This is a genomic window from Allorhizobium sp. NPDC080224, assembly GCF_050281005.1.
Taxonomy (GTDB): Bacteria; Pseudomonadota; Alphaproteobacteria; order Rhizobiales; family Rhizobiaceae; genus Allorhizobium.
In genome coordinates, this window is the sequence record NZ_JBNNWJ010000002.1 from 226,415 (window position 1) to 284,085 (window position 57,671).

Sequence of the window (57,671 nt, forward strand, 5' to 3'; positions counted from 1 at the left end):
TGGAGAATGCAAGCGGGCAAAATGAGCTCCTCCGAACTCGCTTTTGCCTTGAAATCCAAGGCTTCCCGGGGCTCCTCAGACCCGGTGAACCTCTTCCGGATAGACGACGCCTTTCTTCAGGATGACGTTGCCGTAAATCCGCAATTCCGTGGTCGCGACGATGTAGGCTGCCGTCTGGGCGCGTTCGTAAAAGGCGAAACGCTCGAGGCTTTCGAGCTGGACTTCGCCGGCCAGTTTCGTGATCACCGACTGGAATTCGGCGCAGATCTCCGGGACCGCATGGGGGTCGCCGACCACCTGCATGCGCCAGGCCGCATCCTCGACGAACTGGTCGAGCGGCATGTGGGCGAGGATCGCTTCCAGAATCTCGACGGCACCGACGCCATCTGCCCGGATCACCGGCGGTCCCATGGTGGAGGCAGGGAAGTTGCCATCGGCGATGACGATCTCGTCGCCATGGCCCATGGTGGCGATGGCATGCAGCAGATCGGGTCCGAGCAGGGGGTGGATGCCCTTCAGCATTGCGCGCCCCCTATTCCCGCACCGGCTCGTCGCCGAGGGGCGGCGCGACCAGTGTGTGAGCGTCGAACGGCGCGAAGGCGGAGGCCGGCAGTTCCTCTGTTGTCAGAGCCATGTTGCGATGGAGGCTTTCCGGCTTTGCCGTGCCGATGATGACGGAGGCGACGGCCGGATGGTGCAGCGGGAACTGCAGGGCGAACTGGGCGAGCGGCTTGCCGGCCTGTTTCGCCAGGTCTTCCATGGCGCGCACCTTGCCGAGCACCTCGTCGGTCGCGGGGGTGTAGTCGAAATGTGCACCGGGGACAGCGCCGGTCGCCAGGATCCCCGAATTGAACACGCCGCCGGCGGTGATCGAGGTTCCGCGCTTCTCGCAGAGCGGCAGCAGCTCCTCGACGGCGGAGCGATCCAGCAGCGAATAGCGGCCGGCCATCAGAATGACGTCGATGTCGATGTCGGCCATCATCTCAAGGCAGGCCGGCACTTCGTTGACGCCGAGACCGAAGGCTTTGATGGCGCCAGAGGATTTCAGCTGATCGAGCGCCTTGTAGCCACCGTCGCGCAGCTGCTTCACATAGCGATCATTGACCGCGCGGCCATGGGTGTAGACGCCGATATCGTGAACATAGAGAATGTCGATGCGATTGAGGCCGAGGCGGGCATAACTGAAATCGACCGAACGCATGATGCCGTCATAGCTGTAGTCATAGACCAGCTTGAAGGGGAGCGGATCGACGAAGCCGACATCGGGGATCTGGTCCTTCGGCACGGGCGCCAGCAGACGGCCAACCTTGGTCGAGAGCACATAGCTGTCCTCCGGCTTGTCGCGCAGGAAGTCGCCGACATAACGCTCGGCCTGGCCAAAGCCGTAATGGGGCGCCGTATCGAAGTAGCGGATGCCGTGATCCCAGGCGGCCTGCAGGGTAGCGATGCCGACATCGCGGGGGCAGGGGCGATAGAGGCCGCCGAGTGGGGCCGTGCCGAATGAGTATTCGGTCACTTCGAGGGCGGTCTTTCCGATGCGTCTCGTCTTCATGCTGGTATCCAGTGTCCTGTTGTCGACGTCAGAGCGTGGCGCCGAGGTGCCACGGCACGAATTCGTTGTCGCCGTAACCGAAGAGTTCGCTCTTGGTCTTCTGGCCGGAGGCGGTCTCGATGATCAGGTCGAAGATGTCGCGGCCGAGGCCCGAGACGCTGGCGTCACCCGTGGCGATGACGCCGCAGTCGATGTCCATGTCCTCTTCCATCGACTTGTAGAGTGCTGTGTTGCTCGTCAGCTTGATCGACGGCACGGGGCGCGAGCCGAAGCAGGAGCCGCGACCGGTGGTGAAGGCAATCACGTTCGCACCACCCGCCACCTGGCCGGTCGCGGAGACCGGGTCGTATCCGGGGGTGTCCATGAAAACGAGGCCGTGTTCGGTGACGCGTTCGGCGTAATTGTAGACAGCCGTCAGCGGCGATCGTCCGCCCTTGGCAACGGCGCCGAGCGACTTTTCGAGAATGGTGGTGAGGCCACCCTTCTTGTTGCCGGGCGAGGGATTGTTGTCGAGGGATGCGCCATGCTGGGCGACATAGGCCTCCCACCAGGAGATCAGGCCGTCGAGCTTGACGGCGACGTCCTCGTTGACGGCGCGGCTGCGGAGAAGGTGCTCAGCGCCATAGATTTCCGAGGTCTCGGAGAGGATCGCCGTGCCACCGGCGCCGGCCAGAATGTCCACGGCAACACCGAGTGCCGGATTGGCTGTGATGCCGGAGAGGCCGTCCGAGCCGCCACATTGCAGGCCGACGATGATCTCGCTGACGGAGATCGGCTCGCGGCGCATCGTGCCGACTTCGGCCGCGATTTCCTTGAGGATAGAAAGGGCGTTCTCCACCGCGCGGCGGGATCCGCCGGCGTCCTGGATGTTGAAGTGACGCTTCGACGCGCCGGCGCCGCTCTGGCCATAAAGGGTGAGCTGGTTGACCTCGCAACCGAGGCCGACCATGAGCACGCCGCCGAAATTCACATGCCTCGTGTAGCCGGCTATCGTTCTGTGCAGCGTGCGCATGCCGTCGCCGGTTGAGCTCATGCCGCAGCCCTGGTCGTGGACGATCGGTACGAAGCCGTCGATGCCTTCATAATGCGGCAGGATGGTCCGGTTTGCGGCATCCGCGATCGCGCGACAGACGGTGGTGGAACAGTTCACGCTGGCGATGATGCCGATGTAGTTGCGGGTCGCAGCACGTCCGTCGGCGCGGCGATAGCCCATGAATGTCCGGCCCCTGTCGGCAGCCGTCGCCGTTTCGGGCTGGGCAAGGCCGCTCACCGAGAGGCGATCTTCATCGAAGGCGAGATTGTGGGAATGGACGTGGTCGCCGGCTGCAATGTCCGTCGTGGCGCGACCGATCGCCTGGGCATATTTGACGACCGGCTCGCCCTTGTGGATGGCTCGAACCGCCACCTTGTGGCCAGGATCAATCTTCGCCGCTGCCGGCGCGCCGCCCGGCAGGACATGCCCGGCTTCGATCGCAACAGTGGTCACGGCAACATTATCGTCCTGCGACAGCAGGATGCAGGCTGGTTTTGACACCCGATGTTTCTCCCATGCGTCCGGCAGTACCGGATCCTGTGTTTTGTCTTTTATCGGCAATAGACAGTTTGTCGTCAATGGGTATGATATCGATAAAGAACAATTTGCTTTGATCGGGAGCGGGAGGTTTAGACCAAGACCACGCGGAGGCAGGGCCACCGCAATCGGTGGTTTCCGTTGCGCGAAGCCACGTCTTGCGCCATGAGGCAAAAGATCGTCACGTGTGCATCATTTCAACCTAGGCAGAGCCATGGCCAAGCAGAACACCGTCTTCAAGGACGCCTACAACCGCACGCTGAAGCTGATCGAGGAAACGGACACACTTCCCTCGGAGCCGGAGCTTTGCGGTCTGCTCAGCGTCAGCCGGACGACGGTGCGTGCGGTGCTGACGCGGCTCGGCGAGGTCGGTCTGGTGGCATGGGACAAGCGGTCGAAGACGGTCTTGCGCAGGCCGGGACAGGGCGACTATTTCCCGGACGAAGAAACCAACTCGCTGTCGGAAATCATCGAGCGCAGCTTCATGCGCCGGATCCTTGCCGGAGGTGCGCAGCCGGGCATGCAGATCAACGAGCTGGAACTTGCCCGCGAGATCGGCATTGGAACGACCAGCGTCCGGGAATTCCTCATCCGCTTCAGCCGGTTCGGGCTGATAGAGAAACGGCCGAACAGCCATTGGGTGCTCAAGGGCTTTACCCGTGAGTTTGCGCTCGAACTCACCGAAGTCCGCGAGATGTTCGAACTGCGCTCTGCGGCCGCTTTCGTCCATCTGGCGGCGGATCATCCGGCCTGGGCCGAGCTAAAGGCCGTCGAGGCACAGCATCATGCGTTGTTGGCCGATATCGACAATCGCTACACGGAGTTTTCGGAGCTCGACGAGCGGTTCCACCTGCTCGTCCAGAAGGCATCGAGCAACCGCTTCATCATCGATTTCTACGACATCATCGCGATCGTCTTCCACTATCACTACCAGTGGAACAAGACGAATGCGCGGGCGCGCAACCAGCGAGCGCTGGAAGAGCACCTCGACTACATCAGCGCGCTCTTTTCCCGGAATCCCGCAGCGATCGAGAAGGCCTGCCGCCAGCACCTGAAATCGGCGCGCGAAACATTGCTGCAATCCATCCAGGAGCCTGCCTGAGCCATGACGACGCCCATCCTGCAATTCGGTACGAGCCGATTTCTCCAGGCGCATGCCGATCTCTTCGTCAGCGAGGCCATGGAGGCGGGTAAGGCGCTGGGACCGATCACCGTGGTGCAGACATCGGGTGATCCGGCACGCGCCGGGCGCATCGGGGCGCTGTCGGCGCCGGAGGGCTTTCCGGTGATCATTCGGGGTCTGGAGGAGGGCGAGCCTGTCGAGCGTGAGCTCAGGGTACGATCGGTTACAAGATCGCTCTCGACCTCCAGCGACTGGGCCGAGGTCCGGCGGATTTTCGTCGAGGAGGCGAGGGTTGTGCTGAGCAATACCGGAGACAAGGGGTATGCCCTCGTCGAGGGGGACAGTGTCGACGGGGTTCCGCGCTCCTTTCCGATGAAGCTACTAGCGCTCCTTCACGCACGCTTTCGCGGCGGTGCGAGGCCGTTGACGATATTGCCCTGCGAGTTGATCTCGCGAAATGGCGAGGTGCTGCGGCACCTGATCGTCGATCTTGCGAGCCGCCATGTTCCCGATGCGACCTTCGTGTCCTGGCTTTCGGTGCGGGTCATCTGGGGTAACACGCTGGTCGATCGCATCGTGTCCGAACCGATCGAGCCGGCAGGGGCGATCGCGGAGCCCTATGCGATCTGGGCGATTGAACGCCAGGCAGGGCTGACGCTGCCCTGCGAGCATCCCTGCATCAGGCTCGTCGACGACCTGACGCCTTATGAGCGGCTGAAGCTGCATATCCTCAACCTCGGCCATACTGTGTTGGCTGAACGCTGGCTGACGGACGGCCGATCCGACGCGGAATGCGTGAAAGATGTTCTTGCCGACGCCGCGATCCGGTCGGAACTCGAGTTGATCTACCGGGAAGAGGTTGTTCCCGGTTTTCGCCGGCATGGTCTTGGCGACGAGGCCGAGGCCTATGTCGCAACCACGCTCGAGCGTTTTCTCAATCCCTATCTGGACCACAGATTGTGCGATATCGCCGGCAACCACGCAGAAAAGATCGTCCGCCGCATCATCGGTTTCAAGGACTGGTGCCCTGACGTCGCCATGCCGAAGCTTTCGGCGATTGCCGCTCGATAACGGCATAGCTGCTCAGGCCGGCGGCGCGCCTTTCGAGCGCATGCGTCGACGGAAGGCGGTCGGCTTTTCGACAAAACGCTGGCTGAAGGCTTCGTAGAAACGCGATACCGATCCGAAGCCGCTTTCGAAGGCGACATCGGTGATTGACAGATCGGTCGAGATCAGCAGGGACTGGGCAGTGTCGAGGCGATGGCGCACGATCGCCTGGTTGATCGTATGGCCCACGGCGCGCTTGAAGATCGACATCGCATAATTCGGGTGGAGGCCGACGGCACGGCCGACATCTTCGGCGGAAATGGTATCTAGCGCGTGTTCGGCAATGAAGCGCAGCATGCGTTCGATATGCTCGACGCGTTCGCTGTCATTGGCGCTGAAGCTCGCAATTGCCGATCCTTCTTCCCGCAGATCGCGCCAGCCGTCGCGCTCGATCCGGAGAACACGAGCTGTCAGTTCGTTGCGCACGATCTCGGTTAGGTTCTCGTCGCCGGCCAGAAGTTCCTCGCGCCAGCGCTGAAAGATATCACGGTCCCAGGACCGGATCTCGAGCGCTTCGATCATCGCGCCGCGAAATACGGCATCGCGGAAACGGCTGAGATTTGCCAGGCCAAGGAATACGGACATCGGCACGTAAAGGCAGACGAAGCGTGTGCCTTCCTGTCTATCGATCACCTGATGCGGGATCATGCCCCAGAACAGGCAGAGGCGCCCCTCATCAACCGTCAGTTCACGTCCGTCGAACCAGTAGGTCATATGGCCGGTCAGGACGAAATTGAGCTCGATCTGGCTGTGCATATGCGGGCCCGCCATGCGCTGAACCGTCAGGTTCTCGCCCGCGCAAAAACGGTGATCGCCGAAGATCACTAGCGGGTGTCGCGGGTCATGATCGGGATGGACCGGGACGGACTCGTCGTGCAATAGGGGCTTCACATGTTCCAATCTTAGGATCCCGGAAAACTTCTGCCAAAACTCGGTAGATTATTACGGGTTTGAGCCCGATGATCAAGCAGAGCTGGGAAGTCCGCTCCGGTGGGATCCGGGGCCAGAGCTCCGCAATGCCATGCATAACGGTCATAGGGAGGAAAACATGACCCTTTTCAAAAGCCTGAGCGCATTCGCTCTGGGTGCTGCCCTTCTGTCGTCCACCGCTTTTGCCGGTGAGATCATTCTCAATTCCGACCACTCCGATCCGGCGCCGAAAAAGGCGATGGAAGAGCTGATTGCCGATTTCCAGAAGGCAAACCCCGATATCACGGTCAAGTGGAACAACTTCGACCACGAGGGCTACAAGTCTGCCATTCGCAACTTCCTTACGGCCGACGCGCCTGACGTTGCTGCCTGGTATGCTGGCAACCGCATGGAGCCCTTCGTCAAGGCCGGTCTGTTTGAGGACGTTTCCGATGTCTGGGAAGCCAATGGCCTGGACGAGCAGCTGAAGTCTGCTTCCGCTTCGATGACCATCGATGGCAAGAAGTGGGGCGTGCCCTACACCTATTACCAGTGGGGCATCTACTACCGTAAGGACATCTTCGCCGAACAGGGCATCGAGCCGCCGAAGAACTGGGCCGAATTCCTGGCCGCCTGCGAAAAGCTGAAGACGGCCGGCATCACACCGATCACCATTGGCACCAAGGCGCTCTGGCCGACCGGCGGCTGGTTCGACTATCTCAACCTGCGCGTCAACGGCTACGAGTTCCACATGGAACTGACCTCGGGCAAAGTCCCCTACACCGATCCGCGCGTGAAGGCCGTGTTCGAGAAGTGGGGCGAGCTGGTCAATGCCGGCTACTTCAACGAAAACCATGCCGCGATCGACTGGCAGGATGCCATTCCGCAAATGGTTCAGGGCAAGGCTGCGATGTATCTGATGGGCAACTTCGCGGTTGCCACGATGAAGGATGGCGGCCTGACGGAAGACCAGATCGGCTTCATGCAGTTCCCGGAAATCACGGCTGGCATTCCGATGTCGGAAGAGGCCCCGACCGACACGTTCCACATCCCGTCGGGCGCGAAGAACAAGGAAGACGCGAAGAAGTTCCTCGCCTATCTCGCTTCGCCGGAAGCGCAGACCAAGATGAACGCGACGCTCGGCCAGCTGCCGGTCAACAACCAGGCCGAGAAGCCGGCGGACCCGTTCCTCAATGCCGGTTTCGAGATGCTGTCGAATGCTTACGCGCTCGCACAGTTCTATGACCGCGATGCCAATGCCGAAATGGCAAAGGCCGGCATGGAAGGCTTCCAGGAGTTCATGGTCAAGCCTGAGCGTCTGGACGCCATCCTGGAGCGTCTCGAAAAGGTTCGGGCCCGCGTTCACAAGTAAGCCATAGAGCTCCCTGCGCCGGGTGCTGTGGGTCTCCCTGGGCCCATGGCATCCGGTTGCCGTTTCCCTTGACCTTCAGAGGTGCCGCCATGAGCAACACCGTTCCTTCGTCGTCCGGCTTCTGGAAGCGAAACCAGCAAAAATACGCGCCGTTTCTGTTCCTGGCGCCCGGCATGCTGATGTTCCTGATCTACGTGCTCGTTCCGATCTTCGAGTCGATCTGGATCAGCTTTCACGACTGGGACGGTCTCGGCGCCATGACCTGGATTGGCTTTGGCAACTATGCCGAGCTCATGGATGACGATTCCTTTTACACGTCGCTCTACAACAACGTGATTTGGCTGGTGCTCTATCTCCTGTCGATCCCGGCGGGCCTTGCCGTCGCGCTCTTCCTCAACCAGACGGTCACCGGCATCCGGCTCTACAAGTCGCTGTTCTTCTTTCCCTTCGTGATCAGTCAGGTCGTCGTTGGCCTGATGTTCACGTGGTTTTACGCGCCGGATTTCGGTCTGTTTTCGAAGCTTACGGAGATCCTGTTCGGCCAGCAGATCGCCGTGCTCGCCGATGAGCGCTACGTCACCTACGGCATCATCGTTGCCGGTCTCTGGCCGCAGACGGCCTATTGCATGATCCTTTATCTGACCGGTCTCAACAACATCAATCCGGAACAGGTGGAAGCCGCCCGCATGGACGGCGCCAAGGGCTTGAAGCTGCTCTGGTACGTGATCCTGCCGCAGCTCGCGCCGGCCACCTTCATTGCCATGGTCGTCACTGTCATCGGCTCGCTGCGCTCCTTCGACCTTGTCTCCATCATGACGGCCGGCGGTCCCTACGGGTCGAGCCAGGTGCTTTCTTACTTCATGTATGAGCAGGCACTCTCCGAATACGGCTTCCGCATGGGCTACGGCGCTTCGATCGCGGTCGTCCTGTTCCTCATCATGATGGTCTTCATCTCGCTCTTCATCGTCCGCATGCTCGCCCAGGAAAGGAACGCCTGATGTTCCCCACTCCGATCCAGAAGGCCTCGCCCTTTGCGCAGACGGCCTACAAGATCCTGCTGCCGGTGGCACTTTTCCTCTGGCTCCTGCCGCTGATCGGCGTTGCCATCACATCGGTGCGCCCGGCGGGTGACTTGGCCGCCGGGAACTATTTCGGCATCCCCTCGGGCTTTGCCGGTTTCGAGAACTATTCGGCCGTCTTCAACAACTCGCCGATCGGCTATTACATCCTGAATTCGTTCAAGGTGACGATCCCGACCGTCATTGGGGCGGTCGCGCTTTCCTGCCTCACCGGCTTTGCGCTTGCGGTCTACAAATTCAAGGGCAATCTCGTCCTGTTCTTCATGTTCGTCGCCGGCAACTTCATCCCGTTCCAGATCCTGATGGTGCCGGTGCGTGACATGACGCTGCGTGCCGGTCTCTACGACACGACGATGGGCCTCGTGCTCTTCCATGTCGCCTTCCAGACCGGCTTCTGCACGCTGTTCATGCGCAATTTCATCAAGGGCCTGCCCTTTGCGCTGATCGAATCGGCCCGCGTCGAGGGCGTCTCGGAATGGCGGATCTTCCGCTATATCGTGCTGCCGCTGATGCGCCCGGCGATTGCAGCGCTGTCCGTGCTGATCTTCACCTTCGTCTGGAACGACTACTTCTGGGCGACGGTTCTCGTGCAGGGTCAGCATGCCATGCCGGTTACCGCCGGGCTCTATTCGCTGAACGGCCAGTGGGTGGCCGCCTGGCATCTCGTCTCCGCCGGCTCGATCGTCGCGGCCTTGCCGCCTGTCGCCATGTTCTTCCTGATGCAGCGCCACTTCATCGCTGGCCTCACACTCGGAGCGACCAAGGGATGAGTGAAATAATCATCATCGATTCGGGCCAGCTGTCGCTGAGCCTGCGCCTGCCGGACCTCGGCATGCCGGAGATCCTGTCCTTCGGGGCGGAGCCTGTCGAACCCGATCCCTTGTTCGCGATCGAACGGTCAAGCCGCGTCAACGGCATGGACGTGGCGGTACCCTCGTCCGTTCTCCTGCCGACAGGCGGCATGGGCTTCTTCGGCTGGCCGGCGATTGCAGGTCATCGTGGGGGGCGTGACTTCGTCGCACAGTTCGGCGGCTGGACTGTTAGCCGAGATGGCAATCGCACGGTGCTGACCGGTATCGATGCCGTCGCGAATCTATCGCTTGCCATCACGCTGACGGCGCATACCTCCGGCCTCATTTCGATGGCGACGAAGCTGACCAATCGCGGCGACACGGACTATCAGCTCGATCGCTGCATGGCCGGCACCTTCCTTGCACCGGCAGGTGACCTGCAGGTGATGAGCTTTACCGGCATCTGGGGGCGTGAGTTCCAGACGCGGCGCGAGCTGCTCGGCAATGGCACCTGGATCCAGGAAAATCGTCGTGGGCGTACGTCCCATGATCGCTTTCCGATGCTGTTCATCGAAAGCGAGACCCAGATATTCGGCGTCACGCTTGGCTTCAGCGGCAACCACCAGATGGTCATCGACCGCACCGATGACGGACGGCGCCTCGTACATCTCGGTGAGCTGTTCGAACCGGGTGAGATCATCCTTGGTCCGGGCGAAAGCTATGAAAGCCCGATTGCCTATGCAGGCGCGGATACCGAAGACTTCCATGCCTTCGTTCGCGAAGAGCTGACGACCTGGCCAGATGGTCGGATGGCGCCGCGCCCGGTGACGCTCAACACCTGGGAAGGCAATTACTTCGACCACCAGATGGACTCGCTGAAAGCCCAGGCGACAGCGGCTGCCGAACTCGGCATCGAGCGCTTCGTGCTCGACGACGGCTGGTTCGGCAAGCGCGACAACGACACAACGAGCCTTGGCGACTGGGATATCGATGCCCGCAAATATCCCGACGGCTTGAAGCCGCTGGTGGACCATGTCACAGGCCTTGGTATGCAGTTTGGCATTTGGTTCGAGCCTGAGATGGTGAACCCGGTTTCCGAACTGTACAAGGCGCATCCCGACTGGGCGCTGACGATCGAGGGTCGTCCGATCCTCGAATCGCGCACCCAGCTGGTGCTGGATCTGACCCGCCCCGAAGTCTCCGACTATCTCTTCAGCAAGATCGATGCGGTGCTCTCCAACCACGCCGTTTCCTACATCAAGTGGGACATGAACCGCGATCTGACGCATGCCGCGGGTCGCGATGGCAAGGCGAAGATCGCGGCGCAGACGCGTGCCGTCTATGCGCTGATGGACCGCATTCGTGCCGCTCATCCCAACGTCGAAATCGAAAGCTGCGCCTCCGGTGGCGGACGTATCGATTACGGCGCCTTGAAGCGCACCCATCGCGTCTGGACGTCCGATTGCACGGATGCGTTCGAGCGGCTGGAGATCCAGCGCGGCGCTTCGGTCTTCGTGCCGCCGGAAATTCTCGGCAGCCATATCTCGGCCTCGCCGAACCATCAGACCGGTCGTCGCCATACGCTCGCCTTCCGGGCGCTCGTGGCCATCGCCTATCATCTCGGTGTGGAGCTGAACCCGCTCGAACTTACCGATGAGGAACGCGACGATCTCAAGGTCTATATCGAGACCTACAAGCGGCTGCGCGATCTCTTCCATGCGCCGGGCGCCAGCTTCCGCATGGAGCCGCTCGACGGTCGCTATGTCTGGGGTGCCGCTTCCGCCGAGAAGATCGTCGTGATCGTCGCCCAGGGGCCGCAGATGGTGGGCGAACAGCCAGCACCTCTGCGTCTGCCCGATCAGGTCACTCAGTTTGGTGGCCAGTGGCGGATCAAGACCGTGCTGCCGGCAGAACCGCAATTCATCCGCATCTCCGAGGGTCAGAAAGCGCTGCTTTCCGGTGCCGTCACCTTCGCGCTTTCCAGTGCCGGACTTGCCGGCCTGCCGCTGCCGATGCTGACGCCCGAAAGCGCTCTTCTCCTCGAACTCGAACCGATCAAGGGAGGCAAGACCCATGGCTGATGTAAGCCTGCGTGGCGTCAAGAAACAGTTCGGCGCGCTTAGCGTCATCAAGGGTGTGGATCTCGACGTCAAGGACGGCGAGTTCTGCGTCTTCGTCGGCCCCTCCGGCTGCGGCAAGTCCACGCTTCTGCGCATGATTGCTGGTCTCGAGGACATCACCGAGGGTTCGCTTGCGATCGGCGGCCAGGACATGACCAGCATCGGCCCGTCCGAGCGCGGCGTCGCCATGGTTTTCCAGTCCTATGCGCTTTATCCGCATATGACCGTCGAGGAAAACATCGGCTTCGGTCTGAAGATGACCGGCCATTCCAAGGCTCTGATTGCCGAGCGCACGGCGGTTGCCGCGAAGATGCTGCAGCTTGAGCCCCTTCTGCAGCGCAAGCCCGGCCAGCTTTCCGGCGGCCAGCGTCAGCGCGTCGCCATCGGCCGCGCCATCGTCCGCAATCCGGAAGTCTTCCTGTTCGACGAACCGCTGTCGAACCTTGATGCAGCACTTCGCGTCCAGATGCGCACGGAGCTTTCCAAGCTGCATCAGGACCTCAAGGCGACGATGATTTACGTGACGCATGACCAGGTGGAGGCCATGACCATGGCCGACAAGATCGTCGTGCTATCGGCCGGCAAGATCGAGCAGGTCGGCTCGCCGCTCGAACTTTACCATCGCCCGAACAATCTCTTCGTTGCCGGCTTCATCGGCTCGCCGAAGATGAATTTCCTCAAGGTTCAGGTCTCGTCGGCCGAGGGTGCTGCCGTGGTCCGCCTGCCTGGGCCCGATATTTCGATCCCGACGCATGGGGCGAGCGCTCCAGCGGGTGAGATGACCTTCGGCCTGCGTCCCGAGCATATCGACGCGACCGGCAAGGGCGATGTCGTGATCGAAGCGACCGTCAAGCTTGCCGAATATCTGGGGTCTGAGACGCTGTTCTTCGTCACGCTTGCCGATGGCTCGGAGCTTGCGGTCAAGGCCGATGGCCTGGCCAGCGAAAAGCCTGGCCAGACGCTGCGCCTCGGCATCAATGCCAAGGCCTGCCATCTGTTCGACAAGGACGGCAAGGCCGTCATCAATGGGGATCTGACACGATAATGCTGGGCGTCTGCTACTATCCGGAACACTGGGACGAAAGCCGGTGGCGAACCGACGCGCGCCGGATGCGCGAACTCGGCATTTCCTTCGTGCGTATCGGTGAATTCGCCTGGTCTCGCCTGGAGCCCTCGCGCGGCAATTTTACCTTCGAATGGCTCGACCGGGCGATCGACGTGCTGCATGAAGCGGGCCTCAAGGTCGTGCTCGGCACGCCAACGGCCACCCCGCCCAAGTGGCTGGTGGACGAATGCCCCGATATCATCCCCTATGACGAGCAGGGCCGCCCGCGCGGCTTTGGCTCGCGTCGTCACTACACCTTTTCATCGGAGACCTGGTGGAAGGAAAGCGCGCGGATCGTCGAGATCGTCGCCAAGCGCTACGGGACCCATCCCGGCATCGTCGGCTGGCAGACGGACAATGAATATGGCTGTCACGATACGACGGTCTCCTGGGGTCCTGAAGATCTGAAGAGCTTCAAGCGCTGGCTGCTGCTGCGCTACCAGTCCACCGACCAGCTCAACGAAGCCTGGGGTTCGGTCTTCTGGTCGATGGAGCTTTCGAGCTTCGACGATGTCGCCCTGCCGAACCTGACGGTGACGGAGCCAAACCCGGCGACGCGTCTCGACTTCTGGCGTTTCCATTCGGATCAGGTCGCGGCTTACGACAAGATGCAGTGCGAGATCATCCGCAAGCATTCGCCCGGTCGCTGGGTCACCCATAACTTCATGGGCTTCGTGTCCGACTTCGACCACTTCAACGTTGGCGACAATCTCGATCTGGCCTCTTGGGACAGCTATCCGATCGGCTTCGTCGAGAAGTTCCCCTTCACCGAAGACGAACGCAATCGCTGGGCCGAGACCTCGCATCCCGATATCGCGCCCTATCACCACGATCTCTACCGCGCCGTCGGCAAGGGGCGCTTCTGGGTGATGGAGCAGCAGCCGGGTCCGGTGAACTGGGCGCCGTGGAACCCCGTGCCGAAGCCTGGCATGGTGCGTCTGTGGACCTGGGAGGCGCTCGCGCATGGCGCTGATGTCGTCAGCTATTTCCGCTGGCGCCAGGCGCCCTTTGCTCAGGAACAGATGCATGCGGGCTTGAACCTGCCCGGCCTCGACGAGTGGTCGCCGGGTGGCAAGGAAGCCATGCAGGTCTCTGACGAGCTGGCCGCCCTCGGCGCTCTCCCCGAGACGAGCAAGGCACCCGTAGCGCTGGTCTTCGACTATCAGAGCTACTGGTCGACGATGATCCAGCCGCAGGGCAAGGATTTCCGGTACGAGGAGCTCTGCTTCCGCTGGTACGAGGCCCTTCGCCATCTCGGTCTGAACGTCGATTTCGTCCGTCCGGGCGCGTCGCTCGAGGGTTATCCGCTGGTTGTCGTGCCCTGCATGACGGAAGTGACCGAAGCGGCGCGGGCCGAGCTCGAAAAGGCCAAAGGTGTCGTGGTGATCGGTGCCCGCACGGGTTCGCGCGAGCGCAATTTCCGCATTCCGGAAAACCTGCCGCCGGGTCCGCTGGGCGCACTCACGGGCAATCGCGTCATTCAGGTCTCCTCGATGCGCCCCGGGCTCTCGGATCGCGTTTCTGGCAAAGTGTCGGGTCATGCGATCCGTTGGCGGGAATATGTCGAGACATCGGCTTCGGTGCTCGCCACCTTCGACAATGGTGATCCGGCGCTCACCGAAAAAGACAATGTGCTCTATCTTGCCTGCTGGGCGGATGCAGGGCTGCTGGCCGAGGTGTTGGAACTGGCGACGAAGAAGGCCGGTGTTGCCACGCTGCCGGTGCCGGACTTCATTCGTATCCGCCGTCGCGGCGATCTGGTCTTTGCCTTCAACTACGGAACAGAAGACTGGACGCTCCCTGAAGGTGCCGTTCCCGTACTGGGTGAGAGGGTCCTGAGACCGCAGGCGCTCGCCGCCTGGCGTGCCTGATTTCGACATGTTCGAGGGCCGGCGTCACGCCGGCCCTGTTCATTTGCTGGTACCGTTTTCCGGAACCCATCCATGGCTCACCGGTTTGACCCTCGACATCAGCAACGAGGAGATGACCCATGGCCGACTATCCCACGCCGCCCCTTCCACAGAAGAAGGTTCCGATGCCGGGCCGCACCGCAGACATGAATCCGCGGCCCGATCATGGTGAAGAGAGCTATAAGGGGTCGAGCAAGCTCGAAGGGCTGAAGGCGATCATTACCGGCGGCGACAGCGGGATCGGCCGGGCCGTGGCGATCGCCTATGCACGCGAAGGCGCCGATGTGCTGATCTCCTATATCGAGGAGGACGAGGACGCGCAGGATACCGCCCGTTGGGTGGAAAAGGCTGGGCGCAAGGCCGTGCTGGTCCGAGGCGACATTCAGAGCGCCGATCATTGCCGAGAGATCGTGGACACGGCGGTTCGTGAACTCGGCGGCGTCGATATTCTCGTCAACAATGCCGCCCACCAGGCCACCTTCGACGACATCACTGAAATCCCGGATGAAGAGTGGGAACTGACGTTTCGGGTCAACATCCACGCGATGTTCTATCTGACGAAAGCCGCCGTTCCACACATGACCAATGGAGGATCGATCATCAACACCGCGTCGATCAATTCGGACAGCCCCAATCCGTCATTGCTCGCCTATGCCACGACCAAGGGCGCGATCCAGAACTTTACGGCTGGGCTTGCGCAGATGCTGGCGGAAAAAAACATCCGGGCCAATGCCGTGGCACCAGGCCCGATCTGGACGCCACTCATCCCCTCGACCATGCCGGAAGAGAAGGTCGAGAACTTCGGAAAACAGGTGCCGATGAAGCGGCCCGGGCAACCGGCCGAATTGCAAACGGCCTATGTGATGCTCGCCGATCCGCTATCGAGCTACGTGTCCGGCGCGACGATCGCTGTCACAGGCGGGAAGCCCATAATCTAAGTCGGTCTTGCCTTTGGTGCGCGGCGTGGCAAGTTGCGCGCCATGAACAAAGTGATCCTGATCGTTCTCGACGGGCTGCGTTACGATGCGGCCCGTGCCTGTCTCGGCTACATGGAAGGTCTCGTGGCTGCGGGCCGCGCCGATGTGCGCAAGCTGACCTGCGAGTTGCCGGCTATGTCGCGTCCGCTCTACGAGACGCTGATGACTGGGCGGAGGCCCGTGGACCACGGTGTCGTCAGCAATGGCGTGGTACGGCGCTCGGTGGGGGATAATCTTTTCGCACGAGTTCGCGCGCAGGGTGGAGTGACGGCTGCGGCGGCCTATCACTGGGTGTCAGAGCTCTATGTCTCCTGCCCGTTCGACCGGTATCGCGATCGCATTCTGGTCGATGGCACGGGTGATGTAACCCACGGTGTCTTCTATTGGGACGATGCCTATCCGGACAGTCATCTCTTCGCCGAGGCGGAGTGGCTGATCCGTGCCAAGGCGCCGGACTTCCTCCTGCTCCATCCGATGAATGTCGATGATGCCGGCCATAAACATGGTGGCAACAGCGTCGGGTACCGAAATGCGGCGCGGGTGCAGGGCGATCTTCTCGCTCGACATTTGCCGGGTTGGATTGAGGCCGGTTATGATGTGATCGTCACTGCCGATCACGGCATGGGGGATGATGGCAATCATGCGGGGCCGACGCCCCAGGAGACCGAGGTGCCGTTCTACACGGTCGGTTCCCGAGTCGGTCTGGATGGTGCGCTCAAGCAAACCGAGATTGCGGGACTGATCTGTCGGCTTATGGACATCGATCCCGGCGCGATGCCGGCTTTCGAAGGCACCATCGAGCGCCTCTGAGACAATCTGTGCCTGATCCGGTTTGCCTGCCTGCCGTAGTGGGTAGCACAGACCAGCAGGAGATCCAGATGTCCGACTTTTCCGGAATGACGTCCCTCTTTTCCGGAATGACGTCCCTCAATCCCGGCTACCGCGCGCTTGTGCTCGGATCGAGCGGAGGCATCGGCGGCGCCTTTGCTGCCGCCATCAAGGCCGATCCTGCCTGTGGTGGCGTGACCGAGTTGTCGCGTAGTCGCGACGGGTTCGATATCACCGATGATGCCTCTGTCGGTGCGGCGGCAGCCCGCTTCTCCGAAGGGGGCCAGAGATTCGATCTCATTCTCTGTGCGACGGGTGCGCTTGTCATCAATGGCAATGGCCCGGAAAAGACGATCAAGGCGATCCAAGGTGATGTGATGGCGGCGCAGTTTGCGCTGAACGCCATCGGCCCGGCGCTGGCGCTGAAGCACTTCGCGCCGCTGCTCTCCAACGAGGGCAAGAGCGTGTTTGCCACGCTGTCGGCACGGGTCGGGTCGATCGGCGACAACAAGCTTGGCGGCTGGATCTCCTACCGCTCGGCCAAGGCGGCGCTGAACCAGATCACCCGGACCTCGGCGATTGAAATCGCTCGTCTGCGAGCGAAGAGTGTGGTGGTGGCGCTGCATCCGGGTTCGGTGGATACCGGCTTTTCGGGTGGCTTCTCCAAGGCGCATGACAAGATACAGCCGGGCGAGAGCGTCGCCATGATGCTGTCGGTGCTGGATGAGCTTGAACCGTCGCAGACGGGCGGCTTCTTTGCCTATGACGGCCAGCCGATCGAATGGTGAAGGCGTCGCGTATCCATCTCGTTCTCGGGGATCAGCTCAGTCACTCCCTGTCAGCGCTCGCCGATGTCGAACCTGAAAACTCGCTGGTGCTCATGGCGGAAGTCATGAGCGAGGCGACTTATGTGAAGCATCACAAGAAGAAGATCGCCTTTCTCTTTTCCGCCATGCGGCACTTTGCCGAGGACTTGAGAGAGAAGGGGCTTACCGTCCGTTACGTCACCCTGGACGATCCCGAAAACACGCAGAGCCTGAAAGGCGAGCTTGTCCGCGCTCTAGCCGAGATCGGCGCAACCTCCGTCGTCGTGACGGAATGCGGGGAGTGGCGTCTGGCGGACGAGATGTGGGGCTGGGAAGCCGCTCTCGGTGTGCCGGTCGAGATCCGCGAGGATGATCGCTTTCTCTGTTCGATCGAAGACTTCCGGGAATGGCGCAAGGGCCGCAAACAGTTGCGCATGGAGTATTTCTATCGCGACATGCGCCGGCGTCACCGCGTGCTGCTGGAAGGCGAGGAGCCGGTCGGCGGCAAATGGAACTTCGATGCCGAGAACCGCAAGCCACCGGCAGAGGGGCTGAAGGGGCCAAATCGGATCAGCCACCGAAAGGATGCGATCACGAAGTCCGTGCTGGCTCTGGTCGAAGAGCGCTTCGCCGGCCACATGGGCTCGCTCGACAGTTTCCATTTTGCCGTGACCGCTGATCAGGCGGAGATGGAGCTTCAGCAGTTCATCGACGAGATCTTGCCCAATTTTGGCGACTATCAGGACGCGATGGTGAAAGGCGAGCCCTATCTCTATCACTCGCTTGTTTCCTCCTACATCAATGCCGGCCTACTCATGCCGATCGACGTCATCCGCCGGGCGGAGGCCGCCTGGTTCGAGGGTCGTGCACCGCTCAATGCCGTCGAGGGCTTCATCCGGCAGATCCTCGGCTGGCGCGAATATGTCCGCGGCATCTACTGGACGGAGATGCCCGACTATGCGGCGCTCAACCATCTTGTCGCAACCCGTCCGTTGCCGCAGATGTACTGGACGGCGAAGACCGACATGGCCTGCATGAAGGGTGCGGTCGGCGATACGATCGAACACGCCTATTCGCATCATATCCAGCGGCTGATGGTGACGGGCAACTTCGCGATGCTGGCCGGGATCAATCCTGCAGAAGTCTGCGAATGGTATCTTGCCGTCTATTCCGATGCCTACGAATGGGTCGAATTGCCGAATACGCTCGGCATGGCGCTTTATGGCGACGGCGGGATCATGGCGAGCAAGCCCTATGCGGCGAGCGGCAAATATATCGACCGGATGAGCAATTTCTGCGGCGGCTGTCGTTACGATCCGAAGCTGACGACGGGCCCAAAGGCCTGTCCGTTTAACGCGCTCTACTGGGACTTCCTCGATCGCAATACGGAGAAGCTGGCGCGCAATCCGCGGCTTTCCAACATGTATGCGACCTGGCGGCGGATGGATCCTTTCAAGCAGGACGCCATTCGCAAGCATGCCGCCCAGGTGCTTGAGACGCTCAATACGATCTGAGCGGTGTCACCGTTCAGATCGCCGGGCTCGGCTCTTCCTTGAGCAGGCCGCTGGTGCGCAGAAGTGAGGTGAATCGGCCACCGAGAGCGCTCAGCTCGTCGTAATTGCCCTTTTCGATGACCCGACCGTGATCGAGGAAGATGACCAGGTCGGCTTCGCGAATGGTTGAGAGGCGGTGGGCGATGATGAAGGTGGTGCGGTTCTTTCTGAGCCGATCGATCGCCTGCTTGACCCGGGCTTCGGTCTCCACGTCAAGCGCACTGGTCGCTTCGTCGAGGACGAGGATCGGCGCGTTCTTCAGGATTGCGCGGGCGATGGCAATGCGCTGGCGCTCGCCACCCGACAGCCGGTTGCCGCGCTCGCCGACATGGGTGTCGAAGCCGATCATGCGGCTTTCAATGAAGTCGGTCGCTGCTGCGGCTTCGGCCGCCTGAATGATTTCCTCCTCGGTCGCGTCTTCGCGTCCCAGGCGGATATTCTCCTTGATCGAGCGGTTCAGGAGGCCCGCATCCTGAAAGACGGTTGCGATCGCATGGCGCAACGACTTGCGGGTCACCTTGGCGATGTCCTGGCCGTCGATCAGGATTTGGCCCGACTGCGGATCGTAGACCCGCTGCAACAGATTGATAAGCGTGGTTTTCCCGGCGCCCGTTGGTCCGACGATCGCGACCGTCTGGCCGGCACGGACGTGGAAGGAAATGTCGCGTACGCCTTGCGTGGTCGAGGCAAAGTCAAAGCATACATCGCGGAACTCGACGTCACCCTGGACCGGCTTCAGATCGGCGGCTCCGGCGCGCTCTTCCCGTTCCTGGACCGCGTCTTCCAGCTTGTAGAAGTCCTCTAACTTCGAGCGTGCCTCGAAGATCTGGTTGATGAAGGTGATCATCTGGTCGAGGCGGGCAATCAGCAGGCCGGCAAAACCGGTAAAGGCGATGATGTCGCCGACCTTCAATTCGCCTCGCTGGACCAGAAGCGTGCCGATCACGAGTATGACCAGCATCGAGAGTGTCGAAGCGATGCGGTTCAGGGCACCCGCCAGCGCCCACCAGTCGAGAACCGGGTACTGGGCGGAGAGCAGCTTCGTCGTGTATTCCTTGAGTGCCCGGGTTTCGGCCTCGATGCGGTTGTAGCTGTGCAGGACGGAGACGTTGCTGATCGAGTCGCTCACATGGGAGAAGACCGTGTGATAATGGCCTTCCACCGAGGCCTGGCCTTCCTTGGTCCTATTCATCACGGTCTTGCCGATGATGACATAGAGAACAGCGAGGATGATCAGGACCGATGTGAGCCGCACGTCCATCGAGAAGGCCGTCGGAATCAACAGGGCGAGGGCGACGGCGGTCGCCAAATGCGTGCGCATGAATTCCAGCCAAAGCCCGAACAGCGTCTCGCCTGCGCGCAACAACGTATGCAGGGCATTCGAGGTGCCGCGCGTGTGGTGCCAGCTGAGCGGCATGGAAATGATCTTGCCGAATGATTCGGTCAGCAGATCGGCACGGCGACCATGCGCCAGTCGATCGGCCTGGCGGGCGACAAGCACATAGGCGACCGTGTTGAATACACCGAAGCAGCCCCAGGCGATCAGGATTCCCGTGGCGTCGCGCTTTTCCGAGATCGCATCGATGATGCGACCGAAAAGAATGGGCTCCAGGATCGTAATGACAGCGAGAACGACGTTCGCGGCGACGACGAGGGAAACTCGCAACTTGTAACTTGCAAGGTATTTCAGGGCTTTGAAATAGACTTGGAGCAGGGACAACTGGGTTTACCTTTGTCTGATGTCGCGAAACTCGCCGAATTTTCCGCTCGCGCAGTCCGCCAGCCAGAAAGGATGCCTAATGCGACAGCCATGCTGCCGCAAGATCCCACCGACGCCAGACAGCGCTTGATGGTCGGTCGAAGCTAGAATTCCGCACGCCGCCATAGGTTTCCAATAACCCATTTTGACGGTAAACGTTCAAATTGCTTCGCGTGGCCGAAAAGCCGTCGCTCGTGGCTTTTTAATGGTAATTTTAGACGCGCATTTTGGAGAGACTTTGTGAATATCAACCAATTGCTGCATTTCCTTGTCATCGTCGACGAATGCCGATCGGCAGCCGAGGTTGTTTCGGAGCTGGAGAAACTGGTTCGAGGCTATGGCTTCGAGTATTATGGGGTTGTTCGCCAGCCGAAGCCGGACGAGAACCCGATGAACCTCGTCCTCACCGGCCACTGGCCCGAAGGTTGGCCGCAGCTCTACATCGCCAAGAAATACGTCCTGATCGATCCGACGATCCGCTTTCTCGGACAGGCGCATGCCGGATTCCGCTGGCGCGACGCGCTGTACGCCTTCCGCGCCGATCCGCATCGCAAGCGGATGGAGCGCATGCTCGGAGACAGCATGCGTTTCGGGCTGATGGATGGCTACATTTTCCCCGTTCATGGACGCACAGGTCTGCTGGGCAACATGACGGTCGGCGGGCGTCCTGTTGATCTGTCGCCAACTGAGATCGCGCTGTTCGATGCTGTGGCGAAGAAGGCCTATTGGCGTCTGCTCGAGTTCAAGCATGCGAACGAAACGGAGGCTGCCAAGCCGATCGATACGCGGATGACGCGTCGCGAAATGGAAGTGCTGAACTACCTGGCAGATGGGCTGACGTCCAACGAGATCAGCAAGATCCTGAAAATTTCCAATCACACGGTCGACTGGTACATGAATGGTATTCAGGACAAACTAAATGCGAAAAATCGCCAGCATGTCGTGGCTTTGTCGTTTCGTCTCGGCCTGGTGACCTGAGACGGAGCGGAATCTTCTCGAGGTCGACCAAGGCAAATTGAACTTCCTAAAACAACGCGCTATGACTTTTCTTCGCAGGTGCACAATGCCCTGGCATATCGTTTTGGGGAGATCGAATTGCCAATATCCAAGATCCTTGTCGCCAACCGTTCGGAAATCGCGATCCGCGTCTTTCGCGCCGCCAACGAGCTCGGTCTGAAAACGGTCGCCATCTGGGCCGAGGAAGACAAACTCGCGCTGCATCGCTTCAAAGCGGATGAAAGTTACCAGGTTGGTCGCGGTCCGCATCTGGAGAGGGATCTTGGCCCGATCGAAAGCTATCTTTCGATCGATGAAATCATCCGCGTCGCCAAATTGTCGGGCGCCGATGCGATTCATCCGGGCTATGGCCTCCTGTCGGAAAGTCCCGAATTCGTCGATGCCTGCAACGATGCAGGTCTGATTTTCATCGGCCCGAAAAGCGATACGATGCGCCAGCTCGGCAACAAGGTTGCCGCCCGCAATCTCGCCATCAGCGTCGGTGTGCCGGTCGTGCCCGCCACCGACCCCCTGCCGGACGACGAGGCCGAGATCCATCGCTTGGCTGAAGAAATCGGCTACCCGGTCATGCTCAAGGCTTCCTGGGGCGGCGGCGGTCGCGGCATGCGCGCGATCCGTGATCCGAAGGACCTGCTGCGCGAGGTCACGGAAGGCAAGCGCGAAGCGATGGCGGCCTTCGGCAAGGACGAGGTCTACCTCGAGAAGCTTGTCGAGCGCGCCCGTCACGTCGAGAGCCAGGTACTGGGCGACACGCATGGCAATGTCGTGCATCTCTTCGAGCGCGACTGCTCGATCCAGCGCCGCAACCAGAAGGTCGTTGAGCGGGCGCCGGCGCCCTATCTGAACGAAGCGCAGCGCCAGGAATTGGCCGACTATTCGCTCAAGATTGCCAAAGCCACCAACTACATCGGCGCCGGCACCGTCGAGTATCTGATGGATGCCGATACCGGCAAATTCTACTTCATCGAGGTCAATCCGCGCATACAGGTCGAGCACACGGTCACGGAAGTCGTGACAGGCATCGATATCGTCAAGGCGCAGATCCACATTCTGGATGGCCACGCGATCGGGACGCCGGAATCGGGTGTGCCTGATCAGGCCGATATCCGCCTCAACGGTCACGCGCTGCAGTGCCGTATCACCACCGAGGATCCGGAACAGAACTTCATTCCCGACTATGGCCGTATCACCGCCTATCGTTCGGCGGCCGGCTTCGGTATCCGTCTCGACGGTGGCACCGCCTATTCGGGTGCGATCATCACCCGCTACTATGACCCGCTGTTGGTCAAGGTGACGGCGTCGGGCAGCACGCCGCAGGAAGCGATCAGCCGCATGGATCGCGCGCTGCGCGAGTTCCGCATCCGTGGTGTTGCCACCAACCTGACCTTCCTCGAAGCGATCATCGGCCACCCGAGCTTCCGCGACAATTCCTATACGACTCGCTTCATCGACACGACGCCGGAGCTCTTCCAGCAGGTGAAGCGCCAGGATCGCGCGACGAAGCTCCTCACCTATCTCGCCGATGTGACCGTCAACGGCCATCCGGAAGTCAAGGGGCGCCCGAAGCCGCCGGCGGATGCCGCCGAGCCGGTGGTTCCGTTTATCGACGCTGCCATCAAGCCGGGCACCAAGCAGTTGCTCGATGAGCTCGGGCCGAAGAAGTTCGGCGACTGGATGCGCAATGAAAAGCGTATCCTGATGACCGACACGACCATGCGTGACGGCCACCAGTCGCTGCTGGCGACGCGGGTGCGCACACATGATATCGCGAGAATCGCTGACACCTATGCCCGCGCGCTGCCGAACCTCTTCTCGCTGGAATGCTGGGGCGGGGCGACCTTCGACGTCTCCATGCGCTTCCTGACGGAAGATCCGTGGGAGCGTTTGGCCCTGGTGCGTGAAGGCGCGCCGAACCTGCTCCTGCAGATGCTGCTGCGCGGCGCGAACGGCGTCGGCTACAAGAACTATCCCGACAATGTCGTGAAGTATTTCGTCCGCCAGGCGGCCAAGGGCGGGATCGACCTCTTCCGCGTCTTCGACTGCCTGAACTGGGTCGACAACATGCGGGTGTCGATGGATGCCGTCATCGAGGAGAACAAGCTCTGCGAGGCGGTGATCTGCTACACTGGCGATCTCCTCAACTCGGCTCGTCCGAAATACGATCTGAAGTATTACACCGCGCTTGCCGCCGAGCTGGAAAAGGCCGGGGCGCATATCATTGCGGTCAAGGACATGGCGGGCCTGTTGAAGCCGGCCGCCGCCAAGGTGCTGTTCAAGGCCCTGCGTGAAGAGACGGGTCTGCCGATCCATTTCCACACCCATGACACCTCCGGGATTGCGGCTGCGACTGTGCTCGCCGCCGTCGAAGCGGGTGTCGATGCGGTCGACGCTGCCATGGACGCATTCTCCGGAAACACGTCGCAGCCTTGCCTTGGCTCGATCGTCGAGGCCCTGCGCGGCTCCGAACGTGATCCGGGCCTCGATCCGCACTGGATCCGGCGCCTGTCCTTCTACTGGGAAGCCGTGCGCACGCAGTATGCTGCCTTCGAGAGCGACCTCAAGGGGCCGGCTTCGGAAGTCTATCTGCACGAAATGCCGGGTGGTCAGTTCACCAACCTCAAGGAGCAGGCTCGTTCGCTCGGCCTTGAGACGCGCTGGCATGAAGTCGCACAGGCCTATGCCGACGCCAACCAGATGTTCGGCGATATCGTCAAAGTGACGCCGTCGTCCAAGGTCGTCGGCGACATGGCGCTGATGATGGTGAGCCAGGATCTTTCGGTGGCGGATGTCGAGAACCCGGCCAAGGACATCGCCTTCCCGGATTCGGTCGTGTCGATGCTGAAGGGTGATCTCGGTCAGCCGCCCGGTGGTTGGCCGGAAGCATTGCAGAAGAAGGCGCTCAAGGGTGAGCAGGCCTATACGGCCGTGCCCGGTTCCCTGTTGCCGCCAGCCGATCTCGACGCCGAACGCAAGCTGATCGAGGAAAAGCTCGGTCGCGAGGTCAGCGGCTTCGAATTCGCGTCCTACCTGATGTATCCCAAGGTCTTCACCGACTACGCGCTTGCGGCCGACATGTATGGTCCGGTCTCGGTCATCCCGACGCCGCAGTATTTTTATGGACTGCCGGCCGGCGAGGAGCTTTTCGTCGACCTCGAAAAAGGCAAGACGCTCGTCATCGTCAATCAGGCGATTGGCAATACGGACGAGAAGGGCATGGTCACCGTGTTCTTCGAGCTCAACGGCCAGCCTCGCCGTATCAAGGTTCCGGACCGCGCTCATGGTGCCTCTGGTAGCGCCATCCGTCGCAAGGCGGAGACCGGTAATGCCGCACAGCTCGGTGCGCCGATGCCGGGTGTCATCTCGCAGGTTTCCGTGTCTGCCGGCCAGACCGTCAAGTCTGGCGACGTCTTGCTTTCGATCGAAGCGATGAAGATGGAAACGGCGCTGCATGCCGACCGCGACGGGGTGGTTGCGGAAGTGCTCGTGCGGATTGGTGACCAGATCGACGCCAAGGATCTGCTGATCGTCTACTCGGCCTGACAGCCTGCGCGATAAGCCAAAAAGAAAGAGGCCCCGCCAGCGATGGCGGGGCCTCTTTCGTTCTCATTCGGCCGCTTTGACCTTCGGCTTGCGCGCCGGTTTCTTCACCGGGGGCGGTGCAGGCGGCAGATCCGCACTCGTCACCTGCGCCTTGCCATCAAGGATCACATCGTAGCCTTCTGCGGTCCGTGTGACGGCGACATCGACCTTCCGGCCATCAATGTCGACCTTGGCCTTGTAGCCCTGCCAATGTTCGGGCAAGGCCGGGTTCACGACAAGCGCACCGTCCTTGCGACGGATACCGAGGAAGCCCTCGACCGCGAAACGATAGAGCCAGCCCGCAGATCCCGTGTACCAGGTCCAGCCACCGCGTCCGGCATAGCCATCACCGCCGTAGATATCGGCTGCCACGACGTAAGGCTCGACGCGATACCGTTCTGCCTCGTCTGCCGTTTTCGCATGATTGATCGGGTTCATCAGTTCGAAGACGCGCCAGGCGTCGGCGAGGCGACCCGCCTTGACGAGGGACAAGCCAAGCCAGATCGCCGCATGGGTATATTGGCCGCCGTTTTCGCGCACGCCGGGTGGATAGGCGCCAATGTAACCAGGATCGATCTCAGGCTTTTCGAAAGCCGGCGTAAAGAGGCGGACGATGCCATTCTCTGCATCGACAAGCTTAGAGACGGCGGAATCGAGTGCCTTTTCGGTATGGGCGGGATCTCCCATTCCGGACAGAACGCTCCAAGACTGGGCAATGGAATCGATCTGGCACTGGCGTGAGTCATTCGAACCAAGCGGTGAGCCGTCGTCGAAATAGCCACGACGATAATGGTCTCCGTCCCAACCGGCCGTTTCCAGAGCCGTTTTCAGCTTGGCGGCATGATCGCCCCAGCGGGCACTGCGGTCGTGATCGCCACGCTTGTCTGCCTGCAGCCTGAAGCGGTCCAATGTGGCGGCGAGCAACCAGCCAAGCCAGACACTTTCGCCACGTCCTTCGATCCCGACGCGGTTCATGCCGTCGTTCCAGTCGCCGCCAAGGATCAGAGGCAGGCCGTGCTCTCCGGTCCGCGCAATGGCGAGGTCGAGCGCGCGGGCGGCGTGCTCGTAGAGATCGGCCGTTTCGGCCGCAACGTTTGGCAGGAAGAAGCTGTCATGCTGACCCTGCGTGAGTTGCGGTCCCTCGATGAAGGGGATCTGTTCGGCAAGGATCGTTTCATCGCCTGTGGCCGACACATACTGATCGATCGCATGGGCGAGCCAGACGACATCATCGGAGATCATGGTGCGGACACCCGCGCCTGTCTGCGGCAGCCACCAATGCTGTACGTCTCCTTCGACGAACTGACGCGCAGCGGCACTCAGGATCTGCCGGCGGGCGAGCTTGGGTTCGACGGTCAGGAACGCCAGCGTGTCCTGCAACTGATCACGGAAGCCGTAGGCGCCGCTTGCCTGGTAGAAGCCGGCACGCCCGAAGATCCGGCAGGCCAGCGCCTGATAGGGCAGCCAGCGATTGACGAGGTTGTCGAAGGCCTTGTCGCCGGTTTCTACCGAGAGCTTGCCTGTGAAGCCTGTCCAGAAGTCGCGGTTGGCCTTGAGGATCGTCTCGAAGCCTGAGCCGCGGACCGTCTTGACGAGATCGACTGCGGCTTCCGCCGTATCGCATTCCCCGAGTAGGAAGGTCATGTCGCGCGACTGACCGGGTGCCAGCTCGACATCGAAGGCGATTGCCGCACAAGGATCGCTTTCGCTCTCGATCGAGCCCGTAAGACCCGAGGCACGGGCGACGGCCTGGGGCAGCTTGATCGTGCCGTTGCGACCGATGAATTCGCGCCGACTTGCCGTATAGCCATCCGGCTGTTCCGGTCCAGCCAGGAAGGCGAAACGACCGGGATAGTTGATGTCATAGGGATTGGAGGCGAGCAGTGCGCCGGTCTCCTCATCGAAGCTCGACAGAATGAAGGGGGCGGTGCGGGCCGGATTGTTGCCGAGGACCCATTCTGCGTAGCCATAGATGCGGAACTTGCGTGGCTCAGGGCTCGCGTTCTTCAGCCGGATCTTCGTGAGCTTGACCGGGCGCTCTCGATCCACGGTCTGGGTCAGTTCGATCTGGAGATCGCCGTGCTGGCTAATGAAGGTCGAGTAACCCATGCCATGGCGCGTCTCGAAGGTCGCTGCCGGATCGAGGTTCAGGGCGCTCACGGTCGCATAGGCGCGTCCGCTGCCGAGATCGGTCACGTAGAAAGCCTCGCCCGGACGGTTTACCACGGGATCATTGGTCCAGGGCGTCAGCTGGTAGTCGCGCGAGTTCTGGCTCCAGGTGAAGCCGGCGCCTTCGGCGGATACGTGGAAGCCGAAGTTCTCGTTGGCGATAACGTTGATCCAGGGCTGCGGCGTTGTCGCAGATCCATTGAGACGCACGACATATTCCGAACCATCTTTCGAGAAGCCGCCGAAGCCGTTCCAGAAGTCGAGGTCGGAACCGTCGACCGGCGATGTCGCCTTTGCAGGTGCCGGCAGCACTGGCGGAAGGCCTGCCCACTCTGGCTCGCCGTCGATGGTTCGCGGTGTCGCAAAGAGCGAGACGGCGCGGTTCACCTGATCGACGATCTTGCCGTTGCGGGTGTGCAGCACGACACGGGCTGCCGCGAGGACCGCAAGCGTCGCGCCTTCGTCCTGCAGGTCGTCGCGGACTGTAAAGACATGCTGGCGGCCACCCGGCAGGCGGTGGCGCAGATTGTCCGCCATCTGGTCGAGTGCATGCTGCATGTCCTGGGCGTAAGATGTCGCGCGCTCGTTGATGATTGCAAGGTCAGCCACGACGCCGCGGCGACGCAGATATTCCAGCGCGCTCATCGCCTCGCGGGCGATGTCCATGTCCATGTCGTCGTTGATGCGCAGCGCAAAGATCGGGAAGTCGCCCGAAATCGCCATGGGCCACAGCGCCGACTGCGACCTCAGCCCCTTGCGGACCGTTTCGGGATCCGCACGCAGGTGATTGTCGGGATAGGTCAAGTAGCGGCCGAGATGCTGGAAGGCAGCCGCCTGCTGCGAGGTGATGCCGATATGGCGAAGCTCGACCTGGGCGCGGGTCCAGGCGTGGATGAGCTCGTGGCTGAAGGAATCCGGATGGCGATAGCGCTCGATCGCCTGGTCGATTTCTTCGCGATTCGGGGCTGCCATGGTCCAGAAGATGACCTGAACCTTCTTGCCGGCCGGCACGCGCACCACGCGGCGAAGGCTCAAGATCGGATCGAGCGTAAAGCCTTCCGATCCGGAGAGGTTTGCGCCGGGGTCGAAGGCTGCCGCCTCACCGAGACTGCGGCCACGGCCGAGGAACTTGCGGCGATCGGTTTCAAACTCGGTGGGGCGGCCCTGTCCGGCGCTGTCGACCACCAGATGGGCAACGCAGATATCCGGGTCGGATGGGCTTCGCTTGTTGCGCTCGGCGCGAATGACGTCGCGGCGACGACCGAACTCAGTCTTCACGAACATGCGCGAGAAGAGCGGATGGGCGTTGTCGCTGTCCTCGTAGGCCAGCACCGGCTCGGTGTAGGACGTAACCTCGATGTAGCGGTCTTCCGTCCCGGTGTTCAGGATCGTCAGTCTGCGGCCTTCGGCGTCATGCTCCGTGCCGACGATGCACTCGACGGAAGTCGAGATGTCACCGACCGTCTTGAAGAATTCCGCCTTGTCGTCACCGAAGATGACCTTGGTCTTCTCGTTCTCCGCGCTGCGTGGCGCTGCGGTGGCGGACCACCACTCGTTGGTTGCGGTATCGCGCAGGAAGAGGAAGGTGCCCCAGCGGTCTTCGGTCGTGTCGGGCTTCCAGCGGGTGACGGACTGGCCGTTCCAGCGCGAGAAGCCGGAGCCAGTGGCTGTCATCATGACCGAGTAGTGGCCATTCGAAAGGAAGACGACTTCGCGGTCCTTGGTTGCGGGATCCTCGATGGAGCGGACTTCGGCGCGCAGAAGGTCCGCCTGGCCCTTGCCCGGGGTCTGCGGTTCGTATTTCGCACTCATGACCGGGATTTCCCGAGGCGTCTTTTCCTGAAGGAGAAGTTCTGCCGCTTCGATCACCGGATCGGCATGGAATAGCGCACGCAGACGGCCGTTGAAGGCGACGTTGGCGATGGCTGCGATCGACATGCCATGATGGTGGGCATAGTAGTTCTTGACGACGGCGCACTTCTTGCCGTCCGGCAGGCGCGTCGGGGTGAAGTCGACGGCATCATGGAAGCCGAAGGGGCCGAGAGCGCCCAGCTTGCGCAGTCGCGTCAGGTTCTCGAGTGCGGCTTCCGGATAATACTGGCTCGCAAGGATCGAGGCATAGGGGGCCACGACGGCGTTCTGGCCCAGGCCACGCTTGAGGCCGAGCGTCGGCACACCGAAGTTGGTGTACTGATAATTCATCTCGTGGTCGCGGGCGTTAAAGGCCGCTTCCGAGATGCCCCAGGGGATGTTCAGCCGGCGGCCGTGGTTCATCTGTTCGATGACCACGAGATTGTTCGTCTGGTTGAGAATGCCACCTTGTCGCTCCTGCATGACGAGCGGCGGCATCAGATATTCGAACATCGAGCCCGACCAGGAGATCAACGCTGCGCGGGCACCGATCGGCACGACCTGGCGACCGAGTCGGTACCAGTGTTCCGTCGGTAGATCACCCTTGGCGATCGCAAACAGGCTGGTCAGACGGCATTCCGACGCGAGCAGGTCGTAGCAGGCCTCGTCCAGTTCGCGGGCGTCGACGCGATAGCCGATCGACAGCAGGCGGCGCTCCGGACGGAAGAGGAAGGTGAAGTCCATCGAAAAGGCGAGGTTGCGGGCGCGCTCGGAGAGCTGGCTCAGGCGCTGGCGCAGCGGATCGATGTTCGACAGATCGAATGCGGTGTCTGCAATATGGGCTTCGCAAACCGAGACCAGCGCTTCCGTCCAGCGTACGACTTCGGCACTCGCTTCGGAGCGGATCTCGTGGTGGAGATTTGCCGCCAGCTTCTGTGCGTCACGGGCGAGCACCGCGAGATTAATGATGCGGATGGAGGCGAATTCATGCTCGCGCTTAACGGCCGCGAGCGCCGTGTTGAAACCGATGATACGCTCTTCCAGACGTTTGCGCAGAGGACGCACCGTCTTTCGGTCGTCGGGCAGTTGCTCAAGGATTTCGAGCAGGATGCCGCCGACATCGCCGATGCCGTCGAAGTTGCCCTGAAGGTGTGCGGACGGAGCCTCCGCCCATTCGCGGCAGGCCGAGGCGATCGCGATCAGATGGCCGGCGAGATTGCCGCTGTCGACCGCCGAAATATACTTTGGGCCAAGGGTCTGCAGCGTGTCGGTATAGTACCAGTTGTAGAGATGACCCCGATACTTCTCCATCCGTTCGACGGTGGAGATTGTCTGCTCCATGCGCTCGATCGTCTGTTCGAAGCTCAGCCAGCCGAAGTGCCGCGCGGAAACGACGGAGAGCAGATAGACGCCGATATTGGTCGGCGAGGTGCGATGGGCGATCAGCGGTTCCGGCGTTTCCTGGAAATTGTCCGGGGGCAGATAGTTGTCGCCGGCGGTCGTGAACGTCTCATAATAACGCCAGGTGCGGCGCGCGATCTTGCGCAGCTCATAAGAGACGTTTTCCGGCACCTCCAGGCTGTCTTCGGTCTCGGCCGACTGGCTGACATACCAGGCGAGCAGCGGGGAGAGGACCCAGAGGAAGGCGAAGGGAAGACCGATCAGGTAACCATAGCCGCCCGGCAGCGCCGCGACGCCGACCGAGAGGATGGCGAGGATCGGCGCATGGCGCATGTTCTGGTAATAGGAGGCGATCGAGCCCTGGGCTGCCGACTGGACGCTGGCAGCGGTGCGCCATTCGAGCAGCAGCTTGCGGCTCACCAGCATGCGGTAGAGCGAACGGGCGATGGCATCTGCCATCATACAGGCATTGTCGGCGATGAAGACGATGCGAAGCGCAACCTGCGCGTTGATGGAACGGACCTCGGACCACAGCGTCTGGAAATGCGCGGCCGGCACGATATCCGTCTGACGCGGTACGATGCCCGACAAAAGCGACAGGGTCGGGGCGACGAAGAGGCTGAAGATCAGCAGCAACTGCCAGATGGTGGCGCCGACCGGCTCCATTGTAGCCCAGCCGAGAACCGAGGCGGCATACCAGGCGATCGGCGTCAGCGACCGGCGCAGGTTGTCGACCATCTTCCAGCGACCGAGGCTGGTGATGCCACGACTGGTGTCGCCAATATAGGGAATGAGCTGCCAGTCGCCGCGGGCCCAGCGGTGCTGGCGCGAGATTTCCACCTCGTAGCGGGTCGGGAAGTCTTCGACCAGTTCGACGTCGGTGACGAGAGCGCAGCGGGCGAACGAACCCTCGAGCAAGTCGTGGCTGAGCACGCTGTTTTCGTCGATCCGGCCCTTGATCGCCGTCTCGAAGGCGTCGACGTCGTAAAGGCCCTTGCCGGTAAAGGTGCCCTCGGCCGTGATGTCCTGATAGACGTCGGAGACCGTGAAGACGTAAGGGTCGAGGCCGCGGTTCATCGAGAAAATGCGCTGGAAGACCGAGGCATCCTTGCCCGTCGTCAGCGAGGGTGTGACGCGCGGCTGCAGGACGCCGTAGCCGCTGATCACGCGGCCGGTCTTCTCGTCATGCACGGGACGATTGATCGGATGGTGCATCTTGCCGACGAGCTTGGTGACGGCGTCGCGCATCAGGCGGGTGTCGGCATCGAGCGTCATTACGTAACGCACGTTTTCCGGCACCATGTTGGCGCCCGGCAGATAAGACGTGTCGCGGTCGCCGCGCAGCAGCAGGTTCAACTCGTGCAGCTTGCCGCGCTTGCGTTCCCAGCCCATCCAGCAGCCTTCGGCTTCGTTGTAGAGACGACGACGATGCAAGAGGTAGAAGCGAGTCTTGCCACCGAAATCGTAGCGGCCATTGAGCTGTGCAAGTTCGCGCTTGGCATAGTCGAGGACTTCGAGATCGGCCGGGGTTTCTTCCGTCTGGCTGTCCTTCCAGTCGCTCAACAGCGCGAAATAGATCTCGCCATGCGGGTTGGTCAGGTAGTGGACTTCGAGGTTGCGGACGAGTTCGTCGACGTCGTCGCGTTTGGTGATCATGCAGGGTACAACGACGAGGGTGCGTGCTTCTTCAGGAATGCCCTGCTTGAATTCGTAGCCGGTCAGTCGAACGGGTCTGACGAAAAAGGTGACGAGCGTGTTGAACAGTCCCGTCGCGCCTTCGGATACCGGCAGCGACACCATGAGCAACAGGACCAGGATGAGCGAGGTCGGGACGCCGGCGTGGTTGAGGAAGTATCCAATGATCGCAAGGGCTGCGACGGTAAGCGCAATGACGGGGATTGCGATGGAGAGCCAGTTCAGCCGCTTGATGCCGTCGGTCAGGATTCGGGACAGAGGCTGGCTGTAGCCGATGGCGTTTTCCAGCTCGGTCCGTCTGTTGCCGACGAGATAGCTTCCAACGTCGAGATGTCCATCAGGACCTGCCGACTGTGTCGCCAGGTCGATCGCGGTCTGGGCAATCTCGATCTCGCTCTGGTCGCAGCGACGCGCCAGCCTTTCGATCGTGTTGCGATAGGCGTTGCGCGACCCGAAATCGAGTTCGCGATAATCGGTGTGCTGGCCAAGAACCCGGTCGACATGGCTGACTTCTTCGACCCAGACCGACCATTCCTTGTCGTCGATCTCTCGCAGGCCGCGCACGATGTTGCCCATCGTGACATTGCCGGAGGAGAGGCGGTTATGCTCGGCGTCCATCGCCTCCTGGGCGTTGCGGCCGGCCGCTTCCAGTCGGCTTTCCAGCCATTCGACGGCAAAGCTCGTATTCTGCGAGCCATTGCGCAGGCGGTAGAGGAACTGCGTCGCGAAGGTGTTGTCGTCGGCGAGCTGTTCGATCTGGCTGAGATAGGTCGCGGCCGCGACCGGGTCGTTCAAGCGGATGATCTCGTCGGCCACCTCGTTGGCCCGGCGGCGCATCCGGCGCGAACGATCGACGCGGGTCGCGATGCGGCGGAGGTTTTCGACCAGCACGAATCGGACGATCGAGGGCAGCGCCCAGAGTTCGCCGATCTCCAGCGTCTGGTGCTGCTGGTAACCTTCGACCAGGGCCGTCATGCTTTCCTGGCTGACCGTCGAATGGGTGTGGGCGACGTAGAGCCAGGCCAGTGCCATCGTCCGCGGGATTTCGCGGCTTCCGATCTTCATCGTCGGCAGCTGGCGATAGAACTTCTTCGGGAAGTCGCGGCGAACTTCCTGGATCGCTTCTTCGATAACGTAGTGGTTGTCGAGCAACCACTCTGCTGCGGGCGTGATCGCAGCCCCGGCTTCGACGTCAGCCGCCGTCGCGCGATAGACGCGCAGGATCTCGCGCTCGTTTTCCTTGTGCCGGGCGAAGAAGTCGAAGTCCATCAGACCCGGAAGTTCTTCGACGCCGTTCAGCGCCAGGGAAGCGGCGCTCTCCCGCAACTCCTCGATCGTAAAATAGGCAGATCGAATGGAATCGTTGTGGTCGATCTGCTTGGTTTCGAGGTCGCGCGATGGGACATGCAGCGTCATGAAAAATAGGTTCTCGGTTCGATGGTTCAATAGAAAGCCGTTGTGGTCCGACCGTCTGGTCTTTGCCGCCGCGCCTCATTGCACAAAATTGGGTTATTGACCAACAATCGAGGCAGAAAGAGGCCGTAATACGACGGTTAACAGAGGCGGACGGACACTCTTTGCGACTTTCGCATCCAGGCAGGTGAATTGGCGTTTTTATGCCTTATTTCAAGCTGCTGTCCAAGGGGCTTGCTCGCAGCCGCCGCGCAGCGATGAAGCAGGGTCAAACTTCGCGGGCAAGCGATCTGTCGGTGAGGTTACCAGATCCCGAATGCTCGGAGCCCTAATGCGTGTTCGCGACGCGGGTCGGATTGCTCAGTTCGTGCCTCTCAACGACAATCCGCCCAGCATGGCCTCGACCGCATCCAGTGCGATCTGCGGCAGCCGTCCCTCGTCGAAGAGGTCGCTCGCGAGCGAATTCTCAAGCCACAAACCGTCGATGAGCCCGTTGATCGCGACCGCGAGATGGCGGACTTCGGAGAAGGGTGGTTCGTGTTGTCGTGCCTCCAGGACGGCTCCGACGAGCTCTTCGAGTATGCCGATGAAGACCATGTAGTTTTCCCGATGGATACGGGCGAGTTCCTCATCCGATCGCACACGTCCGATGAAAGCTGCCCAGAGGGACAACGCCTTCGGGTCGGCAATCGGTGGGCTGACATTGGCGACGATGAAGTCATGCAGGCGCCGCTGCGGGTTCGCGCCAGCTTCTGCCATGGCATCGACGGCGGAGCCGGTCATGCCCGCCAGCATTTCGCGATAGGCAGCCTGAACCATCTCGTCCTTGCCGGAAAAATAATGGCGGATCAAACCGCCGGTCACGCCGGCTCTGGCGGCGATGTCGCGGACGGTTGCGCCTTCCAGGCCATGTTCGGAAACGCTGTCCAGGGTCGCCGCGATCAGACCCTTCCGGCGCTCGGCTTCACCGGCACGCTGGAACGTGCGTCGTGTCATGGTGGTCTCTCCGGCACGGGTAAGGCGGCTTGTTTTCGTCAGCCGCGGACGTCTTTTTATACGGTTGAACAACGGACCGGCAAGTGCCACAGTCCGCGCTTCATTGCTCATGCCCAGACGACCGAAAGGCAATTTCCATGACGATCCATGCGCCCAATGTGATGGCTGAAGTGCTCGCGACGCGACATCATCTGCATCGGTTTCCGGAGATCGGCCTGTCGGAGTTCAAGACGTCAGATTATGTCGCCGAACAACTGACCGCGCTCGGCTATGAGGTGACGCGTGGACTTGCCAAGACCGGTATCGTTGCCACCCTCCGAAACGGGTCGAGCGAACGGAGCATCGGCATCCGCGCTGACTTCGACGCTCTGCCGATCCTCGAAGAGACCGGTCTTCCCTATGCCAGCGAGATCCCGGGCGTGATGCATGCCTGTGGCCATGATGGTCATACCGCGATGCTGCTTGGTGCGGCGAAGATCCTCGCCGAACGGCGGAATTTCGACGGCGTCATTCACCTGATCTTCCAGCCTGCGGAGGAAAATTTCGGCGGCGCGCGGATCATGATCGAGGACGGCCTTTTCGATCGCTTCCCCTGCGATGCGGTTTTCGCGCTGCATAACGATCCGGAGATCCCGTTCGGCCATATCGCGCTCCGGGAAGGGCCGATCATGGCTGCCGTCGACGAGTGCAAGATCACCGTCAACGGCCGTGGTGGTCACGGGGCCGAACCGCAATCGACGGCCGATCCCATTGTGTGTGGCGCGTCCATCGTGATGGCGCTGCAGACGATCGTGTCGCGCAACATCCACCCGCTCGATCCGACCGTCATCACCGTCGGCGGGTTCCATGCGGGTGCGGCGAGCAATGTCATTCCGGAGCGGGCAGAGATGGTGCTGTCGATCCGCTCCTTCGATCCCAAGGTCCGCGACCAGCTTGAGCAGCGCATTCGCGCGGTGGCCGAAGGTCAGGCGGCGAGTTACGGCATGGGCGTGACCATCGACTATGAACGGGGATACGACCCGACCATCAACCACAAGGCCGAAACCGATTTCGTCCGTGATCTCGCGGTGAGCTTTGCTGGACAGGACAAGGTCTATGACCTGCCGCGCCCGATGATGGGGAGCGAGGATTTCGCCTACATGCTCGCCAAGCGCCCGGGCAGCTATTTCTTCCTCGGAACGCAGCGGACACCCAACGATCCGCCGCTGCACCACCCGCGCTATGACTTCAACGACGATATCCTACCTGTCGGGACCACCCTCTGGGTGGAACTTGCCGAGCGCTATCTCTCGAGGTCCTGAGCGGGCATGTTGCGCCGCTGGGCAAAGAGAATGATGAGGCCTGCGCCGGCGATCAGGACGGCGCCGGCCCAGACATTCGGTCCCGGGATGTCTCCCCAGATCGTGTAGCCGAGCGCGAAGGCCCAGACGAGTGCCGTATACTCCAGGGGCGCAATCACCGAGATCGGGGCGCGGCGCAGCGCCTCGAAAAAGCTCATCTGGCCAAGACCGCCGATGAAGCCGACGGCCAGCAGCATTATCTGCGTCGGACCGCTTGGCGTGGTCCAGGAGAGGATGGCCATGGGTGTCGTCAGGGCCAGGAAGAAGACATTCGTCATCGTCATCTGAACCATGCTGCTGGCGCTCTTGCTGGTGGTTCTGAGCAGCGTCGTGGCGATCGCCCAGCAGATGGCCGCGATGAGGGCGAGGTAGACGGGCCAGCCGGTCGCAAGGCCTGTCGGATTGCTGGCGATGACCACGCCGACGAAGCCGGTCATGACGGCAATCCAGCTGCTGATGGGGACGCGTTCGCCCAGGATCGGGATGGCGAGCAGGATCGCTGCGATCGGTGCGGCGAAATAGAGTGTCGTCAGATCTGCGAGGGGCAGATGCTTGGCCGCGTTAAAGTAACAGAGCCAGGCGGCGAGCAGGAAAAGACTGCGCAGCATCATCGGGCGAAGCGCCGGCGACGTCACCGTCTCCCGGGCGAGTGAGCGGCCACCGAGGATGTAACAGCCAAGCAGGATCGCAATGCTGCGGCAAAACAGGATCTGCCAGACGGTGGTTGTCTCCACCAGCAGCTTGATCATGGCGTCATGCATGGCAAAGCAGAGATAAGCGAGGCTGGAGAGGAGAATACCAGCACCAACTGCGGTTTTCACGGAAGCGTCTTTCGGGTCGGGCGGCACAGGGGGAGGTCCGCAATGGCTATCTGTGTCAGGCGTTGGCCGGGTTCTGTCAATCCCCGTCCGGATCTCCGACATTGTTGTCGTGCGAAACAAAAATTTACAGTTGGGACGTGCGGGGCATGTTGTCGTTTAAATCGATTTAATTACAGTGCGCCCGACTATGGGAGCAGGACATGAATGACATCGCCCACACCATCACTTCCACCGCCGCACCGGCACCGATCGTCACCAGGGAGCGGGTGGCGGTTGCGCTGCTCTTCTTCCTGAATGGCCTCGTCATCGGAGCCTGGGCGCCGAAAATTCCGTTCTTCTCAGAGGCGCTCGGATTGTCGGAGCTGATGCTGGGCGTGATGATCTTCGTCTTCGGCGTGGGGTCGCTGGTACTGATGCCAATCGCCGGCATGCAGATTGCACGCTACGGCTCGCGTCGCGTGGTCGAGATCACGACAATCCTGTTCATCCCCACAATCGTTCTGGTAACGCTGGTCGACAATCTCTGGACCGGAGCCATCGCCATATTCCTGTTCGGCGGCCTGACCGGAGCGATGGATGTGGCGATGAATGCCAATGCCGTTGCGGTCGAGCGCAGCATGCGCCGCTCGATCATGTCCTCCTGTCACGCCTTCTGGAGCCTGGGTGGCCTTTGCGGTGCGGCGACCGGTGGTTTCCTGATTGCCTCGCTCGGTGTCACTGGTCACGTGCTGCTTCTGGCAGCGGTCTGCATCGTTCTGTTCCTGGTCGCTCGCCCGATGATCCTCTCGGACGCGCCACATCCAACCGACGAACCGGCCAAGGCCAAGCTGCCGATGACGCCGCTGCCCTGGCTGATCGGCACGATCGCGCTGTTCTGCATGATTCCTGAGGGCACGGTGCTTGACTGGAGCGCGCTCTACCTGCGCAACGAACTCAATGCCTCGACGGAAATGTCGGGTTTTGCCTTCGCTGCCTTCTCCTTCACCATGGCTGTCTGCCGTTTCGCCGGCGACTTCATCCGTGACCGTTTCGGCGCGGTCAACACACTGCGCGTCTGTGGCGTGACTGCGATCATCGGACTTGTCATGGCGGGCCAGTCTTCCAGCGTGACCTTCGCGCTGATCGGCTTTGCCATCACCGGAATCGGCATTTCGAACATGGTGCCGATCGCCTTTTCGGCGGGCGGCAATATTCCGGGGCTTGCTCCAGGCGTCGGTCTGTCCGTCGTCACCACCATGGGCTATTCCGGCATTCTCTTTGCGCCGTCTCTGATCGGGTTTGTAGCCGAGCACACGTCACTGTCGAGTGTCTACACAGCGATTCCAGCTCTGCTGATCGTTGTGCTTGGGCTATCCCGGCTTGCGCGCCATGCAGACCGGGCGAGCGGCCATTGACCCGGACCTCGTATGTGGACGCTCTCGGGCGGCTGCAGACGCGCATGTGATCGCGCATCGGCGTGTTGCGGTTGACAAGCGATCGGCTTTGATCCACCTCCATGGCGATTGAGGCTTGCAGAGAACCAGCCATGACCGCACCCCTGATCCAGCCCGCCGATGCCTTTGACCCCAAACCGCGCCGTTCGTCGGTCGCGGTTGAAGTGGGTGGCGTCATCATCGGCGGTGGAGCTCCCGTCGTCGTTCAGTCGATGACCAATACCGACACCGCAGACATCGACGCGACCGTTGCCCAGGTTGCTGCCCTCTACAAGGCAGGCTCCGAGGTCGTCCGCATCACCGTGGACCGTGACGAGAGTGCCGCTGCCGTTCCCAAGATCCGCGAGCGCCTGCTCCGGCTCGGCATGGACGTGCCGCTGATCGGCGATTTCCATTATATCGGCCACAAGCTGCTCGCCGATCACCCGGCCTGTGCCGAGGCGCTCGCCAAGTACCGTATCAATCCCGGGAATGTCGGCTTCAAGGACAAGAAGGACAAGCAGTTCGCCGAGATCGTCGAAATGGCGATCCGCTACGACAAGCCTGTCCGCATCGGGGTCAATTGGGGCTCGCTCGACCAGGAGCTCCTGACCCGGCTGATGGACGAGAACGCGGCCAATGGTTCACCGCTTTCGGCGCGCCAGGTCACGCGTGAAGCGATCGTCCAGTCGGCATTGCTGTCCGCAGAGCTTGCCGAGGAGATTGGCCTGCCGCGCAACCGCATCATTCTCTCGGCCAAGGTCAGCCAGGTGCAGGACCTGATCGCTGTCTATTCGATGCTGGCGGATCGCTCGAACCATGCACTGCATCTCGGGCTCACCGAGGCCGGCATGGGCTCTAAGGGCATCGTCGCTTCGTCGGCGGCCATGGGCTATGTGTTGCAGCACGGGATCGGCGATACGGTCCGCGTGTCGCTCACCCCGGAACCGAATGGCGACCGGACGCGTGAAGTCCAGGTAGCTCAGGAACTGCTGCAGGTCATGGGCTTCCGCCAGTTCGTGCCTGTTGTCGCGGCATGTCCCGGCTGTGGTCGCACGACCTCGACCGTCTTCCAGGAACTCGCCCAGAAGATCCAGGATGACCTGCGCAAGAACATGCCGGTCTGGCGCGACAAGTATCCGGGTGTCGAAGGCCTGAACGTTGCGGTCATGGGCTGTATCGTCAACGGCCCCGGCGAAAGCAAGCATGCCGATATCGGCATCTCGCTTCCGGGGACCGGTGAAAACCCGGCGGCTCCCGTGTTCATTGATGGCCAGAAGGCGATGACCTTGCGTGGTCCGAACATCGCAGCCGATTTCGAGGCCCTGGTGGCCGACTATATCGAGAAGCGCTATGGCCAGAAATCGGCGGCCGAGTGAGCTTGCTGGCCAACTTTTTGTTGCCGCAATTTCACGGTTGACGGATTATCAGCCGAATCCTGGAGGGACACCGAGCATGATCAAGAAGATCTCCATCATCGCGCTTTGCGCGACCTATCTCAGCGCCTGCACCACGACCGACCCCTATACGGGCGAGCAGAAGGTATCGAATACGGCGGGTGGCGCCGCGATCGGTGCAGCCGTCGGTGCGCTTGGAGGCCTAGCTGTCGGCGGTTCGCCGGTCGGACGTCGGAATGCCGCGCTCATCGGTGCCGGTGTCGGCGCGCTGGCAGGCGGCGCGATCGGCAATTACATGGACCAGCAGGAGTCTGAACTGCGTGCGCAGCTGCAGGGGACCGGCATTTCGGTCACCCGTGTCGGCGATCGCATCATCCTCAACATGCCGTCGAACATCACCTTCAACACCGATCAGGATGCGGTTATGCCGCAGTTCTACCCGACGCTGAACTCGGTTGCGATCGTGCTGCGCAAGTTCGACCGGACCCTGATCGACATCAACGGTCACACCGATTCGACCGGCAGCCAGGCTTACAACCAGGGTCTGTCCGAACGTCGCGCCATGTCGGTTGCAGGTTACCTCAACGGTCAGGGTGTCGACCCGCGGCGCGTCTCTGCCGTCGGCTTCGGCCCGAACCAGCCGGTTGCCTCGAACGCCACTCCGGACGGCCGTGCGCAGAACCGCCGCGTCGAAATCCAGATCTCGCCGCTCACACAGGGCTGATCGGCGATCGACCACATGCAAGGCGCCGCCATTCGTGCGGCGCCTTTTTAGTTTCAGCGGAAGGTCAGCATCTTGACGCCGGCAGTGGCAAACAGGACCGCCAGCGTCCCATCGATGTAACGGCGCGCTGCGCGGTAGATGCGCAGTGAACCGGGGGTCGAGAACAACAGCGCATAGCCCATGAAGACGGCGAAGCCGGTCGCAAGGCAACCGCAGACGATGATCGCGACGGCCGTTGGTGTTGCACCGGCCGGAAGGCCGAGCGAGATGATGGCGAGCCAGGCAAAGATCGCCTTCGGGTTCGTCAGGTGGATGGCATAGCCCATCAGGAAAGTGCGTTTCAGGCTCGAGGCGGCCTTGGTCAGGGAAAGCGGGTCAATGCTGCTCGCGGCGGAGCGGAAAGCGCGCCAGGCGAGATAGAGTAGGTAGAGCCCGCCGAGGATCCTCATCAGGATCAGCGCCTGGGCATATTGCGACAGGATCGCGGCCAGGCCGAGCGAAGCCGCAATGGCCCAGGTCATAGAACCGCAAAAGATACCGGACGCAATCGTCAGGCCATGGCGACGCCCCTGGCCAAGCGAGGCGGAGGCGATTGCCATGGTGGCCGGGCCAGGGCTCAAGACCGCCACGAGGTAGACGAGGTAGGCTGCCACGACCTGGGGCCAATGTTGCAGGATTTCAATCACGGGCTCGCTCCGGCTCTCACTAAAGTTGCAGGAGCGTACCGCTTTCCGACGCGGACGACACGTCAGATGATTTGATCGATCGCCTCGAGAAACTGATGGCATTCCTCTGTCGTGCCGATGGTCACGCGGAGGAAGTCCGAAATGCGCGATTTGTTGAAGTGCCGGACGAGCACCGCTCGCTCGCGCAGTCCCCTCTGAAGATCCGCACCCTGATGCGCCGAATGGCGTGCGAAGACGAAGTTGGTCGACGACGGCAGGACCTCGAAGCCACGAGCTTCGAGCGCTTTGGTCACCATCTCGCGGTTGGCAATTATCTTGCCACAGGCCTCGTCAAACCAGTCTTCGTCCTCGATCGCCGCCGTTGCAGCGGCTTGGGCCAGCATATCGACGGGATAGGAGTTGAAGCTGTCCTTCATCCGCTCCAGTGCCTCGATCAGCGGCCGCTGGCCGAGCGCGAAACCGACGCGCAGGCCCGCCAGCGAGCGGGATTTCGAGAAGGTCTGGACAACGAGCAGGTTCTCGTAGCGCGGGATCAGCGAAGCTGCCGTCTCTGCGCCGAAATCGACATAGGCCTCGTCGATCACCACGACCTGATCCGGGTGTGAGGCGACCAGCTTTTCGATCTCCGGGAGCGGGAGAGCGATGCCGGTCGGGGCGTTTGGATTGGCCAGAATGATTGCACCGCAAGGGCGGTCGTAATCACCGATGCGCACGCGCAGGTCCTCGTCCAGCGGGATCTCCTCGACCTTGACCTCGAAGAGTCGGGCATAGGTCTTGTAGAAGCTGTAGGTGATGTCGGGATAAAGCAGCGGCGCGTCGTGCTTCAAGAGACCCGCGAAGGTGAAGGCAAGCACTTCGTCCGAGCCGTTGCCGACGAACACCTCGTCCATGGCCAGATCGAAGCGCTTCGCGATGGCCTCGCGCAGGCCCGTGGACGCCGGATCAGGATAAAGGCGCAGACGCTCCCCGGACGTGGCCGCGATCGCTTCCAGCACCTTCTGCGAGGGCCCGTAGGGGCTCTCATTGGTGTTGAGCTTCACAAGGCCCGGGATCTTCGGCTGTTCGCCAGCGACATAGGGTTCCAGCGCATGGATGGCGGACGACCAGAAACGGCTCATGCTATTTCTTCCTGTAGGCGATGAAATGGGCGGCTTCCTTGAGCGGTTCGGCCTGTTCGCCGTAGGGCTCAAGAAGGGCGTTTGCTTCGGTGACCAGCCGGTCGAGCTCGGCGCGGGCCCAGTCGGTGCCTTTGAGGCCAACCAGCGTCGCCTTGCCCTTGGCCGCGTCCTTGCCGGTCGCCTTGCCGAGGGTTGCGGCATCCGAGGTGATGTCGAGCAGATCGTCGGCCAGCTGAAAGGCGCGGCCGATGATTTCGCCGAAGCGGCGCAGGCGATCGCGGTCTTCCGCCGCCCGGCCTGCAATGATCGCGCCGGCTTCGCAGGCGAAGCGCAGAAGCGCGCCCGTCTTCATGGCCTGCAGCATCACGATGCCTGCTTCGTCGGGCTGATCCGTCTCGGCAGCGAGATCGAGCATCTGACCGCCTGCCATGCCGCCAACCCCGGCTGCGCGGGACAGTTCGAGCACGAGGGCCACCTTGGCTGCGTCGGGCAGGGGTGTTTCCGGTGAGGCGATGATGTCGAAGGCATAGGTCAAGAGGCCGTCGCCGGCGAGGATCGCGGTTGCTTCGTCATACTGCTTGTGAACCGTCGGCTTGCCGCGGCGCAGGTCGTCGTCGTCCATGGCGGGCAGGTCGTCATGAACGAGCGAATAGCTGTGCAGGCATTCAAGCGCGCAGCCGACCTGCAGGGCAGCCTCTTCGCTTCCGCCGAAGAGGCGTGCGGATTGCATCACCAGATAGGGCCGAAGGCGCTTGCCGCCATTCAGGGCGCCGTAATGCATGGCCTCGATCAGGCGCCGGGGGCGGACGACTTCCGCCGGACGCGGCGTTGCGTCCAGAAGGATGTCGAGCCTCGCCTCGACGAGCGTGGCGTGGGTATTCAGGCTTTTTTCAAAGGCATCGGCGCTCTTGGTCATCACGGCTATTTGGCACGCTACCCCTGGTCAGGCAACGGGAAATTGAGCCGGGGAAAGAGGCGGATGCGCTCAGCCAGACTGGTCATTTGCCAAGAGGGCGGCTATGAGGGTCCATCATCGATCACGGACCCCACTTCATTGACACTGGAAGTCGAGGCATTGGAGCAAGACGAGAAGTTTGTGCCCGAGGAGAAGCGGCGGCGCCGGCCCCGGATCGTCCGGGCCGTGTTTATCGCGCTCTTCCTCTTCCTCGCCGCGCCTTACCTCCTGATTTTGCTCTACCGGCTGGATTTCGTCCGGCCTGTCTCGACGCTGATGCTTGCGGATCTCGTCACCTTGCAGGGCTATGACCGCCGCTGGGTGGACTTCGAGGATATCTCGCCGAATCTCGTTCGGGCGGTGATGATGTCGGAGGACGGCCAGTACTGTAATCACGGCGGCGTGGACTGGGCCCAGCTGCAGTCCGTGATCGACGACGCAATGGCGGGCGAGGCGACGCGCGGTGCCAGCACGATCCCCATGCAGACCGCCAAGAACCTTTTCCTCTGGAACGGGCGCTCTTTCATTCGCAAGGGCCTCGAACTGCCGCTGGCGCTGGTGCTGGATGCCGTCTGGCCCAAGCAGCGGACGATGGAGATCTACCTGAACATCGCCGAATGGGGCCCAGGTATCTACGGCATCGAAGCAGCCGCGCAGTACCACTTCAAGACGTCGGCCGCCGAACTCAGCCGCCAGCAGGCAGCCCTTCTCGCCGTGTCGCTGCCCAATCCGATCGACCGTGTCGCGAGCAAGCCGGGGCCGGGTCTGAAGCGTCTGGCGGGGGTCGTCGAACGCCGTGCGCGCGCCTCGGGTGATTACATCACCTGTCTTTATGGCTGAGATCAAAAGCTTTCGTTGGCCGGAACCGCTGCCGCGCGTCTAGGATCGCTTCTTGATGACACGGAGCGCGCCATGGACGACTTGATCCTCTACATCGCCAACAAGAACTACTCTTCCTGGTCGTTTCGACCTTGGATCGCGATGACCGCCGCCGGCATCCCGTTTCGCGAAGAACTGATCCCGTTCGGCCCGGGTGCGACGCATCCTCAATTCCGCGCGCTATCGCCGACCGGCAAGGTCCCGGTGCTGCATCACGGCTCTGTCCGTGTCTGGGAATCGCTCGCGATCATCGAATATGTCGCCGAGCTCTATCCCGATGCCGGGCTCTGGCCTGCTGATCGCGAGAGCCGGTCGCTTGCGCGTTCCATTTCGATGGAAATGCTGTCCGGGTTTCGGGCCTTGCGTGGCGCCTGCCCGATGAACCTGCGGCGGCCCGTGAAGGCGATCCCGCTGCCCGCGGGCGTGACGGCCGATGTTGCGCGCATCGAGGCGATCTGGCGCGATATGCGGAAACGTTCGGGCGGACCCTTCCTGTTCGGGGCCTTTTCCGCGGCCGATGCCATGTTCGCGCCGGTGGTCAATCGCTTTGCAGCCTACGATCTGGTCAGTGACGCCGAGACAATCGCCTACATGGATGCCATGCGGGCGCATCCGGCCTGGCGTGCCTGGGAAGTAGCAGCGCTGGCCGAGGCTTGGATCGTGCCCGAAGACGAGGCCTGAACGGGCCTCGCTTAGATTCGAAAAAAGTGTCCTGGGGTCTGGTCAAACCCCCTTCGGGCATGTATAAGCCCGCCAAATTCCGAGATCGAGACAGGTTCTGTCCGGCCTCATCGAGGCCGCATAAACCCGTCTTGTCCGTCACGTGGAGTAACGAAAATGGCTGTACCGAAAAGAAAAACAAGCCCGTCCAAGCGCGGTATGCGCCGCTCTGCTGACGCGCTGAAGGCATCGACCTATGTCGAAGACAAGAACTCCGGCGAACTGCGCCGTCCGCACCATATCGATCTGAAGACCGGTATGTATCGCGGCCGTCAGGTTCTGACGCCGAAGGAAAGCGCATAATTTCAGCGCTTTGACTGACTGTTTCGAAGGGCCGGCGCTTGCGCCGGCCTTTTCATTTGTCATTAGGCATAGTTAAATCGCGCCGCGCCCGCCGCGGAGCCGGTCGGGATCGCCGTGCAAGGAAGGATTCCGGATGCTGATTGCCGTGCCGCTGATGATCGTTCCCTTCATCTTCTACAACGCCGTGATGCTGGGAAGTGGGATTGCCGCCTTCTCGAGCGTGATCATGACCGTACCGATGCTGTCGGGTGCCGTCTGGACAATGACGCTCGGCGATCTCGTCATCCTGTCGGCGCTGATTGCCCTGTTCTTTGAGGTGTTGAAAGCAACGCTGAGCACCCGCGGATCGCTGATGAACCACATGTTTTCCATGGTGGTCTTCATCGGCTTCCTCGTCGAATTTCTGCTCGTGCGCGATGCAGCAACGCAGCTGTTCTTCAGCCTGATGGTCATCGCCTTCATCGACGTCGTCGCTGGCTTCACGATCTCCAACCGGGCCGCCGGACGGGACGTTTCGATCGGGCTCTGATCCGGATACGAAAAAGGCCCCATCCGGGGCCTTGTCCTGAATCAGAGGTTGTCGAGCTTGTTCTGCAGGGAGCGCAACTGCTCCTTCAATTCGTCGATATCCTTGGCTTCCGCCTTCTTGGTTTCCTTGGCCGGCTGCTGGCCGCCGAGGAAGGGCGAGAACATCTGCATGGCCTGCTGGAACATCTCGGTGTTGCGCTTGACCTGCTCTTCCATCAACTGGATCGGCATCTGCAGGTTCTTCGACAGCGGATGGTCGCCGAAGGCCTTGGTCATCTGCTCGCGCATCTGGGTCTGCTGTTCGGTGAAGGCCTTCATCGAATGTTCCAGGAAGCTCGGGACGACCATTTGCATCTGGTCGCCATAGTAGCTGATGAGCTGGCGCAGGAAGGAGATCGGCAGCAGGGTGTTGCCGGTCTTGGATTCCTGCTCGAAGATGATCTGGGTCAGGACGGAATGCGTGATGTCGTCACCGGACTTGGCATCCTGCACCACGAAATCCTCGCCCTTCTTGACCATCTTGGCCAAGTCCTCAAGGGTGACGTAGGTGCTGGTCCCGGTATTGTAGAGGCGTCGATTGGCGTACTTCTTGATAACGATTTCGCCATCGGCTTTGGCCATTTCAGTCTCCTAACCCGTCGTTTTTCGATTGTTTTTGCTCTTCCCGAAGTCAAGTGTAAGCGCAAATTCAGTCCGGTGACAATCTCTTTGTGCGATGCAGGATCGGCATTTGACGAAAGACAGGAAAGCGCAACCAAAGAACGAGAATGCCGGGCTTATCTTGTTTGACACCGGCGGCAGTCTTTGTCAGTTTCTCCTCAATCACAAAACCCGAGGAGACCTCCATGAGCACCCCGTCCATCGTTATCGCGAGCGCTGCCAGAACCCCGGTCGGATCTTTCAACGGGGCGTTGTCATCCGTCGCAGCGCATGATCTCGGCGCCATCGCCATCAAGGCCGTGCTGGAGCGCGCCGGCGTCGATGCCGCGGAAGTCGACGAAGTCATTCTCGGGCAGATCCTCACCGCAGGACAGGGCCAGAACCCGGCTCGCCAGGCAGCGATGAAGGCCGGCATTCCGCAGGAGGCGACGGCCTGGGGTCTCAATCAGCTTTGCGGTTCGGGCCTGCGCGCGGTCGCCATCGGCATGCAGCAGATTGCCACGGGTGACGCGAAGATCATCATCGCCGGCGGGCAGGAATCCATGTCCATGGCGCCGCATTGCGCACATCTGCGCAACGGCACCAAGATGGGCGACATGAAAATGGTCGACACCATGATCAAGGACGGCCTCACCGATGCCTTCTACGGCTATCACATGGGTACGACCGCCGAGAATGTCGCCCGGCAGTGGCAGTTGACCCGCGACGAACAGGACGCCTTTGCGCTCGCGTCGCAGAACAAGGCCGAGGCCGCCCAGGTCGCCGGTCGTTTCAAGGATGAGATCGTTCCGGTCATCGTGCCGGGCCGCAAGGGTGATGTGACCGTCGATCAGGATGAATACATCCGCCTCGGCGCGACGATCGAAAGCATGCAGAAGCTGAAGCCTGCCTTCGACAAGGAAGGCACGGTCACCGCCGGCAATGCCTCCGGCATCAACGACGGTGCCGCTGCCGCCCTGCTGATGACCGAGGCCGAGGCCTCGCGCCGTGGTGTGGCGCCGCTCGCCCGTATCGTCTCCTGGGCAACCGCAGGTGTTGATCCGAAGATCATGGGCACCGGCCCAATCCCGGCTTCGCGCAAGGCGCTCGAAAAGGCCGGCTGGAAGATCACGGATCTCGATCTCGTCGAAGCCAATGAAGCCTTTGCGGCACAGGCCTGCGCCGTCAACAAGGATCTCGGCTGGGATACTTCGATCGTCAACGTCAATGGCGGCGCAATCGCCATTGGTCATCCGGTCGGCGCGTCCGGTGCCCGCATTCTCAACACGCTGCTGTTCGAGATGAAGCGTCGCGGCGCCAAGAAGGGCCTTGCCACGCTGTGCATCGGCGGCGGCATGGGTGTCGCCATGTGCCTCGAGGCATTCTGATCCGGCCTCTTCGAATGGCGGCCGCTCGCCCTTGACCTGACGAATTTCCGTCCCGGCTCTCCGCCGGGGTGGCCAAGTCATGCCGGCGCGACGGGAACGCGGCGGTGATCCAGATGGGAACCCATAGAAAAAGAACGGGGAGGACAGCATGAGCAGAGTAGCTTTGGTGACTGGTGGCACACGCGGCATCGGTGCGGCGATTTCGGTCGCCTTGAAGAATGCAGGCTACAAGGTTGCGGCGAACTTCGCCGGCAATGAAGAAAAGGCCAGGGCCTTCGAAGCCGAGACCGGCATTCCGGTGTTCAAATGGGATGTCTCCAATTACCAGGCCTGCGTCGATGGCATCGCTGCCGTCGAGTCGGCACTCGGACCCGTGGAGGTGCTCGTCAACAATGCCGGCATCACCCGCGACGCGATGTTCCACAAGATGACGCCCGAGCAGTGGGGCGAGGTGATCAACACCAACCTCACCGGTCTCTTCAACATGACCCACCCGGTCTGGACAGGCATGCGTGACCGCAGCTTCGGTCGCGTCATCAACATCTCCTCGATCAACGGCCAGAAGGGCCAGATGGGGCAGGCCAACTATTCCGCGGCGAAGGCCGGCGATCTCGGTTTCACCAAGGCGCTCGCCCAGGAAGGTGCCGCCAAGGGCATCACGGTCAATGCCATCTGCCCGGGCTATATCGGGACCGAGATGGTTCGCGCCATCCCGGAAAAGGTGTTGAACGAGCGCATCATTCCACAGATCCCCGTCGGCCGTCTTGGCGAGCCCGAAGAAATCGCCCGTTGCGTCGTGTTCCTCGCCTCTGATGATGCAGGCTTCATCACGGGCTCGACCATCTCCGCCAATGGTGGTCAGTTTTTCGTGTAAGTTCCGTGAGAGGTTTCGACTTCAAGGCCGGCCTTGCGCCGGCCTTGTTCGTTCTTGGGAAGTGCCATGGTTTATTCGGCTGTCGATCTCGCTCATTTTGCCGAACGCCTCGCAAAAGCTTGGTCGCGCGAGACCTCCAGCCTTTGGTCGTTGGACAATCCGGCGAGGGGCCAGTGTGGCGTCACCAGTCTTGTCGTCCAGGATGTGTTTGGCGGTCAGATTTTGAAGACCCCCCTTCAGCAGGGGCTCCACTTCTACAACCTCATTGACGGGCAGCGCTTCGACTTCACGTCAGACCAGTTCGCTGATCCAATCGGCTACCAGGATCTGCCCTCGGATAGGGAAGAAGCAATGTCCGAGACCAATCCGGGACAGTATCGCGCCTTGTGCGGAAGGCTCGGGCTCCCTGTTAACAGCTGAACGCTGCAACGGTGCGCGAAACTCTTAATATCCACCGAAGTCTATGGTTAACCAATTGTTATTCCACCATATGTAGCAGTGAACAAACCAGGAAGACTGGCGAGTCCGCGATTCGTCGTTGATTCGTTCCGGCTTTGGTCGAGAGGTTAATGCGGCAACGAAAAAGCCGCCGGACGGTGACGTCCGACGGCTTTCTTTTGGGATGAGGCAGCTGTTAGCGGCAGCGCGCTTCGTAGGTGCGGCCGTTGCGGTCGCGATACACGCAGTAGCCAGAGCGTTCCTGCGAGTTGCCGATCAGCGCGCCAGCAACGCCACCCACGCCTGCGCCGATCGCCGCGCCGCGGACATTGCCGGTTGCTACACCGCCGATGACGGCGCCAGAAGCTGCGCCGATACCGGCGCCGCGTTCCGTGGCTGTGCAGGATGCGAGCGGGGCGATCAGTGCGAGTGCCAGAAGGGTCTTTTTCATCGTCCTATACCTTTTCACGTAGAGTTGGATTTCACTTCAGGTCAAATTCGACCCATCAACATCAGGATGATGAGGATGAGCAGTACGAGGCCCAGACCCCCGGACGGACCGTAGCCCCAGCCGCGGCTATAGCCCCAGCTCGGCAGAGCGCCGATAAGAAGCAGAATTAGAATGACGATGAGAATTGTACTCATTTGGACCCTCTCCTGAGCCTGGATGAAAGATAGTTTGTTGTGCCGTTTGAACGCGACCGGAGACAGATTGTTCCGTCCGACGAAGACCGAGACCCATCAGGCGGAACAGATCGGCTGCGGCCTTTCCAGCGGAAACGGTGATCTGGCGCTGTCGCTTTTCCTCGATCGTCGCCATGCCATCGACAAACGCGCTGATGATCCCCGCTGTCATTGTCTGATGCTCCACCATCGGCAGATGGCCGCAATTGCGCAGGAGTACGGTCTGCACCTGCGGCAGGAGCTTCGACACCCGTAACTGGTGCGCCGAAGGGACGATCGCGTCCTCGGCTCCGACGATGTTGAGCACCGGCCGATGAATCTCGGACAGGTCGTTCACCAGGGTGGTTGCGGACATGAAGCGAATGCAGGCGGCGATGTCCTCGGGCCGGGCTTGCTGCAGTTGCAGCCGCACATCTTCCATGGCCGCCACGGCGCGTTCGTTCTGCCAGGGGCAGTCCTTGTCGAAGACGCATTCGATCGATCCCCAGCGAAATTGCTCGCTGGTGGAGATCCAGCGCCGGAAGAACTGACGAAACAGGAATGGTCCTACGCGCGGCACCCGCAGCAGTTTGGCCGGCAGCCGTTCCTGGCCTTCGAAACGGCCGCATGCAAAAGCGCCGATCAGAACGATCGACTTCACGAGTTCAGGATAATGCCGGGCGATCAGGAGAGACACGAAGCCGCCGGTCGAATGGCCGATCAGCGTCACCGGCCTGCCGCCGAAGTCTCGGCGGATCGCTTCTGCATAGGCGGAAGCGACGGCTTCGGGCGTGATCGCCTGGCCTGGCTCGGATAGTTTCCAGGGATGATGTCCTGGCAGGGCGTAAGCGGCACTGCGTGCCCGCCGCACGACATCAGGGGAATAGGTGCGCCAGAAGGACGGGGCCATGACCATGCCGTGGATCAGGACAAAGTCCTGAGGCAGGTCGTTCTCTCCAATCCATTCGGCGGGCGGCGGGGACAATGTCATCAGGTTTCACCTCGGCGGCGCAACGTAACGGCCTTCGCAATTGTTCCATCTGCGTCGCATCTCTCGAAGCCGGTATTCGATCTGCTGTCATCTTAGGCCAGAACCGGGCCGGAACCCGGCCGGGAACAAAGCCTGAATCTGTCGGAGTCATCGATTCGTCGCTGATTCGTTCGCAGCCTGTTCCGGTCACGCAAGGCTCTGATCGGACTCAGCTTTCTGCCGAATTCTGGGATGAATGCATCAAGCGCCTTGCCTTTGCCCTCCTTCGTCGCCATGTGTTGGCCGAGGGTGCCGGTGTGCGGAAAAGCGCGGTCCCGACTAGCGGAGCGGTCTTTGAATACGCAACCCATGATCCTGAGTGGCCGCGGCGTCAGTGCTGTGCTGGGGCCAACCAATACCGGCAAGACCCATTTCGCCATCGAACGCATGGTCGCGCACGGGTCTGGCATCATTGGTCTGCCGCTGAGATTGCTTGCACGAGAGGTCTATACGCGCGTAGTCGAGCGTGTCGGTGCGCAAAACGTGGCGCTCGTGACAGGTGAGGAGAAGATCAGCCCGCCGAAAGCGCGCTTCTCCGTTTGCACGGTCGAGGCGATGCCGCGTGAAACCAAGGCGGCCTTTGTCGCCATCGACGAGATACAGCTCGCGGGCGACCTGGAGCGCGGGCATATCTTCACCGATCGTCTGCTGCATCTGAGGGGGCGCGAGGAAACGCTGCTTCTCGGTTCGGCGACGATGAAGTCGATCCTCATTCAGCTCTTGCCCGGGATCACCATCGTCGAGCGGCCCCGCCTGTCGCAGCTTTTCTATGCAGGCCAGAAGAAGATCACGCGTCTGCCGCAGCGGACAGCCATCGTCGCGTTCTCCGCGGAAGAAGTGTATGCGATTGCCGAGCTGATCCGCCGCCAACGGGGCGGGGCGGCCGTCGTGTTGGGCGCTCTAAGCCCGCGGACGCGCAATGCCCAGGTCGGTCTCTACCAGGAAGGCGATGTCGAATACCTAGTGGCGACCGATGCCATCGGCATGGGTCTCAACCTCGATGTCGACCATGTCGCCTTTGCGCAGGATCGAAAGTTCGACGGCTATCAGTTTCGCAACCTCAATCCGGGCGAGCTCGGCCAGATCGCGGGTCGTGCCGGGCGTCATATCAAGGATGGCACGTTCGGCGTGACCGGACGGGTGGCTCCCTTCGACGAAGAGCTGGTCGAACGGCTGCAAACGCATCAATTCGATTCCGTCAAAGTGTTGCAATGGCGGACTGAAAAATTCGATTTCTCGTCGATTGCTGGCCTGCAGAGAAGCCTTGATGCGGTGCCGCGTGTCGAAGGATTGACGCGCGCGCTGCCGGCGACTGATCAGCAGGCGCTGGAATATCTTTCGCGCTATCCCGAGATCGCCGACATCACCGATCGGCCCGAACGGGTGGAAAAACTCTGGGAAGCCTGCGCGCTGCCCGACTATCGGCGCATTACGCCTGCACAGCATGCTGATCTGATTCAGAGTCTGTATTTTGATTTGGTCAGGCGGGGCACCGTCAACGAGGACTTTCTCGCCGAGCAGGTGCGCCGATCCGATCGCACCGATGGCGAAATCGATACACTGTCGGCGCGGATCGCGCAGATCAGAACGTGGACCTATGTGTCGAACCGGCCCGGCTGGCTTGCCGATCCGACACACTGGCAAGAAAAGACGCGGGAAATCGAAGACCGATTGTCCGATGCGTTACATGAACGGTTGACGAAACGCTTTGTTGATCGCAGGACATCTGTGCTCATGAAGCGCTTGAGAGAGAATGCGATGTTGGAAGCTGAAATCAGTGTGAACGGCGATGTCTTCGTGGAAGGTCATGCCATGGGACAACTTGCGGGGTTCCGGTTCACGCCGATCTCCGGCATGGAGGGCCCGGACGCGAAGGCCGTTCAGGCTGCCGCCTACAAGGCGCTGGCGCTCGAATTCGAGGCGCGCGCCGCGCGCCTGCACGCTTCCGGCAATAATGATCTTGCCATCGGCTCGGACGGTCTCGTTCGCTGGCTGGGCGATCCGGTTGCGCGTCTGATCGGGACGGATCACATCCTGCATCCCCGTGTCATCCTGCTGGCCGATGAACAGCTGACCGGCATGGCCCGGGATCACGTTGCTGCCCGCATCGAACGTTTCGTCAATCACCATATCTCGACGGTCCTGAAGCCGCTCGACGATCTGTCGCGCGCCGAAGACCTGCAGGGGCTTGCCAAGGGGCTGGCCTTCCAGCTGGTCGAAAATCTCGGCGTTCTGTTCCGCCGTGATGTCGCAGATGACGTCAAGACCCTCGACCAGGATGGCCGCGCATCGATGCGCCGTTATGGTGTGCGCTTCGGTGCCTACCACATCTTCATGCCGGCCCTTCTCAAGCCGGCGCCGGCAGAACTGATCACGCTCCTCTGGGCGCTGAAGCATGATGGTCTGGACAAGCCGGGTTACGGCGATCTGATCCCGGTATTGGCTGCCGGCCGCACCTCCGTCGTCACCGATCCGAGCTATGAGCGCATGTTCTACAAGCTCGCCGGCTTCCGGTTCCTCGGCAAGCGTGCAGTGCGTATCGACATCCTCGAGCGTCTCGCCGATCTCATTCGTCCGCTGCTGCAGTGGAAGCCGGGTTCGCCGGCGCGTCCGGACGGTGCATATGACGGTCGTCGCTTCACAACGACGACTGCAATGCTGTCGATCCTCGGTGCGACCCCCGATGATATGGAAGAGATCCTGAAGGGTCTCGGCTATCGTGCGGATAGCGTCTCTGCGGAAGAGGCCGCCGCTTTCCTGGCGGCGCAGACCGGCTCTACCCCCACGGAGGCCGCAGCTGCCGAAAAGAGCGAAGACGACAGCGTCGACGATGCCGATCAGGCTGGCGAAACGGCGAGCGAAGGTGAAGCCCCTGCGGCCGTTGCCGAAGAGCAGCCCGCAGCAGCAGCGGAAGATGCCGCCTCGGCGGAGCAGCCTGCCGAATCCACCGAGCCGAAGCCGGTTCTTCTCTGGCGTCCAGGTGGCCGTAGCGACAATCAGCGTGGCACCGGTCGTCCGGGTGGTGACCGTCGTCCGCAGGGTCAGCGTAACGCGGCTCCCCGTGAAGGCGGCGAGGCGGGTGGCGAGAAGCGTGGCGAAGGTCGTCGTGACGATCGGCGCTCGGACAATCGTGGCGAGCGTCGTGATGACAATCGCGGCAAGTTTGCCGGCAAGGGCGACCGCCAGGATCGTGGCGACCGCAAGGACCGTGGTCCGCGGCCGGAGCGCGACAACAACAAGTCGCAGCCGGCACGCTTCGAGGCAAAGCCGCCGCGCAAGGAGAAGCCACTCGACCCGGATTCGCCCTTCGCCAAACTCGCGGCTCTCAAGGAGCAGCTGAAGAAGTAATGGACGACAAGCAGCCACCAAGCGGTTCGCGCCAGCGCATCGACAAGTGGCTGTTCTTCGCCCGTGTGGCAAAATCACGCAGCCTCGCGCAAGAGCGGGTGGCTGCCGGCCATGTCAGTGTCAACGGGCAAAAGGTTCGTCAACCCAGTCATCAGCTCAAGGTCGGCGACCGTCTCGATATCGCCATGCCCGAGCGTGACCTGGTGCTGGTCGTGAAGTTGCCGGGTGAGAGGCGTGGTCCTTACCAGGAAGCGCGGCTCCTTTATGAGGATCTTACGCCGCCGCACGAGAAGAAGCCTTTCAGTCCATCCGAGCCGGGCGTCAGAGCCCCAGGGGCGGGGCGACCGACCAAGAAGGAGCGCCGGGCGCTGGATGATCTGCGCGGCGAGCCGGATTGGTCTGCTGATTAGAAAATTTCTACAAAGGCGCCCGAATTGAGGGTGTTTATCCTTGCCTTGGCAGGGATTCCGCATTAGCTCACTTGCCGTCCGACAGAAATTTCCGGTAGGGCGCGGGCCGTTCCAAACGGGGTCGTATTCCCGACGGAACCACCCACGTTCGTCTTTCTCCTGCCATTCGAGAACGCCATCCTGGAGTGCCGCATGACCTATATCGTCACCGATAACTGCATTCGCTGCAAATACACCGATTGTGTCGAGGTCTGCCCTGTCGACTGCTTCTATGAAGGCGAGAACTTCCTCGTCATCCACCCGGACGAGTGCATCGATTGCGGCGTGTGCGAGCCCGAATGTCCTGCCGAGGCGATCAAGCCCGATACAGAGCCGGGGCTGGACAAGTGGCTGAAGATCAATGCGGAATACGCCAAGATCTGGCCGAACATCACGGTCAAGAAGGACCCGATGCCGGAAGCCAAGGAAATGGACGGCGTTGATGGCAAGTTCGAGCAGTTCTTCTCCGAGAAGCCGGGCTCCGGCGACTGAGACCTTTCTGCCCGTGGGGTGAGATGGAATCCTGCCCAAAATTCCATCACTTGGCGTCAGATTCGCCGTCGCGTGCGCCATGATTGTGGCGCACTGCACTAAAATATTGATTTCCTCGTCTTTTTGTGATAGCTTCCTGAAACTGTTCCACTTTGCGGCATAGCTATGCCCTGAACCATCACGAAAGCAAATTCACCACCGCGCGATATACGTGACATCGGCGACACTTTTGTGTCGTGTCTCAGTCGCGACGAGGGTGACGTTTGATTGTGTCGCGGACTGGATCAGGACGACAAGTTTCGTAACCTCGTCGTCTCATCCGGGCCTGACCGACCCGGCGCCGGCATCACGCCGGGAGCAAAACAGGGAGTATTTGAATAGAATGACGACCCAGCAGAAGAAGACTTCCTCGGCACGCCACGGCTTCAAGACCGGCGAGTCGATCGTATACCCTGCCCATGGCGTGGGTACCATCACCACCATCGAAGAGCAAGAAGTCGCCGGCATGAAGCTCGAGCTTTTTGTCATCGATTTCGAAAAGGACAAGATGCGTCTGAAGGTTCCGGTTGCCAAGGCCGTGAGCATCGGGATGCGCAAGCTGTCCGAGACGGATTTTGTCGATCGCGCGCTGAAGGTCGTTCAAGGCAAGGCTCGCGTGAAGCGTACCATGTGGTCGCGTCGCGCTCAGGAATATGATGCCAAGATCAATTCCGGTGACCTGATCTCCATCGCTGAAGTCGTTCGCGACCTCTACCGCGCCGAGAACCAGCCGGAGCAGTCCTACTCCGAGCGTCAGCTCTATGAAGCTGCTCTCGATCGCATGGCACGCGAAATCGCTGCCGTGAACAAGATGTCCGAGACGGAGGCCGTTCGCCTTGTCGAGGTCAACCTTGCCAAGGGTCCCAAGCGCGGCAAGACGATCGAAGAAGACGATACCCAGGAAGAAGCGGCGTAAGTCGTTTCGACACCGTCATCAAAAAACCTCCGGCGAAAACCGGAGGTTTTTTTGTGGCTGACTTGTTCGGTTCAGTCGCCAGGGCAAAGAAAAACCCCGCCGAAGCGGGGTTTCCCAAAGACTGCCTTTAACCGTCAGTTCCGGTTTCCAAGGAAACGCAGAAGGAACAGGAAGAGGTTGATGAAGTCGAGATAGAGACGCAGGGCGCCCATGATGGCGTTGCGGCCAGCCATCTCGCTGGAATTGCTCTCGTGGTAGGACTCCTTGATCGACTGCGTGTCATAGGCGGTCAGACCGGCAAAGATCAGCACGCCGATCACCGAGATCGCGAAGTCGAGGGCCGAGGAGGCCATGAAGAGGTTGACCAGCGAAGCGATGATCAGACCGAAGAGACCCATCATCAGGAATGAGCCCATCGCCGACAGGTCACGCTTGGTGGTGTAGCCGTAAAGCGACAGGGCGCCGAAGGAGGCGGCCGTGACGAAGAAGGTCTGGACGATGCTTGCTCCCGTATAGATCAGGAAGATCGACGAAAGCGACAGGCCCATCATCGCGGCATAGACCCAGAAGGTCGTCTGTGCGGCTGCGACGCTCATCTTGTGGATCCTGAAGCTCAGGAAGAAGACCATGGCGACCGGTGCCAGGATGACCACCCACTTCAGCGGGCTCAGGAAGATCGCCTGGCCAAAGGCCGTAAGCTGACCGCCTGATACTGCCAACTGGAAGGTAGCGAAGGCTGCGATACCAGTGATGGCGAGGCCCAGTGCCATCAGGTTGTAGACCTTCAGCATATAGGCGCGCAGACCTTCGTCGATCATCGTGGCCGACTGGGTCTGGCCCTGACGGCTCTGATAGTTGCGAAGTTCGGACATGTTTTCCTCTCTCAAAGCTTCGAAAATGGACAGCGGAGCCCGGATTGGCTCCCGCGCCGCTGCGAAGCCCAGCATGCGTGCTTTCAATATGAGAGGTTCCCGTGTCTACGACAAGGGCCACAATCTTAAATCGCCGTAATACTGCAGGCGGCGGGGCAAGGCCCGCCGCTCTTGGCCTCAAAGCTCGCGAAGAACAGGAGCGGCTTTCTGCCCGAGGATGCGCCAGGTTCCGGCGAGCCCGATGCCGATCGTGACCACCAGCGCTATGACAAGGGTCATCGCGGCCACATCGGGCAGGAAGCTGGACGGCAGTTTCATGATCTGGCTGAGCACGAACCATGCGATGCCGCCACCGGCAATGAGCGCGAAGATCGCGGTGGCTGCGCCGAGCAGCATGTACTCGTAGGTGAAGGCGCGGATCAGCATGGCGCGGGTCGCCCCCAGCGTCTTCAGGATCACGGCGTCATGGGTGCGTGCCCGGTTGCCGGCTGCGAGCGCCCCCGACAGAACCAGCACCGATGCAATCAACGCGATGGCAGCGGCTGCACGGATCGCCGTTGCCAACTGTCCGACGAGGCGATCGACGACATCGAGCGCATCCTTTACCCTCACGGTCGTGATTGTCGGGAACTGCTGCGTGACCGATCGCAGGATCGAGGCTTCCTCGGCGGCGGTCGCATCCTGGTCGATCAGCGTCGCCAACCAGGCATGGGGAGCGCCGGCAAAGGTGTTCGGCGAGAACACCATGACGAAGTTCATCGACAGGCTTTCCCATTCGACGGTGCGGAAATTGGCGATCTTCGCCGTGATGTTGCGCCCGAGCACATTGATGGTGATCGTGTCGCCGATCTTCAGTCCCAGTTCGCGCCCTTCCTGCTCGGCGAAGGAAACGAGAGGCTCGCCTTCATAGCCGTCGGCCCACCACTCGCCTTCGGTCAAGGTGCTGTTTTCCGGCACG

General features: G+C 61.3%; 46 protein-coding genes (1 of these 46 cut by a window edge). 29 read left to right on the top strand and 17 right to left on the bottom strand.

The window, feature by feature from the left end; genetic code table 11:
• Positions 1 to 75: 75 nt before the first annotated feature.
• From ACQKP1_RS19415 to ACQKP1_RS19425, 3 genes are read right to left on the bottom strand one after another with little or no spacing between them, the layout of a single operon-like run.
• Complete coding sequence (locus tag ACQKP1_RS19415; RefSeq protein WP_427276631.1) at positions 76 to 522, bottom strand: RbsD/FucU family protein; 447 nt, start codon at positions 520 to 522, stop codon at positions 76 to 78.
• Positions 523 to 532: 10 nt separating this feature from the next.
• Positions 533 to 1,552 (bottom strand): aldo/keto reductase, encoded by a 1,020-nt coding sequence (locus ACQKP1_RS19420; protein WP_427276632.1) that lies wholly within the window; start codon positions 1,550 to 1,552, stop codon positions 533 to 535.
• A 28-nt stretch (positions 1,553 to 1,580) separates the two neighbouring features.
• Positions 1,581 to 3,086 carry a UxaA family hydrolase gene (locus ACQKP1_RS19425; protein ID WP_427276633.1) on the bottom strand — a complete coding sequence of 502 codons (1,506 nt, stop codon included), beginning with the start codon at positions 3,084 to 3,086 and terminating at the stop codon, positions 1,581 to 1,583.
• A 250-nt stretch (positions 3,087 to 3,336) separates the two neighbouring features.
• Between ACQKP1_RS19425 and ACQKP1_RS19430 the strand changes: the two genes are divergently transcribed.
• The gene (locus ACQKP1_RS19430) at positions 3,337 to 4,224 is read left to right on the top strand and encodes a GntR family transcriptional regulator (RefSeq protein ID WP_427276634.1); all 888 of its coding nucleotides are present in this window, start codon (positions 3,337 to 3,339) and stop codon (positions 4,222 to 4,224) included.
• A 3-nt stretch (positions 4,225 to 4,227) separates the two neighbouring features.
• On the top strand, positions 4,228 to 5,316 hold the full coding sequence (locus ACQKP1_RS19435; RefSeq protein WP_427276635.1) for a mannitol dehydrogenase family protein: 1,089 nt from the start codon (positions 4,228 to 4,230) through the stop codon (positions 5,314 to 5,316).
• Positions 5,317 to 5,328: 12 nt separating this feature from the next.
• Here the strand turns inward: ACQKP1_RS19435 and ACQKP1_RS19440 are convergent, their stop codons facing one another.
• A complete protein-coding gene (locus ACQKP1_RS19440) occupies positions 5,329 to 6,123 on the bottom strand; it encodes a helix-turn-helix domain-containing protein (RefSeq protein WP_427276805.1) in 795 nt (264 codons plus the stop codon).
• A gap of 277 nt (positions 6,124 to 6,400) precedes the next feature.
• Here ACQKP1_RS19440 and ACQKP1_RS19445 point away from each other — a divergent pair, with 277 nt between their 5' ends.
• The 10 genes from ACQKP1_RS19445 (at position 6,401) to ACQKP1_RS19490 (ending at position 18,763) form a co-directional block, all read left to right on the top strand.
• Positions 6,401 to 7,633, top strand: a complete 1,233-nt coding sequence (locus ACQKP1_RS19445) for an ABC transporter substrate-binding protein (protein ID WP_427276636.1) — start codon at positions 6,401 to 6,403, stop codon at positions 7,631 to 7,633.
• Between the two features lie 89 nt (positions 7,634 to 7,722).
• A complete protein-coding gene (locus ACQKP1_RS19450) occupies positions 7,723 to 8,631 on the top strand; it encodes a carbohydrate ABC transporter permease (RefSeq protein WP_427276637.1) in 909 nt (302 codons plus the stop codon).
• Positions 8,631 to 9,482 carry a carbohydrate ABC transporter permease gene (locus ACQKP1_RS19455; RefSeq protein ID WP_136539364.1) on the top strand — a complete coding sequence of 284 codons (852 nt, stop codon included), beginning with the start codon at positions 8,631 to 8,633 and terminating at the stop codon, positions 9,480 to 9,482. The genes ACQKP1_RS19450 and ACQKP1_RS19455 overlap by 1 nt, the downstream gene beginning before the upstream one ends.
• Positions 9,479 to 11,584, top strand: a complete 2,106-nt coding sequence (locus tag ACQKP1_RS19460; RefSeq protein ID WP_427276638.1) for an alpha-galactosidase — start codon at positions 9,479 to 9,481, stop codon at positions 11,582 to 11,584. The genes ACQKP1_RS19455 and ACQKP1_RS19460 overlap by 4 nt, the downstream gene beginning before the upstream one ends.
• Positions 11,577 to 12,668 carry an ABC transporter ATP-binding protein gene (locus ACQKP1_RS19465; RefSeq protein WP_427276639.1) on the top strand — a complete coding sequence of 364 codons (1,092 nt, stop codon included), beginning with the start codon at positions 11,577 to 11,579 and terminating at the stop codon, positions 12,666 to 12,668. Before ACQKP1_RS19460 ends, ACQKP1_RS19465 begins: the two co-directional genes overlap by 8 nt.
• Positions 12,668 to 14,599, top strand: coding sequence for a beta-galactosidase (locus ACQKP1_RS19470; RefSeq protein WP_427276640.1), 1,932 nt, complete (start codon positions 12,668 to 12,670; stop codon positions 14,597 to 14,599). The genes ACQKP1_RS19465 and ACQKP1_RS19470 overlap by 1 nt, the downstream gene beginning before the upstream one ends.
• A gap of 119 nt (positions 14,600 to 14,718) precedes the next feature.
• On the top strand, positions 14,719 to 15,576 hold the full coding sequence (locus tag ACQKP1_RS19475; RefSeq protein WP_427276641.1) for an SDR family oxidoreductase: 858 nt from the start codon (positions 14,719 to 14,721) through the stop codon (positions 15,574 to 15,576).
• Positions 15,577 to 15,618: 42 nt separating this feature from the next.
• Positions 15,619 to 16,425, top strand: coding sequence for an alkaline phosphatase family protein (locus tag ACQKP1_RS19480; protein ID WP_427276642.1), 807 nt, complete (start codon positions 15,619 to 15,621; stop codon positions 16,423 to 16,425).
• 68 nt (positions 16,426 to 16,493) lie between these two features.
• A complete protein-coding gene (locus ACQKP1_RS19485) occupies positions 16,494 to 17,231 on the top strand; it encodes an SDR family oxidoreductase (protein WP_427276643.1) in 738 nt (245 codons plus the stop codon).
• Positions 17,225 to 18,763 carry a cryptochrome/photolyase family protein gene (locus ACQKP1_RS19490; RefSeq protein WP_427276644.1) on the top strand — a complete coding sequence of 513 codons (1,539 nt, stop codon included), beginning with the start codon at positions 17,225 to 17,227 and terminating at the stop codon, positions 18,761 to 18,763. The genes ACQKP1_RS19485 and ACQKP1_RS19490 overlap by 7 nt, the downstream gene beginning before the upstream one ends.
• A 13-nt stretch (positions 18,764 to 18,776) precedes the next feature.
• On the opposite strand, the gene ACQKP1_RS19495 is transcribed toward ACQKP1_RS19490, so the two are convergent.
• Complete coding sequence (locus ACQKP1_RS19495; protein WP_427276645.1) at positions 18,777 to 20,522, bottom strand: glucan ABC transporter ATP-binding protein/ permease; 1,746 nt, start codon at positions 20,520 to 20,522, stop codon at positions 18,777 to 18,779.
• A gap of 279 nt (positions 20,523 to 20,801) precedes the next feature.
• Here ACQKP1_RS19495 and ACQKP1_RS19500 point away from each other — a divergent pair, with 279 nt between their 5' ends.
• Entirely contained in the window at positions 20,802 to 21,539 is a 738-nt protein-coding gene (locus ACQKP1_RS19500; RefSeq protein ID WP_203019839.1) for a LuxR family transcriptional regulator, read from the top strand.
• Positions 21,540 to 21,656: 117 nt separating this feature from the next.
• A complete protein-coding gene (pyc, locus tag ACQKP1_RS19505; RefSeq protein ID WP_427276646.1) occupies positions 21,657 to 25,118 on the top strand; it encodes a pyruvate carboxylase in 3,462 nt (1,153 codons plus the stop codon).
• 63 nt (positions 25,119 to 25,181) lie between these two features.
• On the opposite strand, the gene ACQKP1_RS19510 is transcribed toward pyc, so the two are convergent.
• Positions 25,182 to 33,689: a GH36-type glycosyl hydrolase domain-containing protein gene (locus ACQKP1_RS19510; RefSeq protein ID WP_427276647.1), complete on the bottom strand. Its 8,508-nt coding sequence runs from the start codon at positions 33,687 to 33,689 to the stop codon at positions 25,182 to 25,184.
• 357 nt (positions 33,690 to 34,046) lie between these two features.
• Complete coding sequence (locus ACQKP1_RS19515) at positions 34,047 to 34,682, bottom strand: TetR family transcriptional regulator C-terminal domain-containing protein (RefSeq protein WP_427276648.1); 636 nt, start codon at positions 34,680 to 34,682, stop codon at positions 34,047 to 34,049.
• A gap of 137 nt (positions 34,683 to 34,819) precedes the next feature.
• On the opposite strand from ACQKP1_RS19515, the gene ACQKP1_RS19520 reads away from it, so the two are divergent.
• A complete protein-coding gene (locus ACQKP1_RS19520; protein ID WP_203018534.1) occupies positions 34,820 to 35,983 on the top strand; it encodes a M20 aminoacylase family protein in 1,164 nt (387 codons plus the stop codon).
• On the opposite strand, the gene ACQKP1_RS19525 is transcribed toward ACQKP1_RS19520, so the two are convergent.
• Positions 35,965 to 36,843: a DMT family transporter gene (locus ACQKP1_RS19525; RefSeq protein ID WP_427276649.1), complete on the bottom strand. Its 879-nt coding sequence runs from the start codon at positions 36,841 to 36,843 to the stop codon at positions 35,965 to 35,967. The two genes, ACQKP1_RS19520 and ACQKP1_RS19525, sit on opposite strands and share 19 nt — an antisense overlap.
• A 200-nt stretch (positions 36,844 to 37,043) precedes the next feature.
• On the opposite strand from ACQKP1_RS19525, the gene ACQKP1_RS19530 reads away from it, so the two are divergent.
• From ACQKP1_RS19530 to ACQKP1_RS19540, 3 genes are all read left to right on the top strand, one after another.
• Entirely contained in the window at positions 37,044 to 38,237 is a 1,194-nt protein-coding gene (locus tag ACQKP1_RS19530) for an MFS transporter (protein ID WP_427276650.1), read from the top strand.
• Positions 38,238 to 38,368: 131 nt separating this feature from the next.
• Entirely contained in the window at positions 38,369 to 39,634 is a 1,266-nt protein-coding gene (ispG, locus tag ACQKP1_RS19535) for a flavodoxin-dependent (E)-4-hydroxy-3-methylbut-2-enyl-diphosphate synthase (protein ID WP_427276651.1), read from the top strand.
• Positions 39,635 to 39,710: 76 nt separating this feature from the next.
• Complete coding sequence (locus ACQKP1_RS19540) at positions 39,711 to 40,376, top strand: OmpA family protein (RefSeq protein ID WP_427276652.1); 666 nt, start codon at positions 39,711 to 39,713, stop codon at positions 40,374 to 40,376.
• Between the two features lie 53 nt (positions 40,377 to 40,429).
• Here ACQKP1_RS19540 and ACQKP1_RS19545 read toward each other — a convergent pair whose 3' ends face one another.
• The 3 genes from ACQKP1_RS19545 to ACQKP1_RS19555 form a co-directional block, all read right to left on the bottom strand.
• Entirely contained in the window at positions 40,430 to 41,062 is a 633-nt protein-coding gene (locus ACQKP1_RS19545; RefSeq protein ID WP_427276653.1) for a LysE family translocator, read from the bottom strand.
• Positions 41,063 to 41,124: 62 nt separating this feature from the next.
• The gene (hisC, locus tag ACQKP1_RS19550) at positions 41,125 to 42,180 is read right to left on the bottom strand and encodes a histidinol-phosphate transaminase (protein ID WP_427276654.1); all 1,056 of its coding nucleotides are present in this window, start codon (positions 42,178 to 42,180) and stop codon (positions 41,125 to 41,127) included.
• A 1-nt stretch (position 42,181) separates the two neighbouring features.
• Positions 42,182 to 43,096, bottom strand: coding sequence for a polyprenyl synthetase family protein (locus tag ACQKP1_RS19555; RefSeq protein ID WP_427276655.1), 915 nt, complete (start codon positions 43,094 to 43,096; stop codon positions 42,182 to 42,184).
• A 138-nt stretch (positions 43,097 to 43,234) separates the two neighbouring features.
• Here ACQKP1_RS19555 and mtgA point away from each other — a divergent pair, with 138 nt between their 5' ends.
• The 4 genes from mtgA (at position 43,235) to ACQKP1_RS19575 (ending at position 45,566) form a co-directional block, all read left to right on the top strand.
• Positions 43,235 to 43,975 carry a monofunctional biosynthetic peptidoglycan transglycosylase gene (mtgA, locus tag ACQKP1_RS19560; protein WP_427276656.1) on the top strand — a complete coding sequence of 247 codons (741 nt, stop codon included), beginning with the start codon at positions 43,235 to 43,237 and terminating at the stop codon, positions 43,973 to 43,975.
• Positions 43,976 to 44,047: 72 nt separating this feature from the next.
• Positions 44,048 to 44,695: a glutathione S-transferase family protein gene (locus ACQKP1_RS19565; RefSeq protein ID WP_427276657.1), complete on the top strand. Its 648-nt coding sequence runs from the start codon at positions 44,048 to 44,050 to the stop codon at positions 44,693 to 44,695.
• 156 nt (positions 44,696 to 44,851) lie between these two features.
• Positions 44,852 to 45,037, top strand: a complete 186-nt coding sequence (gene rpmF, locus ACQKP1_RS19570; RefSeq protein ID WP_006724402.1) for a 50S ribosomal protein L32 — start codon at positions 44,852 to 44,854, stop codon at positions 45,035 to 45,037.
• A gap of 133 nt (positions 45,038 to 45,170) precedes the next feature.
• A complete protein-coding gene (locus tag ACQKP1_RS19575; protein ID WP_203018526.1) occupies positions 45,171 to 45,566 on the top strand; it encodes a hypothetical protein in 396 nt (131 codons plus the stop codon).
• 41 nt (positions 45,567 to 45,607) lie between these two features.
• Here ACQKP1_RS19575 and phaR read toward each other — a convergent pair whose 3' ends face one another.
• Positions 45,608 to 46,186, bottom strand: a complete 579-nt coding sequence (phaR, locus tag ACQKP1_RS19580; RefSeq protein WP_006724404.1) for a polyhydroxyalkanoate synthesis repressor PhaR — start codon at positions 46,184 to 46,186, stop codon at positions 45,608 to 45,610.
• Positions 46,187 to 46,410: 224 nt separating this feature from the next.
• Between phaR and ACQKP1_RS19585 the strand changes: the two genes are divergently transcribed.
• The 3 genes from ACQKP1_RS19585 to ACQKP1_RS19595 all read left to right on the top strand — a co-directional run bounded on the left by ACQKP1_RS19585 (position 46,411) and on the right by ACQKP1_RS19595 (position 48,886).
• On the top strand, positions 46,411 to 47,592 hold the full coding sequence (locus ACQKP1_RS19585) for an acetyl-CoA C-acetyltransferase (RefSeq protein ID WP_427276658.1): 1,182 nt from the start codon (positions 46,411 to 46,413) through the stop codon (positions 47,590 to 47,592).
• 148 nt (positions 47,593 to 47,740) lie between these two features.
• Positions 47,741 to 48,466 carry a beta-ketoacyl-ACP reductase gene (locus ACQKP1_RS19590; protein ID WP_203018524.1) on the top strand — a complete coding sequence of 242 codons (726 nt, stop codon included), beginning with the start codon at positions 47,741 to 47,743 and terminating at the stop codon, positions 48,464 to 48,466.
• Positions 48,467 to 48,532: 66 nt separating this feature from the next.
• The gene (locus ACQKP1_RS19595) at positions 48,533 to 48,886 is read left to right on the top strand and encodes a YunG family protein (protein ID WP_246754030.1); all 354 of its coding nucleotides are present in this window, start codon (positions 48,533 to 48,535) and stop codon (positions 48,884 to 48,886) included.
• A 214-nt stretch (positions 48,887 to 49,100) separates the two neighbouring features.
• On the opposite strand, the gene ACQKP1_RS19600 is transcribed toward ACQKP1_RS19595, so the two are convergent.
• From ACQKP1_RS19600 to ACQKP1_RS19610, 3 genes are read right to left on the bottom strand one after another with little or no spacing between them, the layout of a single operon-like run.
• Complete coding sequence (locus ACQKP1_RS19600; protein WP_006724409.1) at positions 49,101 to 49,355, bottom strand: glycine zipper domain-containing protein; 255 nt, start codon at positions 49,353 to 49,355, stop codon at positions 49,101 to 49,103.
• A 41-nt stretch (positions 49,356 to 49,396) separates the two neighbouring features.
• Positions 49,397 to 49,549: a DUF3309 family protein gene (locus tag ACQKP1_RS19605; RefSeq protein ID WP_082511155.1), complete on the bottom strand. Its 153-nt coding sequence runs from the start codon at positions 49,547 to 49,549 to the stop codon at positions 49,397 to 49,399.
• Entirely contained in the window at positions 49,482 to 50,558 is a 1,077-nt protein-coding gene (locus ACQKP1_RS19610; RefSeq protein WP_427276659.1) for an alpha/beta fold hydrolase, read from the bottom strand. Before ACQKP1_RS19610 ends, ACQKP1_RS19605 begins: the two co-directional genes overlap by 68 nt.
• A gap of 348 nt (positions 50,559 to 50,906) precedes the next feature.
• Here ACQKP1_RS19610 and ACQKP1_RS19615 point away from each other — a divergent pair, with 348 nt between their 5' ends.
• The 4 genes from ACQKP1_RS19615 (at position 50,907) to ACQKP1_RS19630 (ending at position 55,841) form a co-directional block, all read left to right on the top strand.
• Positions 50,907 to 53,945, top strand: a complete 3,039-nt coding sequence (locus ACQKP1_RS19615) for a helicase-related protein (protein WP_427276806.1) — start codon at positions 50,907 to 50,909, stop codon at positions 53,943 to 53,945.
• Positions 53,945 to 54,355: an RNA-binding S4 domain-containing protein gene (locus ACQKP1_RS19620; protein WP_427276660.1), complete on the top strand. Its 411-nt coding sequence runs from the start codon at positions 53,945 to 53,947 to the stop codon at positions 54,353 to 54,355. The genes ACQKP1_RS19615 and ACQKP1_RS19620 overlap by 1 nt, the downstream gene beginning before the upstream one ends.
• A gap of 192 nt (positions 54,356 to 54,547) precedes the next feature.
• Positions 54,548 to 54,886, top strand: a complete 339-nt coding sequence (gene fdxA / locus ACQKP1_RS19625) for a ferredoxin FdxA (protein WP_006724415.1) — start codon at positions 54,548 to 54,550, stop codon at positions 54,884 to 54,886.
• A 382-nt stretch (positions 54,887 to 55,268) separates the two neighbouring features.
• Positions 55,269 to 55,841, top strand: coding sequence for a CarD family transcriptional regulator (locus ACQKP1_RS19630; protein WP_054150347.1), 573 nt, complete (start codon positions 55,269 to 55,271; stop codon positions 55,839 to 55,841).
• 134 nt (positions 55,842 to 55,975) lie between these two features.
• On the opposite strand, the gene ACQKP1_RS19635 is transcribed toward ACQKP1_RS19630, so the two are convergent.
• Both ACQKP1_RS19635 and ACQKP1_RS19640 read right to left on the bottom strand, forming a co-directional pair.
• Positions 55,976 to 56,713, bottom strand: coding sequence for a Bax inhibitor-1/YccA family protein (locus ACQKP1_RS19635; RefSeq protein ID WP_203018514.1), 738 nt, complete (start codon positions 56,711 to 56,713; stop codon positions 55,976 to 55,978).
• 177 nt (positions 56,714 to 56,890) lie between these two features.
• Positions 56,891 to 57,671, bottom strand: partial view of an ABC transporter permease gene (locus ACQKP1_RS19640; RefSeq protein WP_427276661.1) — the 3' portion only. It continues 1,766 nt past the right edge of the window; 781 of the gene's 2,547 nt are visible here — the last part of the coding sequence; its start codon lies beyond the right edge, outside the window; it ends in the stop codon at positions 56,891 to 56,893.

Bases quoted from the DNA above. Each gene is read 5' to 3' on its own strand.
- ACQKP1_RS19415 (WP_427276631.1), bottom strand. From the start codon at position 522: ATGCTGAAGGGCATCCACCCCCTGCTCGGACCCGATCTGCTGCATGCC.
- ACQKP1_RS19420 (WP_427276632.1), bottom strand. From the start codon at position 1,552: ATGAAGACGAGACGCATCGGAAAGACCGCCCTCGAAGTGACCGAATAC.
- ACQKP1_RS19430 (WP_427276634.1), top strand. From the start codon at position 3,337: ATGGCCAAGCAGAACACCGTCTTCAAGGACGCCTACAACCGCACGCTG.
- ACQKP1_RS19435 (WP_427276635.1), top strand. From the start codon at position 4,228: ATGACGACGCCCATCCTGCAATTCGGTACGAGCCGATTTCTCCAGGCG.
- ACQKP1_RS19440 (WP_427276805.1), bottom strand. From the start codon at position 6,123: ATGGCGGGCCCGCATATGCACAGCCAGATCGAGCTCAATTTCGTCCTG.
- ACQKP1_RS19445 (WP_427276636.1), top strand. From the start codon at position 6,401: ATGACCCTTTTCAAAAGCCTGAGCGCATTCGCTCTGGGTGCTGCCCTT.
- ACQKP1_RS19450 (WP_427276637.1), top strand. From the start codon at position 7,723: ATGAGCAACACCGTTCCTTCGTCGTCCGGCTTCTGGAAGCGAAACCAG.
- ACQKP1_RS19455 (WP_136539364.1), top strand. From the start codon at position 8,631: ATGTTCCCCACTCCGATCCAGAAGGCCTCGCCCTTTGCGCAGACGGCC.
- ACQKP1_RS19460 (WP_427276638.1), top strand. From the start codon at position 9,479: ATGAGTGAAATAATCATCATCGATTCGGGCCAGCTGTCGCTGAGCCTG.
- ACQKP1_RS19465 (WP_427276639.1), top strand. From the start codon at position 11,577: ATGGCTGATGTAAGCCTGCGTGGCGTCAAGAAACAGTTCGGCGCGCTT.
- ACQKP1_RS19470 (WP_427276640.1), top strand. From the start codon at position 12,668: ATGCTGGGCGTCTGCTACTATCCGGAACACTGGGACGAAAGCCGGTGG.
- ACQKP1_RS19475 (WP_427276641.1), top strand. From the start codon at position 14,719: ATGGCCGACTATCCCACGCCGCCCCTTCCACAGAAGAAGGTTCCGATG.
- ACQKP1_RS19480 (WP_427276642.1), top strand. From the start codon at position 15,619: ATGAACAAAGTGATCCTGATCGTTCTCGACGGGCTGCGTTACGATGCG.
- ACQKP1_RS19485 (WP_427276643.1), top strand. From the start codon at position 16,494: ATGTCCGACTTTTCCGGAATGACGTCCCTCTTTTCCGGAATGACGTCC.
- ACQKP1_RS19490 (WP_427276644.1), top strand. From the start codon at position 17,225: ATGGTGAAGGCGTCGCGTATCCATCTCGTTCTCGGGGATCAGCTCAGT.
- ACQKP1_RS19510 (WP_427276647.1), bottom strand. From the start codon at position 33,689: ATGACGCTGCATGTCCCATCGCGCGACCTCGAAACCAAGCAGATCGAC.
- ACQKP1_RS19515 (WP_427276648.1), bottom strand. From the start codon at position 34,682: ATGACACGACGCACGTTCCAGCGTGCCGGTGAAGCCGAGCGCCGGAAG.
- ACQKP1_RS19520 (WP_203018534.1), top strand. From the start codon at position 34,820: ATGACGATCCATGCGCCCAATGTGATGGCTGAAGTGCTCGCGACGCGA.
- ACQKP1_RS19530 (WP_427276650.1), top strand. From the start codon at position 37,044: ATGAATGACATCGCCCACACCATCACTTCCACCGCCGCACCGGCACCG.
- ispG (WP_427276651.1), top strand. From the start codon at position 38,369: ATGACCGCACCCCTGATCCAGCCCGCCGATGCCTTTGACCCCAAACCG.
- ACQKP1_RS19540 (WP_427276652.1), top strand. From the start codon at position 39,711: ATGATCAAGAAGATCTCCATCATCGCGCTTTGCGCGACCTATCTCAGC.
- hisC (WP_427276654.1), bottom strand. From the start codon at position 42,180: ATGAGCCGTTTCTGGTCGTCCGCCATCCATGCGCTGGAACCCTATGTC.
- ACQKP1_RS19555 (WP_427276655.1), bottom strand. From the start codon at position 43,096: ATGACCAAGAGCGCCGATGCCTTTGAAAAAAGCCTGAATACCCACGCC.
- ACQKP1_RS19565 (WP_427276657.1), top strand. From the start codon at position 44,048: ATGGACGACTTGATCCTCTACATCGCCAACAAGAACTACTCTTCCTGG.
- rpmF (WP_006724402.1), top strand. From the start codon at position 44,852: ATGGCTGTACCGAAAAGAAAAACAAGCCCGTCCAAGCGCGGTATGCGC.
- ACQKP1_RS19575 (WP_203018526.1), top strand. From the start codon at position 45,171: ATGCTGATTGCCGTGCCGCTGATGATCGTTCCCTTCATCTTCTACAAC.
- phaR (WP_006724404.1), bottom strand. From the start codon at position 46,186: ATGGCCAAAGCCGATGGCGAAATCGTTATCAAGAAGTACGCCAATCGA.
- ACQKP1_RS19585 (WP_427276658.1), top strand. From the start codon at position 46,411: ATGAGCACCCCGTCCATCGTTATCGCGAGCGCTGCCAGAACCCCGGTC.
- ACQKP1_RS19590 (WP_203018524.1), top strand. From the start codon at position 47,741: ATGAGCAGAGTAGCTTTGGTGACTGGTGGCACACGCGGCATCGGTGCG.
- ACQKP1_RS19595 (WP_246754030.1), top strand. From the start codon at position 48,533: ATGGTTTATTCGGCTGTCGATCTCGCTCATTTTGCCGAACGCCTCGCA.
- ACQKP1_RS19600 (WP_006724409.1), bottom strand. From the start codon at position 49,355: ATGAAAAAGACCCTTCTGGCACTCGCACTGATCGCCCCGCTCGCATCC.
- ACQKP1_RS19605 (WP_082511155.1), bottom strand. From the start codon at position 49,549: ATGAGTACAATTCTCATCGTCATTCTAATTCTGCTTCTTATCGGCGCT.
- ACQKP1_RS19610 (WP_427276659.1), bottom strand. From the start codon at position 50,558: ATGACATTGTCCCCGCCGCCCGCCGAATGGATTGGAGAGAACGACCTG.
- ACQKP1_RS19615 (WP_427276806.1), top strand. From the start codon at position 50,907: ATGATCCTGAGTGGCCGCGGCGTCAGTGCTGTGCTGGGGCCAACCAAT.
- ACQKP1_RS19620 (WP_427276660.1), top strand. From the start codon at position 53,945: ATGGACGACAAGCAGCCACCAAGCGGTTCGCGCCAGCGCATCGACAAG.
- fdxA (WP_006724415.1), top strand. From the start codon at position 54,548: ATGACCTATATCGTCACCGATAACTGCATTCGCTGCAAATACACCGAT.
- ACQKP1_RS19630 (WP_054150347.1), top strand. From the start codon at position 55,269: ATGACGACCCAGCAGAAGAAGACTTCCTCGGCACGCCACGGCTTCAAG.
- ACQKP1_RS19635 (WP_203018514.1), bottom strand. From the start codon at position 56,713: ATGTCCGAACTTCGCAACTATCAGAGCCGTCAGGGCCAGACCCAGTCG.